This is a genomic window from Azospirillum aestuarii (assembly GCF_016632405.1).
GTDB classification, from domain to species: domain Bacteria; phylum Pseudomonadota; class Alphaproteobacteria; order Azospirillales; family Azospirillaceae; genus Azospirillum; species Azospirillum aestuarii.
Map to the genome: position 1 here is coordinate 167,052 of NZ_JAEPIV010000002.1, position 57,671 is coordinate 224,722.

General features: G+C 69.3%; 48 protein-coding genes (2 of these 48 cut by a window edge). 26 read left to right on the top strand and 22 right to left on the bottom strand.

The window, feature by feature from the left end:
- The 17 genes from rsmH to lpxC form a co-directional block, all read left to right on the top strand.
- Positions 1–771: the 3' portion of a 16S rRNA (cytosine(1402)-N(4))-methyltransferase RsmH gene (gene rsmH / locus JJL56_RS05470; protein WP_200484469.1), read on the top strand. Its footprint begins 231 nt before the window's first position; 771 of the gene's 1,002 nt are visible here — the last part of the coding sequence; its start codon lies beyond the left edge, outside the window; it ends in the stop codon at positions 769–771.
- A complete protein-coding gene (ftsL, locus tag JJL56_RS05475; RefSeq protein ID WP_200484471.1) occupies positions 768–1,466 on the top strand; it encodes a cell division protein FtsL in 699 nt (232 codons plus the stop codon). Before rsmH ends, ftsL begins: the two co-directional genes overlap by 4 nt.
- Complete coding sequence (locus tag JJL56_RS05480; RefSeq protein WP_200484472.1) at positions 1,463–3,268, top strand: peptidoglycan D,D-transpeptidase FtsI family protein; 1,806 nt, start codon at positions 1,463–1,465, stop codon at positions 3,266–3,268. The genes ftsL and JJL56_RS05480 overlap by 4 nt, the downstream gene beginning before the upstream one ends.
- Positions 3,231–4,700, top strand: a complete 1,470-nt coding sequence (locus JJL56_RS05485; protein WP_425599118.1) for a UDP-N-acetylmuramoyl-L-alanyl-D-glutamate--2,6-diaminopimelate ligase — start codon at positions 3,231–3,233, stop codon at positions 4,698–4,700. Before JJL56_RS05480 ends, JJL56_RS05485 begins: the two co-directional genes overlap by 38 nt.
- A complete protein-coding gene (locus JJL56_RS05490; protein WP_200484474.1) occupies positions 4,697–6,193 on the top strand; it encodes a UDP-N-acetylmuramoylalanyl-D-glutamyl-2,6-diaminopimelate--D-alanyl-D-alanine ligase in 1,497 nt (498 codons plus the stop codon). Before JJL56_RS05485 ends, JJL56_RS05490 begins: the two co-directional genes overlap by 4 nt.
- Before the next feature lie 10 nt (positions 6,194–6,203).
- On the top strand, positions 6,204–7,289 hold the full coding sequence (gene mraY, locus JJL56_RS05495; RefSeq protein ID WP_145622576.1) for a phospho-N-acetylmuramoyl-pentapeptide-transferase: 1,086 nt from the start codon (positions 6,204–6,206) through the stop codon (positions 7,287–7,289).
- A gap of 13 nt (positions 7,290–7,302) precedes the next feature.
- Positions 7,303–8,706, top strand: a complete 1,404-nt coding sequence (gene murD / locus JJL56_RS05500; protein ID WP_145622578.1) for a UDP-N-acetylmuramoyl-L-alanine--D-glutamate ligase — start codon at positions 7,303–7,305, stop codon at positions 8,704–8,706.
- Positions 8,706–9,827: a putative lipid II flippase FtsW gene (gene ftsW, locus JJL56_RS05505; protein ID WP_173400344.1), complete on the top strand. Its 1,122-nt coding sequence runs from the start codon at positions 8,706–8,708 to the stop codon at positions 9,825–9,827. Before murD ends, ftsW begins: the two co-directional genes overlap by 1 nt.
- Positions 9,828–9,832: 5 nt before the next feature.
- A complete protein-coding gene (gene murG / locus JJL56_RS05510; RefSeq protein ID WP_200484476.1) occupies positions 9,833–10,969 on the top strand; it encodes an undecaprenyldiphospho-muramoylpentapeptide beta-N-acetylglucosaminyltransferase in 1,137 nt (378 codons plus the stop codon).
- The gene (locus JJL56_RS05515; RefSeq protein ID WP_200484478.1) at positions 10,966–11,217 is read left to right on the top strand and encodes a hypothetical protein; all 252 of its coding nucleotides are present in this window, start codon (positions 10,966–10,968) and stop codon (positions 11,215–11,217) included. The genes murG and JJL56_RS05515 overlap by 4 nt, the downstream gene beginning before the upstream one ends.
- Before the next feature lie 7 nt (positions 11,218–11,224).
- A complete protein-coding gene (murC, locus tag JJL56_RS05520) occupies positions 11,225–12,640 on the top strand; it encodes a UDP-N-acetylmuramate--L-alanine ligase (protein ID WP_183177948.1) in 1,416 nt (471 codons plus the stop codon).
- A gap of 11 nt (positions 12,641–12,651) precedes the next feature.
- Positions 12,652–13,578 carry a UDP-N-acetylmuramate dehydrogenase gene (gene murB / locus JJL56_RS05525; RefSeq protein ID WP_200484480.1) on the top strand — a complete coding sequence of 309 codons (927 nt, stop codon included), beginning with the start codon at positions 12,652–12,654 and terminating at the stop codon, positions 13,576–13,578.
- Positions 13,575–14,525, top strand: coding sequence for a D-alanine--D-alanine ligase (locus tag JJL56_RS05530; RefSeq protein WP_145622586.1), 951 nt, complete (start codon positions 13,575–13,577; stop codon positions 14,523–14,525). The genes murB and JJL56_RS05530 overlap by 4 nt, the downstream gene beginning before the upstream one ends.
- Entirely contained in the window at positions 14,510–15,472 is a 963-nt protein-coding gene (locus tag JJL56_RS05535; protein WP_200484482.1) for a cell division protein FtsQ/DivIB, read from the top strand. The genes JJL56_RS05530 and JJL56_RS05535 overlap by 16 nt, the downstream gene beginning before the upstream one ends.
- Positions 15,473–15,554: 82 nt before the next feature.
- On the top strand, positions 15,555–16,817 hold the full coding sequence (ftsA, locus tag JJL56_RS05540; protein ID WP_170295699.1) for a cell division protein FtsA: 1,263 nt from the start codon (positions 15,555–15,557) through the stop codon (positions 16,815–16,817).
- Positions 16,818–16,958: 141 nt separating this feature from the next.
- Complete coding sequence (gene ftsZ, locus JJL56_RS05545) at positions 16,959–18,743, top strand: cell division protein FtsZ (RefSeq protein ID WP_145622593.1); 1,785 nt, start codon at positions 16,959–16,961, stop codon at positions 18,741–18,743.
- Between the two features lie 359 nt (positions 18,744–19,102).
- The gene (gene lpxC, locus JJL56_RS05550; protein ID WP_200484483.1) at positions 19,103–20,047 is read left to right on the top strand and encodes a UDP-3-O-acyl-N-acetylglucosamine deacetylase; all 945 of its coding nucleotides are present in this window, start codon (positions 19,103–19,105) and stop codon (positions 20,045–20,047) included.
- A 337-nt stretch (positions 20,048–20,384) separates the two neighbouring features.
- Here lpxC and JJL56_RS05555 read toward each other — a convergent pair whose 3' ends face one another.
- Both JJL56_RS05555 and ligA read right to left on the bottom strand, forming a co-directional pair.
- Positions 20,385–20,783: a bacteriohemerythrin gene (locus tag JJL56_RS05555; protein WP_145622596.1), complete on the bottom strand. Its 399-nt coding sequence runs from the start codon at positions 20,781–20,783 to the stop codon at positions 20,385–20,387.
- A gap of 121 nt (positions 20,784–20,904) precedes the next feature.
- Entirely contained in the window at positions 20,905–23,292 is a 2,388-nt protein-coding gene (ligA, locus tag JJL56_RS05560; protein ID WP_200484485.1) for an NAD-dependent DNA ligase LigA, read from the bottom strand.
- Positions 23,293–23,510: 218 nt separating this feature from the next.
- Here ligA and JJL56_RS05565 point away from each other — a divergent pair, with 218 nt between their 5' ends.
- Complete coding sequence (locus JJL56_RS05565; RefSeq protein ID WP_145622600.1) at positions 23,511–24,053, top strand: hypothetical protein; 543 nt, start codon at positions 23,511–23,513, stop codon at positions 24,051–24,053.
- Positions 24,054–24,348: 295 nt separating this feature from the next.
- On the opposite strand, the gene JJL56_RS05570 is transcribed toward JJL56_RS05565, so the two are convergent.
- The 12 genes from JJL56_RS05570 to JJL56_RS05625 all read right to left on the bottom strand — a co-directional run bounded on the left by JJL56_RS05570 (position 24,349) and on the right by JJL56_RS05625 (position 39,610).
- Positions 24,349–26,163, bottom strand: coding sequence for a carbohydrate-binding domain-containing protein (locus tag JJL56_RS05570; RefSeq protein WP_247890433.1), 1,815 nt, complete (start codon positions 26,161–26,163; stop codon positions 24,349–24,351).
- A gap of 170 nt (positions 26,164–26,333) precedes the next feature.
- Complete coding sequence (recN, locus tag JJL56_RS05575; protein WP_200484487.1) at positions 26,334–28,004, bottom strand: DNA repair protein RecN; 1,671 nt, start codon at positions 28,002–28,004, stop codon at positions 26,334–26,336.
- 8 nt (positions 28,005–28,012) lie between these two features.
- Complete coding sequence (locus tag JJL56_RS05580) at positions 28,013–28,831, bottom strand: outer membrane protein assembly factor BamD (protein ID WP_145622605.1); 819 nt, start codon at positions 28,829–28,831, stop codon at positions 28,013–28,015.
- A gap of 154 nt (positions 28,832–28,985) precedes the next feature.
- Entirely contained in the window at positions 28,986–29,723 is a 738-nt protein-coding gene (locus tag JJL56_RS05585; RefSeq protein WP_145622607.1) for a protein phosphatase CheZ, read from the bottom strand.
- A gap of 200 nt (positions 29,724–29,923) precedes the next feature.
- Entirely contained in the window at positions 29,924–31,060 is a 1,137-nt protein-coding gene (locus JJL56_RS05590) for a protein phosphatase CheZ (RefSeq protein WP_200484489.1), read from the bottom strand.
- A 3-nt stretch (positions 31,061–31,063) separates the two neighbouring features.
- Positions 31,064–31,429 carry a chemotaxis response regulator CheY gene (locus JJL56_RS05595; protein WP_014241240.1) on the bottom strand — a complete coding sequence of 122 codons (366 nt, stop codon included), beginning with the start codon at positions 31,427–31,429 and terminating at the stop codon, positions 31,064–31,066.
- Between the two features lie 368 nt (positions 31,430–31,797).
- The gene (locus JJL56_RS05600) at positions 31,798–33,828 is read right to left on the bottom strand and encodes a M24 family metallopeptidase (protein ID WP_200484491.1); all 2,031 of its coding nucleotides are present in this window, start codon (positions 33,826–33,828) and stop codon (positions 31,798–31,800) included.
- 104 nt (positions 33,829–33,932) lie between these two features.
- Positions 33,933–34,394: a tellurite resistance TerB family protein gene (locus JJL56_RS05605; RefSeq protein WP_145622614.1), complete on the bottom strand. Its 462-nt coding sequence runs from the start codon at positions 34,392–34,394 to the stop codon at positions 33,933–33,935.
- Positions 34,395–34,461: 67 nt separating this feature from the next.
- The gene (locus JJL56_RS05610) at positions 34,462–35,376 is read right to left on the bottom strand and encodes a 50S ribosomal protein L11 methyltransferase (RefSeq protein WP_145622616.1); all 915 of its coding nucleotides are present in this window, start codon (positions 35,374–35,376) and stop codon (positions 34,462–34,464) included.
- 97 nt (positions 35,377–35,473) lie between these two features.
- The gene (locus JJL56_RS05615; protein ID WP_145622618.1) at positions 35,474–35,863 is read right to left on the bottom strand and encodes a GxxExxY protein; all 390 of its coding nucleotides are present in this window, start codon (positions 35,861–35,863) and stop codon (positions 35,474–35,476) included.
- A gap of 74 nt (positions 35,864–35,937) precedes the next feature.
- Positions 35,938–37,176 carry a hypothetical protein gene (locus JJL56_RS05620; protein ID WP_247890434.1) on the bottom strand — a complete coding sequence of 413 codons (1,239 nt, stop codon included), beginning with the start codon at positions 37,174–37,176 and terminating at the stop codon, positions 35,938–35,940.
- A 94-nt stretch (positions 37,177–37,270) separates the two neighbouring features.
- On the bottom strand, positions 37,271–39,610 hold the full coding sequence (locus JJL56_RS05625; protein WP_200484493.1) for an ATP-dependent helicase: 2,340 nt from the start codon (positions 39,608–39,610) through the stop codon (positions 37,271–37,273).
- Between the two features lie 562 nt (positions 39,611–40,172).
- Between JJL56_RS05625 and JJL56_RS05630 the strand changes: the two genes are divergently transcribed.
- Positions 40,173–40,862 (top strand): LuxR C-terminal-related transcriptional regulator, encoded by a 690-nt coding sequence (locus JJL56_RS05630; RefSeq protein WP_145622623.1) that lies wholly within the window; start codon positions 40,173–40,175, stop codon positions 40,860–40,862.
- 245 nt (positions 40,863–41,107) lie between these two features.
- Complete coding sequence (locus JJL56_RS05635) at positions 41,108–41,770, top strand: LuxR C-terminal-related transcriptional regulator (RefSeq protein ID WP_145623322.1); 663 nt, start codon at positions 41,108–41,110, stop codon at positions 41,768–41,770.
- Between the two features lie 27 nt (positions 41,771–41,797).
- Here the strand turns inward: JJL56_RS05635 and JJL56_RS05640 are convergent, their stop codons facing one another.
- Positions 41,798–42,568 (bottom strand): alpha/beta fold hydrolase, encoded by a 771-nt coding sequence (locus JJL56_RS05640; RefSeq protein WP_200484495.1) that lies wholly within the window; start codon positions 42,566–42,568, stop codon positions 41,798–41,800.
- A 212-nt stretch (positions 42,569–42,780) separates the two neighbouring features.
- Positions 42,781–43,341 (bottom strand): hypothetical protein, encoded by a 561-nt coding sequence (locus tag JJL56_RS05645; protein ID WP_145622627.1) that lies wholly within the window; start codon positions 43,339–43,341, stop codon positions 42,781–42,783.
- A 232-nt stretch (positions 43,342–43,573) separates the two neighbouring features.
- Here JJL56_RS05645 and JJL56_RS05650 point away from each other — a divergent pair, with 232 nt between their 5' ends.
- A complete protein-coding gene (locus JJL56_RS05650; RefSeq protein ID WP_109068111.1) occupies positions 43,574–44,023 on the top strand; it encodes a YccF domain-containing protein in 450 nt (149 codons plus the stop codon).
- On the opposite strand, the gene JJL56_RS05655 is transcribed toward JJL56_RS05650, so the two are convergent.
- Positions 44,017–45,174 (bottom strand): DUF3095 family protein, encoded by a 1,158-nt coding sequence (locus JJL56_RS05655; RefSeq protein ID WP_145622631.1) that lies wholly within the window; start codon positions 45,172–45,174, stop codon positions 44,017–44,019. The genes JJL56_RS05650 and JJL56_RS05655 overlap by 7 nt on opposite strands.
- Before the next feature lie 177 nt (positions 45,175–45,351).
- Between JJL56_RS05655 and JJL56_RS05660 the strand changes: the two genes are divergently transcribed.
- Positions 45,352–46,626, top strand: coding sequence for a hypothetical protein (locus JJL56_RS05660; RefSeq protein ID WP_200484497.1), 1,275 nt, complete (start codon positions 45,352–45,354; stop codon positions 46,624–46,626).
- Positions 46,627–46,683: 57 nt separating this feature from the next.
- Here the strand turns inward: JJL56_RS05660 and JJL56_RS05665 are convergent, their stop codons facing one another.
- The gene (locus JJL56_RS05665) at positions 46,684–47,124 is read right to left on the bottom strand and encodes a CBS domain-containing protein (RefSeq protein WP_247889211.1); all 441 of its coding nucleotides are present in this window, start codon (positions 47,122–47,124) and stop codon (positions 46,684–46,686) included.
- Between the two features lie 315 nt (positions 47,125–47,439).
- Here JJL56_RS05665 and JJL56_RS05670 point away from each other — a divergent pair, with 315 nt between their 5' ends.
- Positions 47,440–47,916, top strand: a complete 477-nt coding sequence (locus JJL56_RS05670; protein ID WP_247889212.1) for a hypothetical protein — start codon at positions 47,440–47,442, stop codon at positions 47,914–47,916.
- An 89-nt stretch (positions 47,917–48,005) separates the two neighbouring features.
- On the opposite strand, the gene JJL56_RS05675 is transcribed toward JJL56_RS05670, so the two are convergent.
- The 4 genes from JJL56_RS05675 to JJL56_RS05690 all read right to left on the bottom strand — a co-directional run bounded on the left by JJL56_RS05675 (position 48,006) and on the right by JJL56_RS05690 (position 55,224).
- Positions 48,006–49,214, bottom strand: a complete 1,209-nt coding sequence (locus tag JJL56_RS05675; protein ID WP_200484499.1) for an acetate/propionate family kinase — start codon at positions 49,212–49,214, stop codon at positions 48,006–48,008.
- A gap of 14 nt (positions 49,215–49,228) precedes the next feature.
- On the bottom strand, positions 49,229–50,683 hold the full coding sequence (locus JJL56_RS05680; protein ID WP_425599120.1) for a bifunctional enoyl-CoA hydratase/phosphate acetyltransferase: 1,455 nt from the start codon (positions 50,681–50,683) through the stop codon (positions 49,229–49,231).
- 605 nt (positions 50,684–51,288) lie between these two features.
- Positions 51,289–53,529, bottom strand: a complete 2,241-nt coding sequence (locus tag JJL56_RS05685; protein WP_145622637.1) for a CHASE domain-containing sensor histidine kinase — start codon at positions 53,527–53,529, stop codon at positions 51,289–51,291.
- A gap of 243 nt (positions 53,530–53,772) precedes the next feature.
- The gene (locus JJL56_RS05690) at positions 53,773–55,224 is read right to left on the bottom strand and encodes a response regulator (RefSeq protein WP_200484501.1); all 1,452 of its coding nucleotides are present in this window, start codon (positions 55,222–55,224) and stop codon (positions 53,773–53,775) included.
- Positions 55,225–55,661: 437 nt separating this feature from the next.
- Here JJL56_RS05690 and JJL56_RS05695 point away from each other — a divergent pair, with 437 nt between their 5' ends.
- From JJL56_RS05695 to JJL56_RS05705, 3 genes are all read left to right on the top strand, one after another.
- Complete coding sequence (locus tag JJL56_RS05695) at positions 55,662–56,819, top strand: sensor histidine kinase (RefSeq protein ID WP_345772548.1); 1,158 nt, start codon at positions 55,662–55,664, stop codon at positions 56,817–56,819.
- 112 nt (positions 56,820–56,931) lie between these two features.
- On the top strand, positions 56,932–57,414 hold the full coding sequence (locus JJL56_RS05700; protein ID WP_145622641.1) for an MmcB family DNA repair protein: 483 nt from the start codon (positions 56,932–56,934) through the stop codon (positions 57,412–57,414).
- A 98-nt stretch (positions 57,415–57,512) separates the two neighbouring features.
- Positions 57,513–57,671 carry the 5' portion of a response regulator gene (locus JJL56_RS05705; RefSeq protein ID WP_200484502.1) on the top strand. It continues 1,734 nt past the right edge of the window, so 159 of the gene's 1,893 nt are visible here — the first part of the coding sequence; its start codon is at positions 57,513–57,515; its stop codon lies beyond the right edge, outside the window.

Consider the following 57,671-nt stretch of genomic DNA (forward strand, 5'->3'; position numbering starts at 1 on the left):
TATCCGGGCCGGCTGGACATCGTCGAGGGCCGATTCGGCGACATGGACCGCCTGCTCGCCGAGCATGGCGTCGAATCGGTGGACGGCGTGGCGCTGGACATCGGCGTCTCCTCCCCGCAGATCGACGAGCCGGAGCGCGGCTTCTCCTTCCGATTCGACGGCCCGCTCGACATGCGGATGGGACGCGACGGGCCGACCGCCGCCGACGTGGTGAACACCGCCGCCCAGGACGAGCTGGCCGACATCATCTTCCATTACGGCGAGGAGCGCATGGCCCGCCGCGTGGCCCGCGCCATCGTCGCCGCGCGGCTGGAAACCCCCTTCGCGCGCACCAAGCAGCTGGCCGACGTGGTGCGGTCGGTGGTGCCGAAGGGGAAGGGCGACGCCATCGACCCGGCGACCCGCACCTTCCAGGCGCTGCGCATCCATGTGAACGACGAGCTGGGCGAACTGCGCCGCGGCCTCGCCGCCGCCGAATCGCTGCTGAAGCCCGGCGGCCGTCTCGCCGTCGTCTCCTTCCATTCGCTGGAGGACCGGGAAGTGAAGACGTTCCTGAAGGAACGCTCCTCGCCCCCGCCCTCCCCGTCCCGACACGCGCCGAGCCTTGCGGCGGACGCGCGTTCCCCATCCTTCCGGCTCCTGTCGCGCAAGCCCATCGTGCCGACGGACCAGGAAGCCCACAGCAACCCACGCGCGCGCTCTGCCCGGCTGCGCGCGGCTGAACGCACGGCGGCGCCGGCCTATCCGGCGCCCGGCAAGGAGGCGGCATGAAATACAAATCCGCGCTTTTCTGGGGTGGCCTGATCGCCGCCGCCGGCTTCGTCCTGTTCGAGACCAGCTACGAGGTTCAGGAGCTGGAGGAAAAGCTGGGCTCGCTCAACCGCAAGATCATGGTGGAGCAGGAGGCCATTCAGGTCCTGAAGGCCGAATGGAGTTTCCTCAACGACCCGACCCGCCTTGAGACTCTGTCGCGCGAGCATCTGGCGCTGCAGCCGACCGAGGCGCGCCAGTTCGTGGCGATGAACATCGTCCCGATGCGCCCCTCCCCCACCGTCGCGCCGGAGGAGGCCCCGCTGCCGCCGATGGTCCGCAACCAGACGCCGGGCAAGACGCCGAACGTGGCGACGGCCTCCACCGGGGACAGCGTCGTGGGCGGCGGCGCCATTGTTCAAGGTGGCGTTCAAGGTGGCGTTCAGGGCGGCGTGATCATTCCGGCCTCGGCCTCGCCGATCAAGCCGGCCCCGATCAAGCCCTCGGCCATCGTGCCCGCCTCGGCCAAGGCTCCGCCGCTGCCGGCGCCCCTGCCCTCCGCCGCCAAGGCGGCCCCGGCGCCGGTGGTGACGACCAAGCCGACGGAGGTCGCCGCCAAGCCGCCGGTCACCGCGCGGACGCTGGCGCCCCCGCACCCCCCGGCCCAGCATGACAGCATCGGTCTTCTCGTCGCCCGTCTCGGAGCCAACCGATGAGCGTTCCGCCGCCCGGCGTCGATCCCGCGCACGGCGCCTACAGTGTCCCGCCCCCGGCTTCCAAGCCGCGGACGTCGCTGTCGGTCGCGCTGGAGCAGAGCCGGAACCGGTTGATGGTGACCGCGGCCATGGTCGCCGTGGTCTTTACCGCCATCGGCGTGAAGCTGGTGGACGCGACCCTGTTCAACCACGCGGCGGAACCGCGCCCGCGCATGGCCGCGGAGGTCGACGCCCCGCCGGTCAACCGCGCCGACATCGTGGACCGCAACGGCAACCTGCTGGCGACCTCGCTCGCCACGCAGTCGCTCTACGCCGACCCGAAGCTGATCAGCCGCCCGGACGAGGTGGCGCGCAAGCTGACCACGGCCCTGCCGGAGCTGGATTACAAGGATCTGCTGACCAAGCTCAGCGGCGACAAGCGGTTCGTCTGGATCAAGCGCAACCTGACGCCCAAGCAGCAGGCGGCGGTGTTCCGGCTGGGCCTGCCCGGCGTCTATTTCGAGCGGGAGGAGCGCCGCTTCTACCCGGCCTCCAACCTGACCTCGCATCTGGTCGGCTTCACAGGTGTGGACAACAACGGCCTCGCCGGGCTGGAGCAGCAATTCAACAAGCGGCTGACCACCGACCCCAAGCCGTTGCAACTTTCGATCGACCTGCGCCTTCAGCACATCCTGAAGAAGGAATTGCAGACGACGATCGACGAGTTCAGCGCCATCGGCGCCACCGGCATCATTTACGATGTCCGCAACGGCGAAGTCATGTCGATGGTTTCGCTGCCTGATTTCGATCCGCACAACCCCACGGGACTTGACCCTGACACGCTGTTCAACCGCGCGACGCTCGGCGTGTACGAGATGGGTTCCACCTTCAAGATCTTCAACACGGCGATGTCGCTGGATTCGGGGAAGATCCGCGTCTCCGACACCTTCGACACCATCAACAACATCCAAGTCGGCCGTTTCACGATCCGCGAATACCACCCGTTCCGCCACAATCTGACCGTGGCGGAGGTGTTCCAGGAATCGTCGAACCTGGGCTCGGTGCGCATGGCCATGTCGCTGGGCGTGCAGCACCAGAAATCCTTCATGACCAAGCTGGGCATGACCCGCCCGACCTCGCTGGAGTTGCCGGAGAACGGCTGGCCGCTGGTGCCGAATCCGTGGCGGGAGGTCAACGCCATGACCATCTCCTTCGGCCACGGCATCTCGGTCAGCCCGATGCACACGGTCAACGCCGCCGCCTCGATCATCAACGGCGGCGTGCTGCACCCGCCGACCCTGCTGAAGCGCGACCCCGCGGTGGAAATTCCGGGCGAACAGGTCATCAGCCCGAAGACCTCGGCGATGATGCGCCGGCTGTTCCGCTTCGTGGTCACCGACGGCACGGCGAAGTCTGCCAACGCCAAGGGCTACGTTGTCGGCGGCAAGACCGGCACGGCGGAAAAGCAGAAGGGCCGGAGCTACGCCCGGAACTCCCGCATGTCGTCGTTCCTCGGCGCCTTCCCGATGCATGACCCGCGCTACATCGTCTATGTCCTGGTGGACGAGCCGAAGGGCACCAAGAAGACCTACGGCTTCGCCACCGGCGGCTGGGTCGCCGCTCCCGCGGTTGGCCGGATCGTGAAGCAGATCGGCCCGCTGCTCGGCGTCCAGCCGGTGGACGAAGCCTCCCCCGACGTCATCAACGCCACCTACATCAACACCGCCGGTCAGACCGCACCGCCCGCACCGCCGCCTCCGCCCGCGCAACCGAAAGGCAGCACCGTTGCTTCTGTCCCACCTGCTGGCAACAAGCCGCGCTGACGCGGCGTCCTCCGTCGAGGTGCCGGCCGTCAATGTGACCGGGTTGACCGCGGACAGCCGCGCGGTCAGGCCCGGTTTCGTCTTTGCCGCCCTGCCGGGCGCGAAGGCGGACGGGCGCGCCTTCATCGCCGACGCGCTTGCCAAGGGCGCCGTCGCGGTGGTGGCGCCCATCGGGACCGCCCTGCCCGCCGGCAGCGCCGCGCTTCTCATCGAGGACGAACAGCCGCGCCGCCTCTTCGCGCGCCTCGCCGCCGCCTTCCACGGGCGGCAGCCGGACACCGTGGTCGCCGTGACGGGCACCAACGGCAAGACCTCCACCGTTCAGTTCGCCCGCCAGATGTGGGACCTGATGGGCCTGAAGGCGGCCAGCCTGGGCACGCTTGGGCTGATCGGGCCGGGGCTGGACGATTATGGCGGGATGACCACCCCGGACCCGGTGTCGCTCCACCGCGACCTCGCCGCCGTCAAGGACAAGGGGATCGAGCATCTGGCGATGGAGGCGTCCAGCCACGGGCTGGAGCAGTTCCGTCTCGACGGCGTGGTCCTCAAGGCCGCGGGCTTCACCAACCTGACCCGCGACCATCTGGACTACCACGGCACGATGGAGGCCTACCTCCAGGCCAAGGCGATGCTGTTCGGACGGGTGTTGCCCGATGGGGGAACCGCCGTCCTGAACGCCGACAGCGGCACCTTCGCCGAGCTTGCCGGGATTTGTTCACAGCGCGGTCACCGCGTCTTCGGATACGGTCTGGCCGGTCGCGAGATCCGGGTGAACGGGGTCGAGCCGCTGGCCCACGGCCAGCGCCTGGACCTGACGGTCCTGGGCCGCGGCATCACCGTGGACCTGCCGCTGGCGGGCCGCTTCCAGGCGTGGAACGTGCTGTGCGCGCTCGGCCTGGTGATCGGCGCCGGCGCGGACCGCGACGAGGCTCTTGCCACCCTGACCCGCCTTGAAGGCGTGCCGGGGCGCCTGCAGCACGTCGCCACCCACCCCTGCGGGGCGGCGGTCTATGTCGATTTCGCCCACACGCCCGACGCGCTGGAAACGGTGCTGCTGGCGCTGAAGCAGCACGCCCGGAACCGCCTGATCGCGGTGTTCGGGTGCGGCGGCGACCGCGACCGCGGGAAGCGGCCGGTGATGGGGGAACTGGCCGGCCGTCTGGCCGACCGCGCCATCGTCACCGACGACAACCCGCGCACCGAGGTGCCGGCGGCCATCCGCAAGGAGGTCCTGGCGGGCCACCCGGCCCTGGAGGAGATCGGCGACCGGCGCGAGGCCATCCGCGCCGCCGTCCGCAGCCTTCGGCCCGGTGACGTCCTGGTCATCGCCGGCAAGGGACATGAGCATGGTCAGATCGTCGGGACGGAGGTCCTTCCATTCGACGACGCGACCGAGGCACGAGCCGCCGTGGCGGAGGTTGGAGCAGCATGAGCGAGGCCAAGACCATCCTGTGGACCGCCGAGGACGCCGCCGCCGCCACCAGCGGTCAGGCGACGCGCTCCTGGGCGGCGACCGGGGTCAGCATCGACAGCCGCAAGGTGGCGCCGGGCGACCTGTTCGTCGCCATCAAGGGGCCGAACTTCGACGGGCACGACTTCGTGGCGAAGGCGCTGGAGGCCGGCGCCGCCGCGGCGCTGGTCAGCACCGTGCCGCCCGGCGTGCCGGGCGACGCCTCCCTTCTGGCGGTGGAGCAGGACACGCTGGCGGCGCTGGGCGACCTCGGCCACGTCGCACGGCTGCGCACCCAGGCCAAGGTGGTGGGCGTCACCGGCTCGGTCGGCAAGACCAGCACCAAGGAGGCGCTGCGCCACGTCCTGTCGGCGCAAGGGCGCACCTTCGCCACCGAAGGCAGCCTGAACAACCATTGGGGCGTGCCCCTGTCGCTGGCCCGCATGCCGGAGGACAGCGAATTCGGCGTGTTCGAGCTGGGCATGAACCACGCCGGCGAGCTCGGCCCGCTGTCGCGGCAGGTCATGCCCGACGTCGCGGTCATCACCACGGTGGACGCGGCGCATCTGGAGTTCTTCGACTCCGTCGAGGCGATCGCCGACGCCAAGGCCGAGATCTTCGAGGGCATGAACCCCAACGGGGTCGCCGTCCTCAACCGCGACAACCCGCATTTCGGGCGTCTGCTCGCCGCCGCGCGCACCCAGGGGCTGAGCCGCATCTGGAGCTTCGGCTCCCACGTCGACGCCGACGCGCGTCTGGTGGACTGCTCCCTGCACGCCACCTGCAGCGCCGTGACCGCGATCATCCGGGGCGAGCGCATCCAGTACAGCCTGGCGCTGCCCGGCCGGCATTGGGTGATGAACAGCCTCGCCGTGCTGCTGGCGGTGAAGGCGCTGGGCGCCGACGTCGCCGCCGCGGGGCGCGCTCTGTCCACCATCGCGCCGGTGAAGGGCCGCGGCACGCGCAAGCGCGTCCAGGCCGCCCAGGGCGCCTTCACCCTGATCGACGAGAGCTACAACGCCAGCCCCGCCGCCATGGCCGCGACCTTCGCGGTGCTCGGCAAGACCGACCCCGGCGCCGGCGGCCGGCGCCTCGCCGTGCTGGGCGACATGCGGGAGCTGGGCGACCGCGCCGACGCCCTGCACGCCGGGCTGGCCGAACCGCTGCGCGCCGCGCATGTGGACGCGGTCTACGCCTGTGGCCCGCACATGCGCACCCTGTTCGACCGCCTGCCCGCCGCCATGCGCGGCGCCTGGACGGAGACCAGCGCCGAGTTGGCCCCCCTCCTGGCCGGCGCGGTGCGCGGCGGCGACGTGGTGCTGATCAAGGGCTCCCTTGGCAGCCGCATGGCGACGGTGGTGGACGCCCTGTCCGCCCTGGACACCAAAGACAACAAACGAACCGAAAAGAACAACAACGGCTCCTCGCCCGCGACTGACACGGATCAGGCCGCGGCGCACGGGCACAAAGGCTGACCGCTCCACGATGCTCTACAACCTGCTCTTCCCCCTGGCGGACGTCTTCACGCCGTTCAACCTGTTCCGGTATCTGACCTTCCGGACGGGGGGCGCGGTGCTGACGGCGCTCGTCATCAGCTTCGTGTTCTTTCCGCGCCTGATCGCGTGGCTGAAACGCAAGCAGGGCGAGGGCCAGCCGATCCGCTCCGACGGGCCGGAAAGCCATATGAAGAAGAAGGGCACGCCCACCATGGGCGGCCTGATGATCCTGATCGCCGTGTCGATCAGCACGCTGCTGTGGGTGGACTTGACGAACGCCTACACCTGGATCGTGCTGCTGGTGACGATCGGCTACGGGCTGATCGGCTTCGGCGATGACTATCTGAAGCTGACCAAGCGCAACACCAAGGGCCTGTCGGGCCGCTTCCGCCTGACCTGGGAGATCATCATCGGCGTCTCCGCCGCCGCCGCCATCATGTATGTGTCGGCGCCGCCGCTGTCCGGCGGGCTGGCCGTGCCCTTCGTGAAGGATTTCCTGATCCAGCTCTCCTGGTTCTTCATCCCCGTGGGCGCCTTCGTCATGGTCGGGGCGTCGAACGCGGTGAACCTGACGGACGGGCTGGACGGGCTGGCCATCGTGCCGACGATGATCGCGGCGGGCTGCTTCGGCCTGATCGCCTACCTCACCGGCAACGCGATCTTCGCCAACTATCTCCAGATCCACCATGTGCCCGGTGCTGGTGAGCTTGCCGTTTTCTGCGGGGCTCTGGTCGGTGCGGGGATCGGTTTCCTCTGGTACAACGCGCCCCCCGCCATGGTCTTCATGGGCGACACCGGCTCGCTGGCCCTCGGCGGCGCGCTGGGAGCCGTCAGCGTGGTCACCAAGCACGAGTTCGTGCTGGCGATCATCGGCGGCCTGTTCGTGCTGGAGACCGTGTCGGTGATCGTCCAGGTCGCCTCGTTCAAGCTGACCGGCAAGCGGGTGTTCCGCATGGCGCCTCTGCACCATCACTTCGAGAAGAAGGGATGGGCGGAGTCCACCGTGGTCATCCGCTTCTGGATCATCGCCTCCATCCTGGCCCTGGTCGGCCTGTCCACGCTGAAGCTCCGGTAAGGGTCGCCCCCCGATGATCAACCTGTTCTACATGGAAGGACTGCCGGTGGCGGTCATGGGGCTGGGCAAGTCGGGCCTCGCCACGGCGGAGGCGCTGACCCGGAGCGGCGCCGACGTGTGGGTGTGGGACGACAACGAGTCCAGCCGCGCCGCGGCGCTCGACAAGGGTTACAAGGTCGTCGACCTGACCACCGCGGACCTGACCGAGCTGACCACCATCGTCTGGTCGCCGGGCATCCCGCACACCCACCCGAAGCCCCATCCGGTGGCCCTGCGCGCCCGCGCCGCGAACATCGAGCTGGTCTGCGACATCGAGCTGCTCGCCCGGTCGGAGCGCGATTCGGCCTACATCGGCATCACCGGCACCAACGGGAAGTCCACCACCACGACCCTGATCGGCCATGTGATGGAGGCCGCCGGGCGGCGCATCGCGGTCGGCGGCAACCTGGGCACCCCGGCGCTGACCTTCCCCTCCGTGGGGGCCGGCGGCAGCTACGTTCTGGAGATGTCGAGCTACCAGCTCGAGCTGACCTACTCGATCACCTTCGACGTGGCGGTTCTGCTGAACATCACGCCGGACCATCTGGCCCGGCACGGCGGCATGGACGGCTACGTCGCGGCCAAGAAACTCATTTTCCACCGCCAGACCAAGCCGCGCACCGCGGTGATCGGCGTGGACGACCCGACCTGCCGGGCGATCTGGGAAGACCTCACCGCCAAGGGCGATCAGGTGATCTGGCCGGTCTCCGCCCTGGGTCCGGTGCCCGGCGGCGTCTATGCCGAGAACGGCTGGCTGATCGACGACACGCTGGGTGCGGCGGAGCGCGTGGCCGAGCTGGCCGCCTTCCCGGCGCTGCTCGGCACGCACAACTGGCAGAACACCGCCGCGGCCTATGCCGCGTGCAAGGCGGCGGGCGTGCCGATCCCGGCCATCGTCGCCGCCATGACCACCTTCCCCGGTCTGGCCCACCGCCAACAGCTGGTGCGCACCATCGACGGCGTGCGCTTCGTCAACGACAGCAAGGCGACCAACGCCGACGCCACGGAAAAGGCGCTGGCGACCTTCGACCCGATCTACTGGATCTTGGGCGGTCAGGCGAAGGAGACCGGGCTCGACGGGCTGGAGGCCTACGCGCCCCGCGTCCGCCACGCCTTCCTGATCGGCGAGGCGTCGGACCGTTTCGCCGCGTGGCTGGAGGCCAACAAGGTCCCCCACACCCGCTGCGGCACTCTGGACGTGGCGGTCAACGCCTCGGCGGAGCTGGCGCTGGCCGAGGCGCTGCCCGGCGCCTGCGTGCTGCTGTCGCCGGCCTGCGCCTCCTGGGACCAGTTCGCGAATTTCGAGAAGCGCGGCGAGGCCTTCGCCGACGCCGTGAACCGCCTCGAAGGCAACGCCGTTCCGGGGGACCGCGCCTGATGATGACCTTCGACCGCACCGACCAATCCATCTTCGGCCGCTGGTGGTGGACGGTGGACCGCTGGCAGCTCGCCGCGCTGGCGGTGCTGATGGCGCTCGGCACGGTCCTGATCACCGCGGCAAGCCCGCCGGTGGCGGAGCGCATCGGCATCCAGGACACCTTCTACTTCGTCGAACGCCACCTGATGATGCTGATCCCCAGCGTCGCCATCATGTGCGGCGTCTCGCTGCTCAGCCCGCGCGGCGTGCGGCGGGCGGCGCTGGCGGTCTTCCTGATTTCGGTGGCGCTGGTCTACGCGACGCTCGTCGTCGGCGTTGAGATCAAAGGCGCGCGGCGCTGGATTCACATTCCGGGCCTGTCGATCCAGCCGTCGGAGTTCGTGAAGCCGGCCTTCGCGGTGGTCGGGGCGTGGCTGTTCTCGCTGTCGCGCACCAACCCCGGCTTTCCCGGCACGATCCTGTCGATCCTGCTCTATGGCCTCACCGTTGGCGGCCTGCTGCTCCAGCCCGACCTGGGCATGACGGTGGTGGTGTCGGCGGTGTGGTTCTCGCAGTTCTTCCTGGCCGGGCTGAACATCATGCTGGTTGGCGGCCTCGGCGTGCTGGGCGTCGCCGGCCTCGTCGGCGCCTATTTCACGCTGCCGCACGTCCACAGCCGCATCAACCGCTTCCTCGACCCGTCGAGCGGCGACACCTATCAGGTCAGCCGCTCGCTGGAGGCCTTCGCCAACGGCGGGCTGATGGGCACCGGCCCCGGCCAGGGAACGGTGAAATATTCGCTGCCGGACAGCCACGCCGACTTCATCTTCGCCGTCGCCGGCGAGGAGATGGGGCTGATCTTCTGCCTGATCATCATCATCCTGTTCGCCTTCATCGTGCTGCGCGGCTTCGCGCGGGTGTTCAACGACACCAACTATTTCGTGCTGCTGGCGGCGAGCGGCCTGCTGATCCAGTTCGGGCTCCAGGCGGCGATCAACATGGGCTCCGCCCTCCATCTGATGCCGACCAAGGGCATGACGCTGCCCTTCATCTCCTACGGCGGCTCCTCGCTGCTGGCGCTGGGCTTCGGCATGGGGATGGTGCTGGCGCTGACCCGCAAACGCTTCGGCCCGGCGGAGTGACGAGCATGGCCGATACCCAACGTCCTATTGTCCTCGCCGCCGGCGGCACCGGCGGCCACTTCTTCCCGGCGGAAGCGCTGGCGCGCGAGCTGCTGGCCCGCGGCGAGGCGGTGGCGCTGGTCACCGACAAGCGCGGCCAGGCCTTCGGCGACAGCCTGCCGGAGGTGACGGTCCACCGCATCCGCTCCGCCGCCCCCGGCGGCAACCTGCTGGCCAAGATGAACGCGGCGTGGCAGATGGGCCTCGGCCTGCTCGGCGCCAACGCGCTGATGCGCCACCTGAAGCCGGCGGCCGTCGTCGGCTTCGGCGGCTACCCCTCCGTCCCCACGGTCTACGCCGCCGCGCAGGGCCGCGTGCCGGTGATGCTGCACGAGCAGAACGCCGTGCTCGGCCGCGCCAACCGGATGCTCGCCGCCGCATCGCGCCGCATCGCCGTCGCCTTCCCCGAGGTCGCCTCGGTGAAGGCGGAGCACCGTCCGCGCCTCGTCCGCACCGGCAACCCGGTCCGCCCGGCGATCGCCGCCCAGCGCGACGCCGCCTACGCCGTTCCCACGCCCGGCGGCCCCGTCCGCATCCTGGTGATGGGCGGCAGCCAGGGCGCGCGCGTCTTCTCCGAAGTCATCCCCGAAGCGCTGGGCCGGCTGCCCGCCGACCTGCGCGCCCGCATCCATCTGGCGCAGCAGTGCCGGCCCGAGGACCTGGAGGCCGCCCGCGCCGCCTACGCCGGCATGGGGCTCGGCGGGCTGGAGCTGGAGAGCTTCTTCCGCGACGTGCCGGAGCGGCTGGCCGCCTGCCACCTCGCCGTGACGCGGGCCGGCGCCTCGACCATCGCGGAGCTGACCTGCATCGGGCGCCCGGCCATTCTTGTGCCATATCCCCATGCCATGGACGACCACCAGACGGCCAACGCGCGGCAGCTCGCCGCCGCCGGGGCCGCCTGGCTGATGCCGCAGTCGGACTTCACCGCCGACGCTCTCGCCGCCCGCCTGACGGCGCTGCTGGAGTCGCCGGACGCGCTGATCGCCGCGGCGCAGGCCGCCCACGGCTGGGGCATGGCCGACGCGGCGCGCCGGCTGGCCGACGCCGTGCTCGACATGATCGCCAACCCGAACCACGCCCGAACCAAGGAAGCCGCGGAATGAACAAGGCAACGCGCAGCACCATCGCACGCCCCCGCTCGTCCCGGCCCCTGGGCGACTGGCCAGCGGCCATGACGCGGACCGAAGGCGCCTGGGGCAACCGGCCCGACTGCCCGCTGCTGCCGCGCGCCGGCGCCGGCTTCCTGCGCGACCGGCTGCACGTCGCCACCGGCGCCCAGCCCCTTCCCTACGGCCTGTCCGACATGGCCGTGGACGCCACCCTCAGCCTGATGCTCCGCCGCGGAAAGTAATCCAGACATGCGCGCCCTCCCCCTCTCGATCGGCACCATCCATTTCGTCGGCATCGGCGGCATCGGCATGAGCGGCATCGCCGAAGTGCTGCGGAACCTCGGCTACACCGTCCAGGGTTCCGACCTGGCGGAGAGCGCCAACGTCAAGCGCCTGCGCGGGCTGGGCATCCAGATCAGCATCGGCCACCGCGCGGAGAACATCGCCGGGGCCGCGGTCGTCGTCGTCTCCTCCGCCGTCAAGCGCGACAACCCGGAGGTCGTCGCCGCCCGCGCCGCCCTGGTCCCGGTCGTCCGCCGCGCCGAGATGCTGGGCGAGCTGATGCGCCTGAAATGGGCCATCGCCATCGGCGGCACCCACGGCAAGACCACGACGACCTCGATGGTCGGCAACATGCTGGAGCACGCCAACCTCGACCCCACGGTCATCAACGGCGGCATCATCAACGCCTACGGCACCAACACGCGGCTGGGCTCCGGCGACTGGATGGTCGTCGAGGCGGACGAGAGCGACGGCACCTTCATCAAGCTGCCGGCCTGCATCGCCGTGGTCACCAACATGGACCCGGAGCATCTGGACTATTACGGCACCTTCGACAACATGCGGGCCGCCTTCGACAGCTTCGTCCAGAACATCCCCTTCTACGGCTTCGCGGCGCTCTGCATCGACCATCCGGAGGTGCAGGCGATGATCCCGCGCGTGTCGGACCGCCGCATCATCACCTACGGCTTCAGCCCGCAGGCCGACGTGCGCGCCGTGAACATGCGGCTGGGCACCGAGGGCGCCGAGTATGACGTGGTGATCGACGACCGCCACACCGGGGAGAGCCGGACGATCATCGGCGTCCGCCTGCCGATGTACGGGCCGCACAACGTCCAGAACTCGCTGGCCTGCTTCGCCGTGGGCAACGAGATGGGCCTGCCCGACGTGGTGATGCGCGACAGCATGGCGAAGTTCCAGGGCGTCAAGCGCCGCTTCACCAAGACGGGCGAGTCGAACGGCATCACCGTCATCGACGATTACGGCCACCACCCGGTGGAGATCGCCGCCGTCCTGAAGGCCGCGCGCACCGCCGGCACCGGCCGCACCATCGCCGTCGTGCAGCCGCACCGCTACTCGCGCCTCGCCAACCTGTTCGAGGAGTTCTGCACCTGCTTCAACGACGCCGACGCGGTGATCGTGGCCGACGTCTACGCCGCCGGGGAGCAGCCGATCGAGAACGTCAACCGCGACAGCCTCGTCGAGGGCCTGCGCATGCACGGCCACCGTCAGGTGCTCGCCCTGCACGGCCCGGACGAGCTGCCGCAGCTGATCCGCGAGATCGCGCGGTCCGGCGACCTCGTGGTCTGCCTGGGCGCCGGCAACATCACCCAGTGGGCCAACGCCCTGCCGGGCGAGCTGGACAAGCTGTCGGGCAAGGCGTGACGGGTCTTCCGATGACAGCCACCACCGCCGCCCTGATCGACCGGATGCCCGCCTGCCGCGGACGGCTGACCGCCGCGGCACCGCTGGCCAACGTGACGTGGTTCCGCGTCGGCGGTCCGGCGGAGGTCATGTTCCGGCCGGAGGACGCCGAGGATCTGGCGGGCTTCCTGGCCGGACTGCCGAACGACGTGCCGGTGACGGTGCTCGGCGTCGCCTCCAACCTGCTGATCCGCGACGGCGGCATTCCCGGCGTGGTGATCCGGCTGGGCCGCGGCTTCGCCGGCATCGCGGCGGACGGGCTGACGCTGGAGGCCGGGGCGGCGGCGCTCGACCTGAACGTCGCCGCCGTGGCGCGCGACGCCGGCGTCGCCGGGCTGGAGTTCCTGTCCGGCATTCCCGGCACCATCGGCGGCGCGCTGCGCATGAACGGCGGCGCCTACGGCCACGAGATCAAGGACGTGCTGGTCGCCGCCCGGGGCGTGACCCGCCGGGGCGAGCGCGTGTCCTACGACAACGCCGGGATGGGCTTCACCTACCGCCACGCCGGGGTGCCGGAGGACGTCATCTTCACCGGCGCCACCCTGCGCGGCGCGGCCGGCGACCCGGCGGAGATCGCCCAGCGCATGGCGGAGATTTCCGGCAAGCGCGCCGACACCCAGCCGGTCCGCTCCCGCACCGGCGGCTCGACCTTCAAGAATCCGCCCGGCCACAAGGCGTGGGAGCTGATCGACCAGGCCGGCTGCCGCGGCCTGACCATCGGCGGCGCGCAGGTGTCGGAGAAGCACTGCAACTTCCTCATCAACCAGGGCGCCGCCACCGCGGCGGAGCTGGAGGCGCTGGGCGAAGAGGTCCGGCGCCGGGTGTTCGAGACCTCCGGCGTCACGCTGGAGTGGGAAATCAAGCGGGTCGGCGTGGCCCGCGAAGGAGCGTCCGCATGACCACCCCCCACAAGAAGCATGTCGCCGTCCTGATGGGCGGCTGGTCGGCGGAGCGCGAGGTGTCGCTGGTCAGCGGCGCCGGCGTCGCCAAGGCGCTGGAGGAGGAAGGCTACCGCGTCACCGCGGTGGACGTGCAGCGCGACCTGGAGGGGTTGCTGCGCGCGCTGACCGACCCGCGCCCCGACGCGGTGTTCAACGCCCTGCACGGGCGCGGCGGCGAGGACGGGACGATCCAGGGCGTGCTGGAATTCCTCGGCATCCCCTACACCCATTCCGGCGTGCGCGCCGCCGCGGTCGCCATGGACAAGGCGATGACCAAGGCGCTGCTCGCCCCGGTCGGCGTGCGCTCGCCCAAGGGCCTCGTCCTTACCAAGGGCGAGCTGACCGGCGGCGCCCACCCGATGCCCGCCCCATACATCGTCAAGCCGGTGGACGAGGGATCGACCGTCGGGGTCACGCTGGTGCGCGAGGGGCAGAACAGCCCGGTTGGCGACGCCTGGACCTTCGGCGAGCGCGCCCTGGTCGAGGAGTTCATTCCGGGCCGCGAACTGACCGTGGGCGTCATGGGCGGGCTGGACGGCGAATGCCGCGCCCTGACCGTGACGGAGATCCGCTTCGAAGCACAGGTGTATGACTACACGGCTAAATACAGCGCCGGTCATGCCGTTCATACTGTGCCCGCGCAGATTCCCGAGCATGTCGCGGAAGAAGCCAAGAGGTTGGCGGTCCTGGCCCACCGGACCCTGGGTTGCCGCGGCGTTTCGCGCAGCGACTTCCGCTGGGATGATCGTAAAAGTGGGACCGACGGACTCTTTTTCCTGGAAATCAACAACCAGCCGGGCATGACGCCGCTGTCGCTGGTTCCCGAACAAGCCGCCGCCGTGGGGCTCACCTACGGGGCTCTCGTCGCTTGGATGGTGGAGAACGCCGCATGTCAACTCGACTGAGCATCGATCCGCAGTTCCGCGCCGGCTTCGCGGGTTCTGCGAACCGGGCCCGCGACGACAGGCCCGTGCCGCCGCGCGCCATGGCGAAGTCGGCGCAGAAAGGCAACCGCCGCCGCGCCTGGCCGCGCTGGACCCGTCCCGCGGTCAAGGCGGCCATCCTGCTGACGCCGGTCCTGGTCGTCGCCGGCATGGCCGCGTCGGCGTGGCAGCGCGGCACCTTCGCCGAGACCACCGCGGCGTTGCAGGAAAGCCTGATCCAGACCAGCGCGTCCGCCGGCTTCGCCATCGCCGACGTGCTGGTCGAGGGCCGGACCGAGACCGACCCGGCGTCCATCCTGCGCGTGCTCGGCGTGCAGCGCGGCGACCCGATCCTCGCCGTCACGCTGTCCGACGCCAAGGAGAAGCTGGAAAGCCTGCCCTGGGTCGCCTCGGCCTCCATCGAGCGGCACCTGCCCGGCATCCTGTTCGTCCGCCTGACGGAACGGGAGCCGATGGCGATCTGGCAGCACGACCGCAAGTTCACCGTCATCGACCGCGAAGGCCGCCCGCTGGCCGACGCGACCGAGTTGGCGCGGCGCGGCAACCGCCGGATCGAGACGCTGCCGCAGGTCGTCGGCGCCAACGCGCCGATGCAGGTGCCGAAGCTGCTCGCGGCCCTCGACAACGTGCCGGCGCTGCGCGACAAGGTGAGCGCCGCCTCCTGGGTCGGCGACCGCCGCTGGGATCTCAAGCTGAAGAACGGTGTCGTGGTGAAACTGCCGGAAGCCCGCATGCCGTCCGCGCTGCGCCAGTTGGCGGAGATGGACGCGACGGGTCAGGTCCTCGACCGCGACATCGTGGCCATCGACCTGCGCCAGAACGACCGCGCCGTGCTGCAGACCTCCGCCACCGCCGTCCTGCCCTGGACGGAGGAGGAGAACAAGAAGAAGCCGGGCAAGAAGACGTGATCCTCCGCCACTCCTCTTTTTGAACCCCTCTTTCTGAAACGCGAACGACCGGACGCATCGAGGCCATAGGGTTGTGCTGAACATGGGCTTCAACGGGGCGAAAAAGCCAAAACGAGCCACCCGCGGCGGGATCATCGCCGCGCTGGACGTCGGCTCGACCAAGGTGTGCTGCCTCATCGCCCGCGTCGAGGATGCGGGGGCCGTGCGCATCCTGGGGATCGGCCACCAGATCGCCACGGGCGTGCGCGCCGGCGCCATCATCGACATGGAAGCGGCGGAGACGTCCATCGGCGCCGCCGTGCACGCGGCCGAGCAGATGGCCAACGAGACGATCCGCGACGTGATCGTCAACGTGTCCTCGCCGATCTCCCACGGCTTCAACGCCGAGGTCGCCGTCTCCGGCCAGGAGGTGACGGACGGCGACGTCCGCCGCGCGCTGGCCCACGCCCGCAGCCTGCAGGTCGGCCCCGACCAGGCGCTGGTCCACGCGATCCCCGTCGGCTTCGCGCTGGACGGCAGCCGCGGCATCCGCGACCCCAAGGGCATGTACGGCGAGCGGCTGGGCGTCCAGGCCCACGTCATCACCTCGCCCGCGGGGGCGGTGCGCAACCTGCAGACCTGCGTGGCCCGCTGCCATCTCGACATCGAGGGTCTGGTCGCCAGCCCCTACGCGTCCGGCCTCGCCTGTCTGGTCGACGACGAGATGGAGATGGGCTCCGCCTGCATCGACATGGGCGGCGGCACCACGACGATCTCCGTCTTCTCCGAAGGCACGCTGGTCTGGTCGGACTGCATCCGGCTGGGCGGCAACCACGTCACCAACGACATCGCGCGCGGGCTGACCACGCCGGTCGTCCATGCGGAGCGCATGAAGACGCTGCACGGCAGCGCCATCACCAGCCCCGCCGACGAGCGCGAGATGATCGACGTCCCCCAAGTCGGCGAGGAGGAGCGCCTCGGCGCCAACAACCTGCCGAAATCCTATCTGGTGCGCATCATCCAGCCCCGGCTGGAGGAGATCTTCGAGCATGTCCGCTCGCGGCTGGAACATTCCGGCTACGCGAAGCTGGTCGGCCGGCGCGTCGTCCTGACGGGTGGCGCCAGCCAGTTGCCGGGCATGCGCGAGCTGGCGCAGCTGATCCTGGACAAACAGGTCCGCATCGGGCGACCGACGCGGATCACCGGTCTGAACGAGGCGCAAGGCGGTCCATCCTATTCGACCGCCGCGGGCCTTCTTCTCCACGCCGTGCGCAATCCGGCGGAACTTCCCGTGGCGGGCCATGAGGCTGGCGCCGGCACGGGGTTCTTCGGGCGCGTCGGCCTGTGGCTGCGGGAGAACCTATGACCCACCGAAAATGGTTCCCGGCCCGAAAAAGGCTCCCGCCGCACCACGGCATTCCTGCCTAAAAACACCACCCGGACCCAACCGGGCAAAGACCCGCGACGCAAAGCATCGAACCAATCAAAAGGTTGTGGAGGCCATAACATGATCAACGTGACCATCCCCAGCATCGAACCCGAGCTGAAGCCCCGAATCACCGTCTTCGGTGTCGGCGGCGCCGGCGGCAACGCCGTGAACAACATGATCAAGTCCAACCTGGAAGGTGTGGACTTCGTGGTCGGCAACACCGACGCGCAGGCCCTGAAGGGCTCGCTCTGCGAAAAGCGCGTCCAGCTCGGCACCACCATGACCCGCGGCCTGGGCGCCGGCTCCAAGCCGGACGTCGGCCGCGCCTCCGCCGAGGAGCAGCTCGAGGAGATCATCGGTCACCTCGAAGGCGCCAACATGGTGTTCATCACCGCCGGCATGGGCGGCGGCACCGGCACGGGCGCTGCCCCGGTCATCGCCCGCGCGGCCCGCGAGCGCGGCCTGCTGACCGTCGGCGTGGTGACCAAGCCCTTCCATTTCGAGGGCGCGCACCGCATGCGGCTGGCCGAATCGGGCATCGCCGAGCTGCAGCAGTATGTCGACACGCTGATCATCATCCCGAACCAGAACCTGTTCCGCATCGCCAACGAGAAGACGACCTTCGCGGACGCCTTCAAGATGGCCGACGACGTTCTGCATTCCGGCGTGCGCGGCGTGACCGACCTGATGGTGATGCCCGGCCTCATCAACCTCGACTTCGCCGACATCCGCTCGGTGATGACCGAGATGGGCAAGGCGATGATGGGCACCGGCGAGGCCGGCGGCGAGCGCCGCGCCATCGAGGCCGCCGAGGCCGCCATCTCCAACCCGCTGCTCGACGACGTGTCGATGAAGGGTGCCCGCGGCGTCCTCATCAACATCACCGGCGGCTATGACATGACCCTGTTCGAGGTCGACGAGGCGGCGAACCGCGTCCGCGACGAGGTCGATCCGGACGCCAACATCATCTTCGGCTCGACCTTCGACAGCTCGCTGGACGGCGTGATGCGCGTGTCGGTGGTCGCCACCGGCATCGACGCCGCGGCCATGTCCAACCCGCGCACCCTGCACCCGGTCAACCTGTCGCTGGTCTCCGACCGCAACGGCGGCAATGCCGGCGCCAAGAAGCCCGCCGGCGCGGCCGGCCTGACCCAGGCCGCCCCGGCGCCGCTCGCCTCCTCCGGTCAGGTCGCCCCGGCGATCCCCGGCGCCGGTCTGGCCCCGCGCCCGATGGGCGGCATCCCGCAGCCCCAGATGCAGCCCCAGCTCCATCCGTCCGAGGTGCAGCAGCATGTTCCGGTCCAGCAGCCGGTCCAGCATTCCGCCCAACATCCCATCGACCCGATGGCCCAGCACGCCCCGCAGCATGCGCCTCACCCGCACATGCCGATGAGCCACGACGCCATGCAGCCGGTCGAGTCCGCTCCGGCCCGCAACGTCGCCACCGGCCCGCTGCACAGCGAGCGCCGCGACGGCCACTTCATCGCCCCGAAGGCCGCCGACCCCGGCCCGCGCCAGCCGATGAACGCCCCGCCGATGTCGAGCCAGCTCGCCGCGGCCGCCCAGGCGGAACCGCCGGCCCGCAAGCCGAACTTCCTGTTCGGCCTGGTCACCGGTCTGGCCGGCCGCAAGGCCGAACCCGCGCCGCAGCCGGCCCCGCAGCCGCAGCACCAGCCGCAGCATCACCATCAGCCCCAGCATCAGCAGCCCCAGCATCAGCAGATGCCGCAGCCGCCGATGACCGCTCCGCAACAACCGATGGCCCAGGCCCCGCGCCCGCAGGCGATGGGCGACGGCACCACGCAGAAGATCGACGAGGAAGCGCTGGACATCCCCGCCTTCCTGCGCCGTCAGGCCAACTGACGCGTCAACGAGGCTGGCCCAATTGATCTGAGGGCAACAGCAACCCGCCGGTCGCCGCCGCCTCTTTCGAAGCGGCATCGGCGGGCATCCACAACCTGTTAGACTTCAGCCGCCTCCAGAGCTTCGCAAGAACGCTCCGGGGGCGGTCTTTTCGTGTCCGGAGGGTGCCCGTTTCGCGTCCGGCGACGGTGCTCTACCGCCCTGCAACAAACGGTAACAAAGAGTGATTTGTCCTCCACAGGGGCCAATGATACCTAGCATATGCGGTCATAAGCGATGACCCGCCCCCTCCCGAGGGAGAACGGCGGCAAATCGCGGATCGGCCGCACAAAGACCAAGATTGAAACGGGACAGACACCGTGGCTCAGAATCGCATCAAGACCGAAGGCATGCTGCAGCGTACCCTGGCGAAGCCGGTGCGTTGCTCGGGCGTCGGGCTGCATACGGGCGCGACGGTTACCCTGACGATTTCCCCGGCCGAGCCGAACACCGGCATCGTCTTCCGGCGCAGCGACCTCAGCGGCCCCGCCGCCGTGATCCCGGCGCGCTGGGACCATGTGGTCGACACCAAGCTGTGCACGGTCATCGGCAACGCCCACGGCACGACCATCGGCACCGTCGAGCATCTGATGTCGGCCCTGGCCGGCTGCGGCGTGGACAACGCCCTGGTCACGCTCGACAACATCGAGGTTCCGATCATGGACGGCAGCGCCGCCCCCTTTGTGGAGGCGATCGAGCGCACCGGCACCGTGTCGCAGAACGCGCCGCGCCGGGCCATCCGCATCCTGAAGCCGGTCACCGTGACCGAAGGCAACAAGAGCGCCACCTTCACGCCGGACCACACCACGGGCTTCAGCTTCGAGATCGACTTCGCCAGCAAGGCCATCGCCCAGCAGAGCCACGAGGTGGAACTGGACGCCGAAACCTTCCGCGACGAGATCAGCGCCGCCCGCACCTTCGGCTTCCTGCACGAGGTCGAGGGCCTGCGCAAGATGGGCCTTGCCCGAGGCGGCTCGCTGGACAACGCGGTGGTCATCTCCGGCGACGAGGTGATGAACGAAGGCGGTCTGCGCTTCGACGACGAATTCGTGCGCCACAAGATCCTGGACGCGGTCGGCGACCTCTATCTGGCCGGCGCGATGTTCGTCGGTCACTTCCACGGCGTCCGCTCCGGCCACGCCCTAAACAACCTTCTGCTGCGCGCGCTGTTCGCCGACGCCAGCGCCTGGTGCTACGAAACCCCGCCGAGCACGGCGCTGCCGGGCGCCGTATGGCACGCGACCGAACGGCTCGCCGTCGCCTGATACGCGCCTCGTCGCGTCGCGTTGCCCCTGCCCTCCCCTTCCGGGGAGGGCATTTTCGTTTCGCGCGCCCCCTCCCCTCTCGGATTCGCGCAAGGCGCGTCTCGTGCACACTCCCCTCCCCTTCCGGAAAGACAAAGCGGAGACTTTTGCGCAAGGGGATTAGAATTTTCAGAATATTGAATTATATCAATATTTTATTTGGTGTTTTTGAGATTTTGACTGAGATGGCGCGATCGAACTCCCTCTCCCCGCTTTCGGCGGACCAAAGGTCCGCCTGCCGCGTCAGCGCAAACTTCGTTTGCGCGTGAGCGGAGGGGCGAGGGCCAATTCAGCAGACTCACCGCTCCGCGGCATAGGCGCCGAAGCGGGTGTCTTCCTTCAGGATGTGCTTGCCCAACCAGTCGGCGCAGAATTCGAACACCTCGTTGCCGGAGATGGTGTCGCGCTGGGCGTGGAAACGTTCGCGATAGGATTCGACGTTGCGCGTCAGTGTGTCGTGCAGGGCCTTGTGCGCGGCGAAGGTCGGATAGTTGGCCTGGGCCATGTGCGCTTCTTCGCGTGCGAAATGATCCTTGGTGTAGTGAATCAGCTCGTCCAGGATCGCTTCGACGACGTCAGGAGAGGCGCGGTTTTCGTCCGCGCCCAGCTTGTTGACGATGTCCACGAGAACGCGATGATCCTCATCGAGTTCTTCGATGCCGACGCTCATCCAGCGCGACCATTGAATGGAGTCCATGGCGATCCCCCGTCTCGTTCTTCTTATGGCGCTTTGTCCCTTTATGGAACCGGCGGCGAGGGGCGTCAACGCGGCACTCGGCCGCGCCGCCCCTCCCCTGCCACCTCTCCCCTTTGCCCGGTCAGCCGGCGATCAGCTCGGCCCACTCCTGCTCGCTGAGGATGGTCACGCCCAGGTCGCGCGCCTTGGCGGCCTTGCTGCCCGCGTCCGCCCCGCAGATGACGTAGTCGGTCTTGGCGGAGACCGAACCGGCGACCTTGGCCCCCAGCGACTCCGCGCGGGTCTTCGCCTCGGTGCGGGTCATGGTCTCCAGCGTGCCGGTGAAGACCACCGTCTTGCCGGCGACGGGGGAGCCGCTGGCCGCCTTCGGGCGCTCGGCGTCGGCCACCCGCACGCCCGCAGCGCGCAGATCGTGGATGATGGCGCGGTTGCGCTCCTCCTGGAAGAAGCCGGCCAGCTCCTCCGCGGCGACCTCGCCGACGTCGGGGATGGCGACCAGCTCACCCCAGCCGGGGCCGGGTTGCGCGCCGACCGCGGCGAGCATCGCCGCCTTCCAGTCCGCCAGGGCGCCGTAGCGTTCGGCCAGCGCCTGAGCGGCGCGGCTGTCCACCTTCTTGATGCCTAGCAGCTTGATGACGCTGTCCAGCCGCAGCGCCTCCTGGCCGGCGTAGAAGTCCAGCTTCGGCAGGTTCTCCGGATCGGCGAACCAAGCGAGCAGAGCGTCGGCCTTCACCGGACCGAGCCCGCTCAGCGCGTGCAGGTCGCGCCACGCCTCGCCCGGCATGTTGGCGACGGCGCGCTCCATCCCCTCCAGCCAGCCGTCGATCGAGCCGTACTGGCGGGCCAGCGACTTGGCCGTCACCTCGCCGATGTGGCGGATGCCCAGCGCGAAGATGAAGCGGTGCAGGTCGATGCGCTCGCGCCGCTGGTTGATGGCGGCGAACAGGTTCTCGACCGACTTCTCCTTCCAGCCCGGACGGCCGAGGATGGCGATCTCCCCCGCCGCCACCCGGCGCTCCAGCGTGAAGATGTCCACGGGGGAGCGGATCAGCCCGTCCTCCCAGAACTCCTCGATGGTCTTCTCGCCCAGCCCTTCGATGTCGAAGGCGTTGCGCGACACGAAATGGCGCAGCCGCTCCTTGGCCTGGGCGGCGCAGATCAGCCCGCCGGTGCAGCGGCGCACCGCCTCGTCCGGCTCGCGCACGGCGAGGCTGCCGCAGACCGGGCAATGGTCGGGGAAGACGTAGGGCACGGCGTCGTCGGGGCGCTGCCCCTCCACCACCCCGACGATCTGCGGGATCACGTCGCCGGCCCGCTGAACGGTCACCAGATCGCCGATGCGGACGTCCTTGCGGGCGATCTCATCCTCGTTGTGCAGGGTGGCGCGGCTGACCACCACGCCGCCGACGGTGATGTCCTCCAGCTCGGCCACCGGGGTCAGGGCGCCGGTGCGGCCGACCTGGATGGTGATGCCCTTCAGCCGGGTCTGCGCCTGCTCCGCCGGGAATTTGTGGGCGATGGCCCAGCGCGGCGCCCGGCTGACGAAGCCCAGCCGCTGCTGAAGCTCCAGGCTGTTGACCTTGTAGACCACCCCGTCAATGTCGAAGGGCAGCGCCGAGCGCTCCTCACCGATCTTGCGGTAATGGGTCAGCAGCGCCTCGGCACCGTCGCACAGGTTGGCCGGGCGGTTCAGCGAGAAGCCCCAGCCACGCAGCCGCTCGCGGATGCCCCATTGGCTGTCGGCGATCGGCTCCGACAGCTCGCCCAGCGCGTAGCCGAAGAAGCAGAGCGGGCGCGACGCGGTGACCTTGGAATCCTTCTGGCGCAGCGACCCGGCGGCGGCGTTGCGCGGGTTGGCGAACAGATCCTCCCCCCGCTCCGCGTAGGCGCGGTTCATCGCCAGGAAGTCGTCGCGGTTCATGTAGACCTCGCCGCGCACCTCCAGAACGGCGGGATAAGGCGCCTCCAAGGTCTGCGGCACGTCACGGATGGTGCGCACGTTGGCGGTCACGTCCTCGCCCTCCGTCCCGTCGCCGCGGGTGGCGGCCAGGACCAGCCGGCCGTTCTCGTAACGCAGCGAGCAGGACAGCCCGTCGATCTTCGGCTCGGCCACGAACTCCAGCGGAGCGTCGTCGGACAGGCCGAGGAAGCGGCGGACGCGTGCGACGAACTCGTGCGCCTCCTCCGGCTCGAAGGCGTTGCCGAGCGACAGCATGGGCAGGGCGTGCCGCACCTTGCGGAAGGCCGCCGCCGGGGCGGCGCCGACGCGCAGCGAGGGCGAATCGGCCCTGCGCAGCTCCGGATAGCGCGCCTCGATCCCGTTGTTGCGGCGGACCAGCGCGTCGTAGGCGGCGTCGGAAATCTCCGGCTTGTCCTGCTGGTGGTAGAGCCGGTCGTGGTGGGCGATCTCCTGGGCCAGCGCGGCCAGTTCCGCCTGCGCCTGCTCCACCGTCAGCTCCTCCACGGGGATGCTGCGGAGCGCGGCGGGGGTGTCGAACAGGTCGTTCATGGCGGGTCTCTTCGGTGCCTTCTGATGGGGACGGCGCTGGATCGCCGCCGCCGCCGGGGGCGCAGCATAGCGCCGTGGGGACGCGCCGTGGAGTCCGGCCTGAGCCGGTCTGGCATTTGGTCCCAACCGCACCAACCTTGAAACCGAAAACCTTGTTAGGTGCGGGGGCGCGAGGGTTGCGTGTATGATGACCCGGCGCCCGTGAACGGATGTGCTGTATGAACGAGCCGACCAGCCGTGCGACCGCCGGCAACCTGACCGCCGGCAGCCTGACCATCGACGATCGATTCGTCATCGCCGCGGCGCTTGACCGTATCCTGTACGACGATCCCGACCATTTCGCGACGGAGGACGCGCGCCTGCTGCGCCGCATGATCCCGCGCACCCGCTCCCCCTGGCTACGGCTGGGCTTCCGCGCGGAAAGCCAAGGGCCATCCATGTCGGGCCGTGCCGCCGGCGTCGGCGACGTCAAGATGGACGGCGACAAGAAGGTGGTCGAGGGCGGCGTGGGCGAGGCCCCGGTCTGGCGGTGCGGCCAGTACAAGATCTCCAACCACGGCGACGACCTGGAGATCTGGCAGGTGATGAGCGATGAGTTCGCGGAGGAACCGAAGGGCGCCCGCCTGGAATACGGCTCCACCGGCGCCCCGGAACGCCTGACCTTCTTCCAGCCCCGCGACCTGGAGCTGAGGATTCCCTTCACCGGCATCGCGGTCGGACTTCGCCTGGGTGGCTGGCAGCCCTGGAAGCGCGCCGCCTGACACCGGCATGGGCCTGCGCCCGCTTGCCGCACACAACGGTATCAGAGCGTTCCGGCAGTGAATCCCCAGACGGCCGACAAGCGCTGCCCAGCGACCTCTTTGCAAATAACTCCAACACGAGGCCAGCCAGTCCGCCGACTGGCCGACGGCGCGCGGTCGGTCATTGCGTCGGTCGAGGACGCCTTCCACATCACCGCTCAGTTGACCGGGACGACGGAGGAATTGCGCGCCGCGCCGGACAGGTCACTGCCACACATGATGCCCCTGCGCCAGGCGGCGTGACGGGCGTCCCGCCTCAGGCGGCGTCGAACGGGTGCAGCGGGTCGGGATGATGGTCCATCAGCGCGGCGTGGGCATAGGCATCCGCCGTCAGGCCGACGTCCGCCATGGCGAAGGCGGCATCCGCATGGACCGGCGCCGCAGCCTCCAGCCCCTGGGCGACAAGGTGCTGCCACACGGTGTCCTGCCCGTCCGTGGACAGGGCCGAGGCCACAGCGGCCGTCCCGGCGGAGGGGAACCATGACTTGCCGGCGTCGACCACCAGCGTGCCGTTCCACCACAGGCCGGCCTGCCCCTTCACCACGTCCTTCCCGTCGAGCGCGCCCTTGTCGTAGGTGACGTTCGACGCCGTGGGAGCGACGGCGTGGCCGTTGATGGTGACCGTGTTGACGAACAGCGAACGGTCCTGGCCGTTCACCACGGCGTCGTTGTCGTACTGGACCTGCACCTTGTGCGCCTGATCGGCGGTCAGGTTGGTGGCGAAGGTGAAATCCTTGGCCGCGGTGCCGACGGTGGCGCCGCCGATGGCCTTGCCGTCCACCAGCAGGTTGAAATGGGCGTTGACCCCGCCCGCCGCGGCACCGGAGGCGTTGACCGTGATCGTCGTGTTGGCAGGCGCATCCTGAGCCGGGAAATCCTTCGCCGGAGCATCGACCACCAGCGTGCCGCCCCACCACATCGACGACTGGCCCTTCACCACGTCCTTGCCGTCGAGAGCGCCCTTGTCGTAGGTGACGTTGGTGGCGGTCGGGCTGTGGGCGGTGCCGTTGATGGTGACCGTGTTGACGAACAGGTTGCGGTCCTGCCCGTTCACGAAGCCGTCGTTGTCGTACTGGACCTGGACCTTATGGGCCTGGTCGGCGGTCAGGTTGGTGGTGAAGCTGTAATCCTTGGCCGCCGAATCCACCGTGGCCTGCCCCACCGTCTTGCCGTCCACCAGCAGCTTGAAATGCGCGTTCACCCCACCCGCCGGGGCGCCGGAGGCGTTGACGGTGATCGTCGTGGCGCTCTGCGCCGTGGGGACCGGAGCCGACTGGGCGATCTTGGCCAGCAGGGCGTCGGTGTCCAGCTCGAAATAGCCGGCGGTGCCCATGGCCTTGCCGGTGCTGCGGGCGAGATCGAGGAACTCCGCCTGGGTCAGCCGGCTGCCGGTCTGCTCCACCCACGCCTGTTGCGCCTGCGCCACCGCCGCGGTAACCGCCGGGGCGGCGAAGGAGGAGCCGTTTGCGGTGTAGGTGACGCCCGAGAGATTGGTGATCCGCACGTCGGTGCCGTCGGCGCAGACATCGGTCAGGGACGGGCTGCGCTGCGCCCAGGACGGGAACGCTCCGTCGCCGGTGGAGGCCGAGACGCAGATCTGGTTCACGTCGGCCGAGTAGCTGGACACGCTCTGCGTCGCCCCGCCGTCGCCGCTGTTGCCGGCGGCGGCCACGGTCAGCACGCGCTTGGCGGCGAGAGCGGCCAGCTCGTCGGAGATCGAGGTGGTGGCCGCGGTCGTCTGCGCCCCGCCGCCCAGCGACAGGTTCACCGCCGTGATGTTGTAGGCGTCGGCGTTGGCGACGACCCACTGCAGGGCCTTCTCGATGTTGGCCTCGCTGGCGCCGCTGCCGTCGTCGGGCATGACCTTCAGCGCGATGATGCCGACGTCGGGCGCGTTCTCCAGGATCTCCGCGGTGACGAGGGCGCCGTGCGTGTTCGCGTTGGCGACCATGACGTCGTTGTCGTTGCCGTAGAAGTCATGCTGGTAGACCAGCCGGCCCGTGCTCCAGGCGGAGGACAGGCCACTGTCGATCACGACGACGTTGCCGGCGGAAGCGGAGCTGTTCGACATCTTGCCAACCTTGTTCGTTCTTGGGCGAACGGCGCCCGTTTCCGGACGCGTTAGGCTGGACTATGCGTGTTTTTCTGTGGCCGCCGTATGACCGCTGCGGGCGATTGCTGTGACCTGGACGGGGGTTGTAGCCCACTCCCCTCCGGGGGAGAGGGGACAGAGGCGTTCCTCTACCCCCGCCCGGCGATCAGGCTGTCGGCGGCGGCGCGGGCCTCGGCGGTGACGGTGGCGCCGGACAGCATGCGGGCGATCTCCTCGCGGCGGTCGTCGCCGTCCAGTTCGACCACGCCGGTCGTCACCTGCTCGCCCTTCACCGACTTCTGCACCTTGAGGTGGATGGAGCCGCGGGCGGCGACCTGCGGGCTGTGGGTGACGACAAGCACCTGAAGCCCGTTGCCGAGCGTCGCCAGACGCTGGCCCACCGCGGCGGCGACGGCGCCGCCGATGCCGGTGTCCACCTCGTCGAACACCAGCGTGCCGACGGTCGAGGTCTGGGCCAGCACCACCTTCAGCGCCAGCATGAAGCGCGCCAGCTCACCGCCGGACGCGATCTTGTTCAGCGCGCCGGGGGGCGAGCCGGGGTTGGTGGCGACCTGGAAGGCCACGCGATCCATGCCGGCGGCGGTCCAGTCCGATTCGTCGGCCAGAGGCTCGACCAGCGTGCGGAACTTCGCCTTTTCCAGCTTCAGCGGGGCGAGTTCCGTGGCGACGGCGGCGTCCAGCCGCCCGGCGGCCTGCTGGCGCTCCCGGCTCAGCGACTCGGCGGCCTTGCGGTAGGCGTCGCGGGCAACCTCCGCCTCGCGGGCGAGACGGGCCAGCAGATCGCCCTGGTCCTCGATCAGCAGCAGCCGGTCGGCCATGTCCTTGCGCAGCGGAGCCAGCGCATCGACGTCCACCCCGTGCTTGCGGGCCGCGGCACGCAGAGCGAACAGCCGTTCCTCCAGCTTTTCCAGGGCCTGCGGGTCCATGTCCACGTCGGAGGAGACGGCCTGGAGGCCGGCGATGGCCTCCCCCGCCTCGGTCGCGGCGCGGTCGAGCGCGGCGATGACCGGGTCAAGCTTGCCGGCGGCCTTGTCGGCGATGCGGCTCAGTGTGCGGATGGCCGAGGACAGGGCGCGCTCCACCCCGCGGTCGCCCGACAGCTCCCCATAGGCAGTGTTCAGGGCGTCGACCAGCTTCTCCCGGTGCATCAGCACGGCGCGGGTCTCGGCCAGCTCCTCCTCCTCGCCGGCCTTGGGGGCGAGTGCGTCCAGCTCGGCGACGGCGTGGCGGAGATACTCCTCCTCCGAGCGGGCGCGGGCGATCTCGGCGGCGGCGTTGGCGCGCGCGTCCTCGACCTGCCTCCAGGCGCGGTGGGCGGCGGCGACCTGGGTGGCGTGGGCCGACAGGCCGGCGTAGGCGTCCAGCACGGTGCGGTGGGTCTGCGGATTCAGGAGGCCGTGGGTGTCGAACTGGCCATGGACCTCGACCAGCTCCTCCCCCAGCCGCTTCAGCAGGCCGACGCCGACCGCCTGGTCGTTGACCCAGGCGCGGCTGCGCCCGTCGGCGCTGACGGTGCGGCGGACGACCAGCCGTTCCTCGGGGTCGAGCCCCTGCTCCCTGAGGATGGCGAGCGCCGGATGATCGCCGGACAGATCGAACTCCGCCGTCACCGACGCCTGATCGGCGCCGTGGCGGACAAGGCCCGAATCGGCCCGCGCCCCCAGCGCCAGACCCAGCGCGTCGAGCAGGATCGACTTGCCGGCACCGGTCTCGCCGGTGAGGACGCACAGGCCCTTGCGGAAGCCCAGCCCCAGCCGTTCGATCAGGACGACGTCCCGGATCGTCAGCGACGCCAGCATGGATCGTCCTAGAACAGGGAGCTCCAGGCTCTGCTGATCCAGGACTTCTCGTTTCGCTCCGGACGCACGTTGGCGTCCACCAGCAGTGCGTAGCTGTCCGTGTACCATTCGCTGCCGGGGAAGTTGTGGCCGAGCACGGCGGCGGCGGTCTTCGCCTCGTCCGTGATTCCCAGCGCCAGATAGCACTCCACCAGCCGGTGCAGCGCCTCAGGGACGTGGGAGGTGGTCTGGTAGTTTTCAATCACCATGCGGAACCGGCCGATGGCGGCGGTGTACTGACCCTGCTTCAGATAGAAGCGCCCGACCTCCATCTCCTTGCCGGCGAGATGGTCGTTGGTCAGGTCGATCTTGATCTTGGCGTCGCGGGCGTACTGGCTGTCCGGGAAGCGGCGCACGACCTCCGACAGCGCGTCCAGCGCCAGACGGGTCATGCGCTGGTCGCGGCGGACGTCGGTGATCTGCTCGTAATAGGACAGCGCCCGCATGTAGTAGGCGTAGGAGACGTCGGGGCTGCCCGGATGAAGCTGGATGTAGCGGTCGAGCGCCAGGATCGCGTCGTCGTACTTCAGATCCTGGTAATGGGCGTAGGCCGCCATGATCTGTGCCTTGCCCGCCCATTCGGAATAGGGGTGCTGGCGCTCCACCTCGTCGTAGAGCTTGGCGGCGACCTTGAACCGCTCCTCCCGCATGGCGGCGTCGGCCTCTTGGTAGATCTGCTCGGCCGGGCGCTCGACATACTGGTCCTCGGGTTTGGTCGAGGAGCAGGCGGTCAGGGCGGAAGCCAGGAGGAGGGCCGCAAGCGGCAGACGGGAAAAACGGCAGGGCATGGTCGTCGCGATGCTTTCGAAGTTGGCCCTATATAGCACGCCGGGGCGCGGGGGCGGCAAGCCGCTTCGGCGAACAAATTTCGAACCTCGCCGCCATCATGCAGCCGGACGCTCCGGAACGGGGGCCGGGACGGGGGCGAAACAGGGGGGCCGATCAGCCGAACAGCGCGTCGATGTCGGCCTGGCTGATGTTGCCCATCTCCTGATGGTCGGCGGGGCCGTGCAGCTCCAGCGTCTCGTCCATCTTGGTGACGGTCGGCGGCAGGGGCATCGCCTCGAACTCGCGCTTGTTCCAGTGGCTCATCATCGCGTCGACGCGCTCTTCGATGAAGGACAGGGCGCGGACGACCTTGGTGATGCGCTGGCCGGTCAGGTCCTGGAAGTTGCAGGCCTCGTAGATGCGGACGATCACGTCGTTCATGTCGTTGACGCGGTCGGCGTGGTAGCCCTCCGGCAGCGACGACTTCAGCTCGTGAACGACCTCCTCCAGCTCCTCGGCGCAGGCCATGATGGTGTTGGTCGCCGCCTCCGTCGCCGAGACGACGGCGTTCAGTTCCTGCGACGCCTGCACGAACTTGTCGTCGCCGGCCAGCGGGTGGCGGATCGCCGCCATCTCCACCTTGGTGGCCTTGATCCGGCCCGAGATGTCGGCGATCTCGACCTGGATCTGGTCGATCTGCTGGGCGTCCATGGTCAGGAAGCGGTCGAGCTTCGCGCCGAGGTCGCCGATGGCGCGGATGACGTCGCTGTTGTCCACGGCGACCGGGCCGGACGGCAGCGACGCCAGCGCCGGCGCCAGGGCGGTGGCGTCATCCACCACCGCCTGATAGGGATTGCCGGTCCGGCGGGCCTTCTGAAGCTCCGCCATGAAGGGTTTCGAAAGATTCCTCATGCGGGCTGCGCCTCTTTCCGAGTGGACGTCCGGGGCATCCGCGCACGCCGGCCCGTCTGGTCAGGACTGCCCGCCAAGGCCGGCATCGGCCCGGCGGGCGACGATCGTCATAACAAACTTCACGTCCCAATTCGCCAGCCGATTGGCGCGGCGGCAACTCTTCACAAATCCGACGCCGGACCGTCTTGTTGACCGTGAGGTCAGCCGAACAGGGCGTCGATGGCCGCCTGATCGAGCGGCGCCGGAGGCTCGTCCGCCGCGGGCGGTGGGGCCGCGGCCGGCTTGTCCATCGGCTTGGGGGCCGCCGGCTTCGGGACGGGCTTGGCCGCCGAGGCGGGCTTCGGCACCGGCTTCTTGGCGGCGGGGGCCGCAGCCGGGGCGGAAGCCGGTGGCGCCGCGGCCGGGGCCGGGGCGGGAGCCGGACTGTCGAACAGGCTGTCGATGTCGGCCTGGCTGGCCTTCGCCGGAGCAGCTGGGGCCGGGGCCGGGCTGTCGAACAGGCTGTCGATGTCGGCCTGACTCGCCTTGGCTCCGGTCTGGGCCGCCGGGGTGGGAGCCGGAGCGGGCGCGGGTGGCGGTTCGGGAGCCGGCGGCGGAGGCGATGCCGCCATCGCCGGACTGTCGAACATGCTGTCCACGTCGGCCTGGCTGACGCCGAGACCGTCGAGCTGGGGACCGTTCAGCAGGTGTGCGTCCGGCCGGGTGTCCGTGTTTTCTTGCGCGATCTGGAGGCCGGCGAGCTTCTCGACACCCCAGATGTTGATCATCGCGTTGACGCGCTGCTCGATGTAGCGGAGCGCGTTGACCACCTTGCTGGTGCGCTGGCCGGTCAGGTCCTGGAACGAGCAGGCGGTGAAGATGTTCGTCACCTCCCCCTCGATCTCGGAGCACAGGCCGGGGTCGGCGCCATCCGCCTTCAGCTTGCCCGACAGGTCCATCAGCCGCTCGGCGGCGTTCAGGATCTCGAAGGACGCGCGTTCGGTCGAGATGACGATGGCATCCAGCTCGTTGGTGGCCGAGGTGATCTTGTCGCCGCCGCCGTCGGGCGGACGCAGGGCTGCAACCTCGCGCCGCGCCTGCTCGATGGAGGCCGCCATCTCCATCAGCTCCAGCCGCAGCACCTCGACGTGCTTGGCCGCCTCCACCACCTCGCTCTGCTGATGCCAGGAGTTGCGGAACTCCAACAGCATCTTGCGCACCTCCTCCGCCGCGGCCCCATGGGCCCGGCGGTGGAAGCGGCGCAGGAAGGCTCGCCCCTTTGTGGTGCGGGCGATCGCTTCCTCGATCTGGTCGAACTCTTCCTCGGAAAGCTGCGGAAGCTGATCCAACCCAACCACTCCTTACCCGCCGATGACGGCCTGGATCTTCTGCTTCAGGGTATCGGCGTTGAAAGGCTTGACGATGTAGTTGTTCACACCGGCCTGCTTGGCGGCGATCACGTTCTCGGTCTTGCTTTCTGCGGTGACCATGATGAACGGGGTCGAGGCGAGCTTGGCGTCGGCGCGGATCTCCTTGAGGAGCTGCAGGCCGGTCATCGGCTCCATGTTCCAGTCGGAAATGATGAGGCCGAACTTGCTCTCGCGCAGCTTCTGCAGGGCCGAGACGCCGTCGCCGGCCTCGTCGATGTCCGTGTAGCCGATCTGGGTCAGGAGGTTCCGCACGATGCGCCGCATGGTGGCGTAGTCATCGACGACAAGGATCTTCATCTACGCGTCTCCGCATTCTTCCGTTGCTAGGCCCCGGCCCGGCGTTCAGCCCGCCCGGCGCGGCATGGCGTGCGCCGAGGTCGGTCTGGTCCGACTGTGATGCCTTAAGTCTGCCGAAAAGTCATCCCTCACGGCCACAGTGACGTACGCCCGTAAATATCGGGTTACCAAGACCGCCGAATTTCCGCCGCGCCACGACGCGATGAGGCATCGCTTGAAGGCACGGACGCGCGTCCGGCGGCGGTCCGATCAGACATGTCCCTGCGCCGGGTGGGGACCTTGCCAGATTTCACAGTCGAACGCACGGGCTGATTCTCGCCCCGTGCGCCGTCCACCCGCCGGCAAAGGTACATCCCCGGCCACTTCCCTCAGACGATGATTGGGGATGTCGCCTGTCTCAACCAATGCGACACTTCGACATCCCCATCACCCGCAAGCCGTGGCTCCAGCGCCTCGCGCACCTGCGTTTGATAGGCGTTCAGCCAGGCGATCTCCGCCTGGGTCAGCAGCGCCGGCTCGACCAGATTGCGGTCGATGGGGGCCAGGGTCAGCACCTCGAACCCCAGCATGGGCCGTTCCGCCATCGGCAGTTCGAGCGGCTGGACGACGATCAGGTTCTCGATGCGGATGCCGTAGGCGCCGGTCTTGTAGTAGCCGGGCTCGTTGGACAGGATCATGCCGGGCTGCAGCGCCACGCTGTTCGGCACCTTGGAGATCCGCTGCGGCCCCTCATGCACCGACAGGTAGCTGCCCACCCCGTGGCCGGTGCCGTGGTCGTAGTCGAGACCCAGCGACCACAGCGGCAGGCGGGCCAGTGTGTCGAGCTGCGACCCGGTGGTGCCGCGCGGGAAGCGCGCCGTGCTGACGGCGATGTGGCCCTTGAGCACCAGCGTGAAGCGCTCGCGCATTTCCGGGGTCGGCGCGCCGATGGCGATGGTGCGCGTCACGTCGGTGGTGCCGTCCTGATACTGGGCGCCGCTGTCCAGCAGGAACAGGCTGCCCGGCTCCAGCCGGCGGTCGGTCGCCTCCGAGACGCGGTAATGGACGATGGCGCCGTTCGGCCCCGCCCCGGAGATCGTGTCGAAGCTGAGGCCGCGGAAGCGGTCGTTGGCGCGGCGGAAAGCCAGCAGCCGCTCCGCCGCCGCGATCTCCGTCACGGTGCCCGACGGCGCCTCCTGCGACAGCCAGTGCAGGAAGCGGACGAGCGCCGCGCCGTCGCGGGCGTGGGCGGCACGGGTGCCGGCCAGCTCCGCCTCGTTCTTGCAGGCCTTGGGCAGGGCGCAGGGGTCGGGGTCACGCTCCAGCTTGGCGCCGGCCATGTGCAGCCGGTCGAAGATCCAGGCCGACGTGCCGGCCGGGTCGGCCAACACCTTGCGCCCCTCGCGCCCCAGCCCGTCGAGCGCGGCGCCCAGCTCGTCCGGGGCACGCACGGCGACTTGGTTGCCGAGGTGGGCCTCGACGCCCGGCGCCAGCTTGCGACGGTCGATGAACAGGTCCACCTGCCCGTCGTCCTTCAGGATCGCGAAGGACAGGGGCAGCGGCGTGCAGGGCACATCGGCGCCGCGCAGGTTGAGCAGCCACGCGATGGAGTCGGGCTGGGTCAGCACCACGGCGCCGATGCCGCTGCGCGTCAGGTCGCCGGCGATGCGGGCGCGCTTGTCGGCGGCGCTGTCCCCGGCGAAGGCGATGTCCTGGGCGACCACCGGGGCGAGCGGGGGCGGGGGCTGGTCTGTCCACACGCGGTCCACCGGGTTGTCCGGGCAGGGCACCAGCGACAGGCCGATGCGCTCCAGCTGCTGGCGGGTGCGCTCCACCCAGCCGGCGGTGTGCAGCCACGGATCGTAGCCGAGCCGTCCGCCGCGCGGCAGCGCGTCCCCCGCCCATTCGGTCAGCGGATCGTCGACCAGATGCCGGTATTCGTAGAGATCGCCCGACACCTCCGCCTGGACCTGGAGTGTGTAGCGCCCATCCACGAAGATGGCGGCGCGCTGCCGCCCCACGATGGCGTGGCCGGCCGACCCGGTGAATCCGGTCAGCCAGGCCAGCCGCTGGGCCCGCGGCGGCACATACTCGCCCTGATGCTCGTCGCCGCGCGGAACGATGAAGCCGTCGAGGTCGGCGCGCGCCAGGACGCCGCGCAGGGCGGCGATGCGGGAGGCGTAATCCGGCGCCTCGGCGACACGGCCGTCGGCAAGGTCGGCCTTCAGGGCGCGGAGCTGACCGGCGAGATCCTCCGGAAGCCGCGTCCCGACCAGAATCATCCAGCCGTCGGGGTCTTCCCCCTCCGGCGCGGCGAGCACCCCGGCGACGAGGCTGCGGATGTCCGCGGGGGTTTGGGACAGGCCCGCTTGGGCCAGAAGCTGCGCCAGGGTTTCGTCGCCGCGGTAAGCGCTGGACACGGGGGCTGATCCTCATCCGGTGAAGCCGACCGCGACAGGCTAGGCAGGGATGCCGCACCGCGCAAGCGCGGGAATGGGCATAGCCGCGTGAAAGACCGAAGCCTCTACAGCCCGGAATCGTCGGGCAGGCCCAGCCGCTCCAGGACGCGCTTGCGGGCGAGGCCGCGATCGACGTCGGGCACATGCAGCAGGCCGCCGATGCGGCGCAGCAGGTTGGCCTCCAGGTCGTTCAGCTCGCCGTCGGCGTAGGCGACCTCCCACAGCATCTCGATGATCCACAGCCGCTTGTCCGGCGGGCAATGGTCGTTGATCACCGTGACGTAGCGGTAGTAGGGCGAGGCGCCTTCCGTGTCGAACACGGCGGCGGACAGCAGGTCCTGCGCCTCTTCCTCGCTCAGATGGAAGTGGCGGCGGGTGACGTCGAGGATGCGCTCGCGCTCCGCCGGGGAAATGGTGTTGTCGGTGCGTGCGGCCTCGACCAGAAGGGCGGCGGCGGCGGCCTCCAGCCTGTGGCGGTCGTCGCCGGGGTCGTTATCCTGGAACAGCGCCCTGATCCGGTTCAGCATCGGTCCTCCGCGAGTCGTCCATCTGTCCGAAAGGAGATGGCGACGGGAGGACCGAAATCCAGGGGCCTCAGCCCTTTACGGCCTTCCGCTTCGGCCTCTTCACCACAAGGGTGGTCCATTCGCCGACCGGGATGCGCGCGACCAGATGCAGGCCCTGCGTGCGGTGCGCCTGGATGACGTGGCGCTCCTGCCGGTTCAGCAGGCCGGCCAGAACGGCCACGCCGCCGCGCTGCAGATGGCGCTTCAGCTGCGGCGCCATGCGGGCCAGCGGACGGGCCAGGATGTTGGCGGTGATCAGGCGGTAGGGCTTGTGCTTGCCCACCACGGCGGTGTGGTAGCCGTCGCCGCCCTGCGAGCGGATGCGGGCCTTCACCCCGTTGAGCGCGGCGTTGACGCGGGTGACGCGCACCGCCTCCGGGTCAATGTCCACGGCGGTGACGGGCACCCGCCAGCGCTTGGTCACCGCCAGCGCCAGGATGCCCGAGCCGCAGCCCATGTCGAGCGCCCCGCCCCGCCCGCGGTGCGGCAGCGTCATCCGGCGGGCCAACCGGTCCAGCGCCATCAGGCAGCCCTTGGTCGACCCGTGCTCGCCCGTGCCGAAGGCGGTGGCGGCGTCGACCAGCAGCGGGATGCTGCCCGCCGGGACAAGCCCCTCATGGTGGGAGCCGTGGACGAAGAAGCGCCCGGCCTGGATCGGCGGAAAGCCCTGATAGCTGTGCGACACCCAATCGATGAGGGGCAGTTCCTCGACGATCAGCTTCGGCTCGGGGATGCCCATGGCCTCGGCCAGAACGGCGACGCGGGCGTTCAGCCGCGGCTCGTCGGGCTGCCCGTAGACCGTCGCCTCGACCAGCCAGTCGCCGTGCTCCTCCAACTCGAAGGTCGACACCGCGTCGGCATGATCGCCAATCGCCTCGGCGAACGCGGGGGCGTGGGCTTCGGGAATGACGAGCGCGATGCGCCAGAGCTTGGAAGATGACATGGAGGACATCCGCTATCGGGGAAAATCGTCGCGACGGCGGCGGTTTTACCACCAAGACACAAAGACACAAAGATTTTCACAAAGCGGACCCGGCGGATCAGCACACCCTGCGTCGAACACCGTCCTTGAAGCGCGGGACGTTGAAATTCATCAGGAAGCCAAGACGATGCCCGGTCATCCGCAGATAGGTCAGAAGCTGTGCTTCATGGACCGGCAGGGTGTGCTCGACCGCCTTGATCTCAATGATGATTGCATCATCGACCAGCATGTCGATGCGAAACCCCTCGTCGATGCGTACATCGTCATAGAAGACGGGAACGATCATCTGACGCTTGACCGGAACGCCACGCTTGGACAGTTCGTGGGCAAGGCATGCCTCATACACGGATTCGAGCAACCCCGGCCCGAGACGGCTGTGAACCGTGTAGCCCGCATCCACCACCTCGCGCGATAAGGCGTTCAGCGCGGGAGATACGGCCTCATCCATGCGGAAACATCCTTCGTGAAATTCTTAGTGCCTTCGTGTCTTCGTGGTATCCCCTCGCCCGTTCCAACACTCCCTCACCGTCCTGACAGCCGGTCCGCGATGTCGTGCATCCCCTGTTCGCGTAGGATCGCCTGACGGTGGCGGATCAGGCGGCGGGCCAGCGCTTTCTCCGCCTCGGCACCACCGAGCAGGCGCCCCTGCGGATCGCGCAGATGGGTGGCGAGGTGGTCGGCCAGCAGCGCCTCCTTCTTCGGGTCGCGGCGGTCGAGCGGCTGGGTGCCGTTCAGTGATTGCTGGATGCGCTCCAGCAGAACGGCGCGGCAGCACGGTGCGCGCCCCTGGACGATCAACGCGCCGATGTGGGCCAGCAGGGGGCTCACCGGCTCGCTCTTCGGCTGCGGGTCGCGGCCCAGGATCAGGTCGGCCAGAGCGCACAACCCCAAGGCGAGGTTCGGCTGCGCGCCGAGAAGCTCCTTCACCAGCTCGGCGGAACCCAGCGCGTCGGCCATCACCCCGTCGAGCACAGCGAGGTGCCGCGGCTCCACGTCCGGCCCGATCAGGTCGAGCAGCATTTCCAGCTTGCCGGCCAGCGAATTGCGGTCGGCCAGATGGAGGGTGAGCTGGCTGAGGAAGGCGAAGTCGTGCCCCTCCTCCCCCACCGCCGCCGCCAAGGCGCGGCTGGACCGGGACAGGTCGGCGGGGTCGAAGGCCGGCAGCGCCTTGCGCTCGGCCTGGAAGTCGCGGGCGCGGGCCATCACCGCCTCGGCGAAACCCCGCAACTCGCGCGCCCGCGCCGGAACCGCGACGCCATGCCGGTCCGCGTGGTGGCGGGCCGCCGCCTGGAGCGCCGCGCCCAGCAGCAGTCCCTGCTCGTCCAGCTTGCGCAGGTAGGTCCAGGAATGGAGAAGCTCGGTCGGGGTGATGCGGAACTTGTCGAGGAAGGGGCGCAGCAGCCGGCCGGTGACCACCCGCGACTCGAACCCGTAAAGATCGCCGGGGGCCGTGCAATAAGGCGCCCCCTCCGCCGTGCCGCCCAGCGTCATCGGCTTGTCCTTAACCACCGGAACGGCCTTCTGGAAGATCACCGTCTCCAGCGACAGCCCAGCCAACGAGCGGAACTTGATGGCCTTGACCTCCTCCACCCCGCTGACCGCCAGCCAACTGCGGGCGGAGGCCAGGGCCCGGCGCTCGTCGTCGTAGGTCCCCTCGATCGTCCAGCGGCCCTCACGGCGGATCTGGACCTCGAAGGCGGTGCTGCTCTTGCCGAACACGAGGCGGGTTCCGTGGCTGTTGGTGCGATGTCTGGAACCCACCAGTAGCCGAACGCCGCCGCCGAACCTGTGACGACCGTCACCGCGGCGGGACGCTGCGGCAATCGGTCACCCTGCCCCGACCATCCCGCCTGCGTCAGCCCGCCTTCTCCGCCGGCACCACGAAGCTGTCCATCACCTTCTTGCTGCCGGCCTGGTCGAAGTCGATCTCCAGCTTGTCCTGGTCGACCGCCGTGACGGTGCCGTAGCCGAACTTCTGGTGGAACACCCGCGCTCCCTTCGGGAAGGGCGCGTTCGGACGCGCGCGCGGGGCGACCTGATAGGAACCGCTGTCCAGCGTGATGGTGCGCGGCGACGGGGGCTGCTGCCGGCCCGCCGCCTGCTGGCCGGCGCGGAAGGCGGCGTAGCTCGACGAGTCGCGGAAGCTCCCTCCCCCGCCAAATCCCCCGCCAGCGTTGCCGCCGGGGTAGAGGCCGCTCGCCGCCTCCGCCTCGACGTCGTCGCCGGGGATCTCCTCGACGAAGCGGGAGGGAATGGCGCTGACCCAGTTGCCGTAGAGCCGCCGGTTGGCGGCGTGGCTGATGTAGGCCCGCTTGCGCGCCCGGGTCAGCCCGACATAGGCGAGGCGGCGCTCCTCCTCCAGTCCGGCGATGCCGGTCTCGTCCAGAGCGCGCTGGTTGGGGAATACGCCCTCCTCCCAGCCGGGCAGGAAGACCATGTCGAACTCCAGCCCCTTGGCGCCGTGCAGGGTCATAACCGTGACCTGATCGACGCCGGCAGCCTCGGCGTTCTCCATGACCAGCGCGACATGCTCCAGGAAGCCCGACAGGTTCTCGAAATCCGCCATGGCGGTGACGAGTTCCTTCAGGTTCTCCAGCCGCCCCGGCGCCTCGGGCGTCTTGTCCTCCTGCCACATGCGGGTGTAGCCGGACTCGTCCAGCACCATGCGGGCCAGTTCGGTGTGCGGCATGGTCGCCGACAGGGCGCGCCAGCGGAAGAAGTCCTGAAGCAGGCCGCGCATCACGCCGCGGACCTTGGGCTTCAGCTCGTCCGTCTCGGTCAGCGCCCAGCCAGCCTCGGTCAGCGGCATCCCGCGCGACCGCGCCGCCTGATAGAGGCATTGCAGGGCCGCCGGGCCGACGCCGCGCTTGGGCACGTTGACGATCCGCTCGAAGGCCAGATCGTCGTCGGGCGAGTTGACGACGCGCAGATAGGCCAGCGCGTCGCGGATCTCCTGCCGCTCGTAGAAGCGCGGGCCACCGATCACCCGGTAGGGCAGGCCCAGCGTGATGAAGCGCTCCTCGAACTCGCGGGTCTGGAAGCCGGCGCGGACCAGGACGGCGATCTGGGCCAGCGAGACGCCCTGGCGCTGCAGCGCCTCGATCTCGTCGCCGACCCAGCGGGCCTCCTCCTCGCCGTCCCAGACGCCGCGCACGCGCACCGGCTCGCCGCCGTCCGCCTGGGTCCACAGCGTCTTGCCGAGCCGCCCCTTGTTGTTGGCGATCAGGCCGGAGGCCGCGGACAGGATGTGCCCGGTGGAGCGGTAGTTCTGCTCCAGCTTGACCACCTTGGCGCCGGGAAAGTCGGCGTCGAAGCGCAGGATGTTGCCGATCTCCGCGCCGCGCCAGGCGTAGATCGACTGGTCCTCGTCGCCGACGCAGCAGATGTTCTTCTGGGCCTGCGAGAGGATGCGCAGCCACAGATACTGGGCGACGTTGGTGTCCTGATACTCGTCCACCAGGATGTATTTGAACTTGCGGTGGTATTCCGCCAGCACGTCGGGGTGCTTCTGGAACAGCGTGATGTTGTGCAGCAGGAGATCGCCGAAGTCGCAGGCGTTCAGCGTGCGCAGCCGCTCCTGGTAGGCGCGGTAGAGCGCCACCACCCGCCCGCCGGCCACGTCGCCGCCGTCGCCCTCGTTCAGCCGGTCCGGGGTCAGGCCGCGGTCCTTCCAGCGCTCGATCACGCCCAGCACCTGCCGCGCCGGCCACTTCTTGGAATCGACGTTCGCCGCCTCCAGAAGCTGCTTGATCAGGCGGATCTGGTCGTCGGTGTCGAGGATGGTGAAGTTGGACTTCAGCCCCACCAGCTCCGCATGGCGGCGCAGGATGCGCGCGGCCAGCGCGTGGAAGGTGCCGAGCCACCAGCCCTCCGGCTCGATCCCCATCAGATGGGCGACGCGCTCCCGCATCTCGCGGGCGGCCTTGTTGGTGAAGGTCACCGCCAGGATCTGGAAGGCGGCGGCGCGGCGCGTCATCAGCAGATGGGCCAGCCGGGTGGTCAGAACGCGCGTCTTGCCCGTGCCGGCGCCGGCCAGCACCAGCACCGGGCCGTCCAGAGCCTCGACCGCCTCGCGCTGCACGGGGTTCAGCCCGTCCAGATAGGCGAAACGCTGCGCCGGCGCGGTGGCCGGGGCGCCCGCCTGGCTGAGGGGATCATGGCCCAGCGGATCGTCGTAGGCGTAGGGGTCGGACATGCGGCACCGGAATTCCTGGGCGGGCTCCCCCGCGGTCGGGAGACGCCCTTCATCGAAAGAGGACACCGTATATAGCACGCCCCCCGGCGCATCGAACCCCTTCCCTTGACGGAACGACCGGGGCACCCCGCCAATGGGCATGGAACTAGGCCCATGGGCCGGGATACGCGCGGCCGGCACTATGACTCACACCATGACGCCGGTCTTATCACAATGGCCCGAAGTCACATCGGCCATAGAAGCCCAAGAATCACCCGCAGTCACAGACAAATCACAGGCTGAACCGAATTCAGGTCAGATTGATTATTCCCGGTGAGACATTCGTGAATGGTTCGTCGGACGGTTTGTCTTATTTCGGCTTAGGGCATATGCCCATTGCGAGACATAATTTTTCCTTTGGGGAAATTTTCTGTTCCGCAAATCCGGGGTAAGGTCCAATCAGATCGTGGCACCCCGGAACCAAACGGACAGCCGCGGAGAGCGGCCCTCCCCCCGGACCGGATGTCCACGGAGGCGCCAGACGAACGACCGAATTGAAACAAGCAGAGGGCGGGTAGGAACAATGGACCCCGTGAACGTTTTCCTGATCGACGCGAACAAGCTCTTCCGCGAAGGCATGAAGCGTCTGTTCGAGAACACGCCCTTCAAGGTGATGGGCGAGGCAAGCACCCTGCGTGAGGGCGTCCCCGCGGTCGAGGCGGCGGGCACCCAGCCCGACCTGATCCTCATCGACCTCATCAACGGCGGCGAGGACGAGGCCGACCAGCTCCGCGCCCTGCGCGACGGCCATCCCGGCATCCGCGTCGTCATCCTGACCACCGACCTGTGCACCCGCCGTCTGTCGGGCGCGCTCGGCGCCGGCGCCCACGGCTACCTGATGAAGGACATCGCCTGCGAAGCGCTGATGCAGTCGCTGAAGCTGGTGATGATGGGCGAGAAGGTGTTCCCCACCCATCTGGCCGAGCTGCTGATCAACGGCCGCAGCGAGGAGCTGGCGACTGAGGTTCCGGCCCGCCGCAAGGGCCTGTCGCAGCGCGAGATCCAGATCCTGCGCTGCCTGCTGAGCGGCAACTCCAACAAGATGATCGCCAACCACCTCCACATCACGGAAGCGACGGTGAAGGTCCATCTGAAGAGCCTGCTGCGCAAGATCAACGCCTCCAACCGCACCCAGGCTGCGATCTGGGCGCTGAACAACGGCATCGGCGATCAGCCGGCGGAAGCCGCCGGGGTCAGCGCCGGCGCGGTCTGACCCATCCTTGCGGTTCTGCTTTCCCGGCACCCACGACGCCGGCCGCGCCATCCCGCGGCCGGCGTCGTGGCGTTCGGAGCACCCGTTTTGAGTGCAACGGCATGCCAAAAGTGGTGCGCCATAGGACCAAAGGCCCTCTTCCGCCTCGAAATGATGATGGCTATTTCCGCATTACGTTCCGAATTTGGTTGGATCGCAGCCCCGACACGATGAGCATCATGGAATCCAGCGCGGAAAAGCCGACCCTGAACGTTCTGCTTGCCGACGATCACCTGCTGTTCCGGGACGGGCTGCGGCGTCTGCTCGCCCAATCGGACGACAGCATGGTGTTTCACGAAGCGGGGACGTTCGACGACGTCCGCCGCCTGTGTGACGGCGCCATCGCCTTTGACCTGATCCTGCTGGATCTCGGCATGCCGGGGTGGAACGGCTTCTCCCTGCTCGGCGACATCCACCAGCGGCTTCCCAAGGCGCTGCTGGTCGTGGTTTCCGGATCGGAAAAGCGGTCGGACCTGCTGGCCGCGCTGGAGAATGGAGCCGCCGGTTTCATCCCGAAGTCGAGCAGCGCGAAGGTGCTGATGGGTGCCCTCCAACTCGTGCTCGCCGGGGGCGTCTATCTGCCGGAACAGGCGATCCGGGGCGACCGGATGACCGACAGCGCGCCGCACGCCGGCAACGGCGCGGCGGACGCCGATCCGCTGGGCTCCCTGGCGGACGGGGCGGGCGACCAGCTGACCCCGCGCCAGCGCGACGTGCTGAACCGCCTGCGCGACGGCAAGTCCAACAAGCAGATCGCGCATGAGCTGGGCCTGACCGAGGGCACGGTGAAGGTGCATGTGACCGCCATCCTGCGCCAGCTCGGCGTGCGCAACCGGACCCAGGCGGCGATCACCGCGAACGGTTTCTGACCGCCCCCCTTAAGACCTGTTCCTCTCTCAGGCCCCTCCCCGCTCCACCGAAGCGACCAACGCGGCCAGAGCGCCGCGGATGGCCGATTCGTGCTTGGCGGGCAGAACCTGCTGGCCGGGGACGGTCACCACGGTCAGGTTGCGGCATCCGGTCAGACGCTGTTCCAGAAAGGACGCGCCCGGAACGCCGTCCGGCATGTCCTTCCCCTGCACCAGGGTGACCGGCACGCGGACCGCGTCGAGCGCGGGCGCCATGGCCTGAAGCTCCGCCGCGCTGTCGCGGACGACCGGCGGCAGGATGCGGGCGGCGATGCGGCGCAACACGCCCGGCCGGGCAGCTTCCTCGGCCATCGGGTCGATCAGCAGAAGGCCGCCCACCAACTCCGGAAAATCCAGCACGGCCCGCAACGCCACCGGCACGCCGCCGCCGCTGCCGATCAGCAGCGGCTTGCGCGAGCGGCGGAGCGTCAGAAGCGGACGCAGCGCCGCCGCCGGCACGCCGGGGTCGCCGCCACGCAGGCGGGAGGCACCGCTGATCGGCGCCGGATCGGGCCGCGGCACCGCCACCCATTCCTGCCCCGCCGGAACGGCGCGCAGCAGGCGGGTCCAGGCCCTGGATTCGCTGGACGTCGCGTGGATCAGGATGATGCGCCGTCCGGCGGGATCGCCGGCGACGATGCAGCCCGGCCCCACCTCCCGCGATGCGCCGCAGCGTGCGGTTGGCGCCTCGCCGGGCGACGACGGCACGATGCCGAACGCGGCTCCCGCGGGCCGCCCGGCGCTGCTGTGTATGGTCAAGGCTCCGCTCCCCGATTCCCGAACACGTCGCGGAGATCGTCTCCGCCGATTGACAGGGAGCCTAATGGAGGGTTCGCAGCCTTGTCCCGTACCATAAAAAGGCCCGAAATGGCGCGAACGGTGGCTGCAAGTCACGAAAATCGCAGGTTTTTACCCCAATTGTTGTGCAGTCCCGCCATTCCTGGCGGAACCCGCACAATGACCTTGGAACGTCAGTGAATGGTGTTGCCGTCGGGGAGCGCTTCGACCGGACGGTCGTCGCGCGGCTCGGACGGACGGTGCAACTCGCGCATCAGATCCCGCCAGTCCGGCGACCCGCCGAGCTGCTGGATCAACTGCGTGGAAAAGGCGAAGACGGCCATCTCCAGCGGCCCGTTGTCCTCGGCATGGGCGTTGACGGTCAGGCAGGATTCCGCGGCGCTGACGAAAATGGCCGACGCGACGGCCACCCCCGGCCCCGGTTCGGGCAGCGGCACCGGTGTCGGAGCGGACCCGGTGGTGCGCAGGGCCGACAGGTTCTCCACCAGCAGGCGCGTGCGGATGGCGGTATCGATGGCCGCCCCCATGGTGTAGCCGGCCTCCGACTCCGCGGCGGAGCGCAGCAGGCGCAACCCCGCGATCACCCCGTGGGCGACGTCCGCGGTGCCGGCACGCTTGAGAGCCGCGGCGATGGCGGTGCCGAGAATGGCGGTGACCACCGGCGCCATGCTTTCGGCGTCGTCGCCCATGACGGCGGCGTCGGTGGACTCTTCGTGGTTCTGGACCTCGTTCATGCGGCCTCCGATCCGGTGATACCCTGGATGGCGTGCGGCGCGGACCCCGGTTCCCTGCGGAACCGCTTTTTGCTCAAAGGTCCCTCGTTCGATCTGTGGCTTTTCCGGAGGGCATTCAAGCCGCCGGAAGCCGGGAGGGGCTGAATCTTTCGATACGCCACTTTCGCCGATCCCTCCTCTGGGCGAAGCCGCCCACCATCCCCACATGTGCGGGCAAAAGGAGAAACACCCGATGCCCTTCCTCAGCCTTCTTCTCAACATCCTGTGGGTGGTGACCGGCGGCATCTGGATGGCCGCGGGATGGCTTCTCGCGGCCATCCTGATGGTCATCACCATCGTCGGCATTCCGTGGGCGCGGTCGGCCGTCACGATCGCCTGGTACACCCTGCTGCCCTTTGGACAAACCGCCGTCCGCAGGGATGAGTTCCGTGGCCGCGAGGACATCGGCACCGGCCTGCTCGGCACGCTGGGCAACATCCTGTGGTTCGTGCTGGCCGGCTGGTGGCTGGCGCTCGGCCATCTGGTGGCCGCGGTCGGCCTCGCCATCACCATCATCGGCCTGCCCTTCGCCTGGGCGCATCTGAAGCTCGCCCTGCTGGCCCTGTGGCCGGTCGGCACCGAGATCGTGACGGTGGACGAGGCGGAATCCCGCCGCCGCCTGCTGAGCCGCGGGAGCTATTGAGCGGACGGCTCCCGTTCCGCCATCCGCTTCAGCATGACCGAGGCCCGCCAGAAGCCGAGGTCCGCCCCATCCACGAAATGCACATGCCGGTCGGCGGCGAGGTCGCCGACCAGGCAGGTCACCGTGGACGCCGACGCGCGCGCCGTGCCGTAGCGGATGCGCCCCGCCGCCGCGTGGCTGGCCAGCATGGCCTCGATGGCGCCGGCCTCCCCCTCCGTCACGTCCAGGACGAGGCGCGGCCCACCCGCCGACTTGCGGAAGTCCGACCGCTCCGCCATGCCGCGGCGGTAGCGCTCCGGATCGAAGCCGGCCAGCCGCCAGCCGCCCCCCAGCATCGCGGCGAGCAGGGCGGATTTCCCGAGAATCGACAGGGCGCAGGCCAGCCGCCGGCCGCGCGGGCGTGTCCGCGCCTCCAGCCACAGCGACCGCCAGGAGGGCGGCCAGCGCACCGCCAGCCGCTCCCCCATGCCGAGCGGCGCCGCCGAGGCGGTCGGTACGATCCGCTCGATGTCGGCCTGGACCCGGGCCAGCACCGACAGCCCCGGACCACCACCGGGCAGCGGGTCGACGATCACGCACAGGATCACGCCGCGCCCGCTGTCCACCGGGTTCCAACGGCAGGACACGCTGTCCAGCCCGGTCAGCGGACCGGGCCGCGGTTCCAGCCGCCAGCGCGGATCGGCCTTCACCCAGGCGTCCGCCGCGGCGACCCCCCGCCCGAGGAACAGGCCGAAGGCATCGCCGTTGCCGAAATCCTGCAGGGCGACCAGCACCTCCAGCCCCTCGTCGAGAAGCGCCCGCACGGGCACGAGGCCGACCCGCAGCGGCACGTCCATCTCCGTCGTCGCCCAATGAGCGAGCGCCGCCAGCGCCTGCTCCGCCGCCGCCCGGCGGCCCGGCGGAACCGCGGCGATGGCGCCGTCGCCGCCGAACTGGCAGGCGGGGAGCTGCTCCGGCTCCCGCACCGCCTCGGAAAGGACGGCGACCACCGCGGCGGCGACGAAATTCACGTCGCGATGCCGCCCCTCCGCGGCCAGACGGGTGCTCGCCACCACGTCGGCGACGGCCAGCGACCAGTCGCCGTCCAGCGCCGCGTAATGGGCGGGGTCGGCGGCTTCGGCGGTGAAGTCGTGGATGGACGGCAGAGGCATCGCCTTCCTCACGCCAGGAGGTTCCGGGACGGGTCGCCTCAGCTTACGCCCCGGCCCGCGTCCTGTGAATCACTCCCATGAAGCGCTTCCCGAACCCATCCGCAATGGACCCATCCCGGATTGTCGGGCCAACCCGTCCGTTCCATCGTGCCGCGGTCCAATCCGGGGAGGAACGCCATGGGATTCGCGAGCGACTGGAAATCCGCCAAGACGGCTTTTGAAACCGCCACCGGCAAGAAGAAGCCGAGCGCCAAGTTCATGGGCGTCTTCCACAAGTCCGGGTTGGAGGACGTGACCAAGGCGCTCGACACCGCGCTTGGCAAGAGCGACGCCAAGGCGCTGGAGAAGGCGCTGCTCGACTATGTGAAGAGCGCCACCGCCTATCAGACGACGCTGGAGAAGTCGGCCAAGACCGAAGGCGTCGCGACCATCGCGGCGGAGCTGAAGAAGCTCGGGCAGGCGCTGGACGAAATCGGGCGCCGCGCCGGCGTGGCCGTCAACGAGCGCATCGCCGAGATGCGCGAGGACGCCGAGACGGAGAAGGCCAAGGAGGCCGAGGAGCAGGGCAAGGCCGCCCGCGCCATCGCCGACAAGACCGCGGTGCAGATCGACGGGCTGCTGAAGACCACCAACGCCGACATCAAGCTGCTCGATCAGGCCGCCGCCAACGCCGACCTCGCGCTGCGCAACGTGCTGGAGGCGCAGGGGGCCGGCAACGCCAAGGAGGCGAAGGCCCAGGCCGCCGCGGTCCAGACCGCCGCCAAGACGGTGGACGCCCAGGCCAAGAAGGTCGCCGCGACCGCCGCCCAGGCCGCCAAGCTGTTCTCGCAGGGCAAGGCCGCCGTCGCCAAGATGAAGCTCGACCCCAAGCAGCATGGCGGGCGCGACCCGGCCCAGGGGGCTTTCGACCGGGCGGACGCCATCGTCATGAAGCTGGACCAGTTGAAGGACGATGCTGTCGAGGCCGCCACCGAGGCGGCCGGCATCGTCAAGGAGGCCGCCCAGGCGCTGAAGGGCGCCCTGGACCTGCGCGCCACCTATCTGGCGAGCTGCCGCAAGCTGGCCAAACGGGCGCAGGACGCCGACTCCTTCTATGACAACATCGCCCGCGACGTCGGCGGGCAGGCCGACCGCGCGCAGCAGGAGCAGATGGTCGCCGACGAGGCGGAGGATGACAAGCGGGCGGCGGCGATCAAGACGGCGACCTTCTACATCACCCAGGTGCGCCAGCAGGCCGCCCAGGCGAAGAAGGAGATCCTCGCCGCCGCCAACGAGATCACCGGCACCCGCAAGTCCTTCCCGTCCATGGTCTCCGACAAGGACCCCGACTTCGGCCCGCTGCTCGCCGCGGCGAAGGTGTCCCTGGACGGGCTGAAGGAATCGCACGCCGCCCTGACCAAGGCCGAGACCAAGATCGACAAGGTCGAGACCGCCCTGAAGAAGCTGGGGTAACAGGCCCGCGCGAATCCGCCCGTGCCCCCCGGAGGGCGTGGGCGGATTCGCGCGCCGTCACATCATGACTTCGGTCAGGCTGTCCATCACCTCCTGCTCGTGCTCGATCAGCATCAGTTCCTCGCCCATGAAGTCGCGCATGGACACGACGCCGACGACGCGGCCGTCGCGGACGACGGGCAGGTGGCGCAGGCCATGGTCGGCCATCCGGCGCAACGCCTCGCCCACCGTGACGTCGTGGCCCACGGTGACCGGGCACGGGGTCATCACCTCCGACAGCGGGGTATGATCCGGGTCCAACCCATCGGCCACCACGCGGTCGGTCAGGTCGCGCTCGGTGAAGATGCCTTCGATCTGTTCGTTGATGGAGGCGGTGACCACGACGGACGCCACATGGGCGGCCTTCATCTGCCGCGCGGCATCCCGCACCGACGCCCCCGCCGGAAGGCTGACCACGCGGCGACGGTTCAAAAGATCTCCAATGTTGCGATGCATCATGGCTTTCCTCCTCCAAGTGCGGATGTTTCGGAAGACCACGGCGGCTGTTTTCGTTGGTTGGACCGCCGCGCTGCGCTTCGCCGTCCGCTCGCGCCTCCTTTCGCTGTTCATTTGCAGGCGCGAAGAGAATGCCGCACCTGCGAAATGCCGGAATGGGCGAAACCCGTCCACAGGACGGTTCATCAAGTGTTGAAATAGGTAATCACTTTCTCGCCACTTGACGAGCGAAGCCACCGCAAAGCAACGTCATGGTTGCCATGAACGCGCAACATGCGACAAAACCACTCACCATTGGCTGAGGGCGGTGGTTCTGGCATGAAAAATCAGACCCTTTTGCCTGACGAACCGCCCTTAACCATTATTAAAGGAAATAGGTCCGAAACTCCGGACAATTGCAGTTCTGTCACGATGTCGTCTGAAAGGGCCTGGGCCGCCATGTCGTGGTTGTCGAAATTGAGCGGACGAGGCAAATCCACCGCGGCTTCCTCGGCTTCCGCCAAGGAACGCCCCGCCAATCCCCCGACCATCCGGATCGACAGCCACGAATATGTGCCTGAGGAGTTCGTCCTCGGGTCTTTCCGCATCCGCCCCTATGACGGGGACTTGATCGCCAAGCAGCAGTTCGACTTCCGCATCCTCTTCCGGATTGGCGAGGAGCATTCGGATTTCGCCTGCCGGGGCGTCGTCGTGAAGATGGACGAGCAGGCCGGTCTGGTCGCCCGCTTCCACCAGCCGCCGCCGGCTCACACGCGCAAGTTGATCGAGTATCTGAAGCTTTGGAAAGGTCTGTAAAAAAGCGGACCGCTCTCCCCAAAAGCCGAAGGCCCGCCGTCGCGACAGCGGGCCTTCTTCATTGAGAGCGTCAGCGGAAGGACCGCGGGTCAGGCGGTTTCCAGCGCCTTGCGGCTGTGCAGGGCGATCATCTGCTCCTCGTCGGTCGGGATGACGTAGACGGGGATGCGGCTGGTCGGGGCGGAGATCAGCGGGCCGTTGGCCTCGTTGGCCGCCGGGTCGAGGACCACGCCGAGCCAGGCCAGCTTGTCGCCCACCCGCGCCCGCACCGGGGCGGAGCGTTCCCCGATGCCGGCCGTGAAGACCAGCGCGTCGATGCCGCCCATGGACGCGGCGAGGGCGCCCGTCTCCTTGGCGATGCGGAAGCAGAACAGTTCCACCGCCTCCTCGGCTTGCGGGTCCTCGCTGTCCAGCAGGGCGCGCATGTCGTTGGACAGGCCCGAGACGCCGAGCAGTCCCGACTTGTTGTAGAGCAGCTTCTCGATGGCGTCGGCGCCCATGCCCTTCTGGCGCATCAGGTAGATCAGCACGCCGGGGTCGATGTTGCCGCAGCGCGTGCCCATCGGCAGCCCGTCCAGCGCCGTAAAGCCCATGGTGCTGTCCACGCTGCGCCCGGCGTGGATGGCGCACATGCTGGCGCCGCTGCCCAGATGGGCGACGACCACCCGGCCGTCCGCCAGCTCCGGAGCCAGCTCCGGCAGACGGCGGGCGATGTACTCGTAGGACAGGCCGTGGAAACCGTAGCGGCGCACGCCCTCGTCGGTCAGTTCCCGCGGGATGGCGAACATCTGCGACTGCCAGGGCTGGCCGCGGTGGAAGGCGGTGTCGAAGCAGGCGACCTGCGGCAGTTCCGGATGGGCCTCGGCCAGCGCGCGGATGGCGGCGAGGTTGTGCGGCTGGTGCAGCGGCGCCAGGGGGATGAAGCCCTCAAGCTCCTCCATCACCGCCGGGGTCAGCAGCACCGGGGCGGCGTGGCGGGTGCCGCCATGCACGACGCGGTGGCCGGCGGCCAACAGCTTCGCCCCGTCCAGCCGCCCTTCGATCCACTCCAGCAGGAAGGCCAGCAGGGCGGTGCGGTCGGACGGCTCGCCCGCCGCCCAGACCCGCTCGGCCAGCGGGCGCTTGGCGGCGTCCTTGGCCTCGAACTTCGGTTCGGTGCCGATGCCGGAGATCTGGCCGTTGATGGTCACCCGCAGCCCCCCCGCCCCGCTTTCCCGGAAGACCGAGAATTTCAGGCTGGAGGAGCCGGCGTTGATGACCAGGATGGCGTTGCCGCCACCCGCGTTCTGGCTGGTCATGACGGGCGCTCCTCTCACTCGGCCGCGGCGGCGGCGCCGCGGCGGCGGGCGGCGGCGGCCAGGACGGCCACGGCGCAGGACGCCAGACGGGTGCGCACGTTGTCGGCGCGGCTGGTCAGGATGATCGGCACGCGGGCGCCCAGAACGATGCCGGCGGCGTCGGAGTTCGCCAGGAAGGAGAGCTGCTTGGCCAGCATGTTGCCGGCCTCCAGATCGGGGACCAGCAGGATGTCGGCCTGACCGGCGACCTCGGAGACGATGCCCTTGGTGCGGGCGGCCTCCAGGCTGATGGCGTTGTCGAAGGCCAGCGGGCCGTCGAGGATGCCGCCCTTGATCTGGCCGCGGTCGGCCATCTTGCACAGCGCGGCGGCTTCCAGCGTCGAGGCGATCTTCGGGTTCACCGTCTCGACCGCCGAGAGGATGGCGACGCGCGGCGTCTCGACGCCCAGGACCTTGGCGAGGTCGATGGCGTTCTGGACGATGTCGACCTTGTCTTCCAGCGTCGGGTAGATGTTGATCGCCGCGTCGGTGATGAGAAGCGTGCGCGGGTAGGTCGGCACGTTCATCACGAAGACATGGCTGAGGCGCCGGCCGGTGCGCAGGCCGGTCTCCTTGCGGACGACCTCGGCCATCAGCTCGTCGGTGTGCAGGCTGCCCTTCATCACCGCCTCGCACTCGCCGGAGCGGGCCAGCCGGACGCCGGTCTCGGCGGAGGCGTGGGAATGCGCCACGTCCACGATGCGGTAGCGGCTGATGTCCAGACCGTGGGCCTCGGCGACCGACTTGATCTTGGAGGCCGGGCCGATCAGCACCGGGTCGATCAGGTTGGCCTCGGCGGCCTCGACCGCGCCCTTCAGCGAGCTTTCGTCGCAGGGATGGACGACGGCGGTCGGCACCGGGGGCAGCGATTCGGTCTTGCCCAGCAGCTCGTCATGGCCGTCGTGGCGGATGACCTGGACCTGCGGCAGTTCGTGCGCGGCGCGGCGGACCTTGCGGGTCGGCGCGATCACCTCGGCGAGGCCGGAGACGACCTCCTTTCCGTCCTGGTTGCGCGCGATGCAATCGAAGACGACGATGTTCTTCTCGCCGTGCTTCTCCTTGGCGGTGACCGTCACGGTGATGACGTCGCCCAGGCCCACCGGGCGCTTGAAGCGCAGATCCTGGCCCATGTAGATCGTGCCCGGACCCGGCAGCAGCGTGCCCAGAACGGCGGAGATCAGCGATCCCGACCACATGCCGTGGCCGATCACCTTGTGGAACTGGCTGTCCGCCGCATACTCCTCGTCGAGGTGCGCGGGGTTGATGTCGCCGGACACCGTGGCGAACAGCTCGATGTCGGACATGGTCAGACGCCGCGACAGGCTCGCCTGCTGGCCGATCTGGATTTCCTCGAAGGTGACGTTCTCGATCATGGCGGATGAGCCGTTCTTGCCGAAGTCGGGGGTAGCGGGCGCGGTAACACGGTCCATTGGAGAAGCTCCTCAATCGGATAGCGGCTCGGAATCGCGTGATCCCTGGGCCGAATCCTCCCGGCCTGCGGATCGCCCTGTTGTCCGCGGCCTTTTTGTTGGACCCTCGGATCGGCCGGCCCTGGAAGGGCCGCCCGCCAAGGGCCGGTTCGGGGTGCCCTGAATAGCGTGGCACCGTGAAAGAGATGTGACAGGGTGGAGCATTTCGCGGTTCCGTTGCGGTGCAACAATGTCGCACCCCCTGTCGCCACCGATCCTGCCGCCCCGCCGCACCTCGCGCCGCCTGTCTTTCCCGACCGGCGGAAGTGTCGTTCCGCCACGGTCTTACGACGGGCCAAGGTCTCGCCCCATGACCTATGTCAAGCGGTCGGAAGAGGGATTTCCATTTACTTTCCAGTAACACAATCCGCTCGCGCAGCATTGTAACACTGAGCAGGCGCAGCATGGCAAGACCTTGCGCGCCTCGGCTCCCGACCGGCGGATCATGACATTTTTCATGGAAGAGCGGTCGACCTATCGGGCCTTCCCTGCCAATTCCGCAGCGCACAGGTCCGCCCCATGCATGGCGGCGGTCGCAGAGGCCGGGGAGGATCGGAAAATGCGGGTCAGGCGCTCGCCACCGACGAGGTGGGTTCCTCGGGCAGCGGGTTGTGGCGGTCGCCGATCATCACCACGGAAATGGAGAAGACCGTGCCCTTGCCCACGCGCGACCGCACGTCGACCTGATGGCCCAGGATCTGCGCGGTGCGCCGGACGATCGACAGCCCCAGCCCCAGCCCGCGCCCGCTATCCCGCTGGTCGGTGCCGCAGCGGTAGAAATCGTCGAAGATCAGCTTGAGCTGGTCCGCGGGAATGCCCGGCCCGGTGTCCCACACCTCGACCAGCGTGTGCCCGTCGCGGCGCCGGCAGCCCAGCAGGATCGTCCCGGTCCCGGCGTAGCGCAGCGCGTTGACCAGCAGATTGCGCACCATGCGCTCCAGCAGCACCGGGTCGCTGAGCACATAGGCGGAGGTCGGCACCATCCGCAGGACCATGCCCTTGCTGGCCGCCTGCTCCGCGAACTCGCGGTTCAGCCGGTCGGCGATGTCCTGGAACGCGAAGACGGTGGGGCGCGGCTTGACGTTGCCGGCCTCCAGCGCCGAGGTGTCGAGCAGCGTGTTCAGCAGCGTGTTGCCGGCGGCGATCGCTTCCCCCAGCTTTTCCGCCACCTCCATCTGCTTGGCGTCGGACAGGCGGGCGGACAGGATGTGGTGGAACAGGCTCATCGCCTGGAAGGGCTGGCGCAGGTCGTGGCTGGCCGCGGCGAGGAAGCGCGACTTGGCCCGGTTGGCCCGCTCCGCCTCGGCATGGGCCTCGGCCAGCGCCTCGCGGATGCGCACCCCGTCGGAGATGTCGATGGCGGCGCAGATCACGCCCGACACCACCCCGGCCTCGTCCCTCAGCGGTTCGACGATCAGGTCGAACACCTGTTCGGCACCAGGCCCCGCCCCGACGCGGACCTCCTGCCGGGCGCCGGTGCCGGTGTCCAGCACGGCCCGCTTCACCGCGTCGAGCCGCGCCGCGTCGTCCGGCGCGTGGATGTCGGCGTTGGTCCTCCCGATGAAGGTTTCCGCCGCCCGTCCGGTCTGCGGATTGTACATCCACATGTAGCGCAGGTTGCGGTCCAGGCTGAACACGGCGACGCGCGAATGGCGAAGCGCCATGCGGAACCGTTCCTCGCTTTCGCGCAACGCGCGGGCCATGGCGGCGCGGGCGCGGGCCTCGGTCACCAGAAAGCGCTTGGCCTGCGCCTCGCGCCGGGTGTAGCCGGCCAGCGCGCCGGTCAGCAGAAGCCCCATCACCAGGACGATCCAGGCCGGATAATCCACCGGCGCCAAACCCGGTTCGGGCGGAACGGCCAGCGCCAGGGTCCAGCGCCGTCCGCCGATCACCAGATCGCGCTCAAGCACCGTCTCCCCGTCCTTGAGAAGCTCGCCGAAGGGAACACCCTCCCGGCTTGCGGACAGGGCCGTGATGTCGCGGGACGCCAGGACCCGCCCGCCGTCCGCCGCCGGCCCGTCGAGCAGATGCACGGCCCCGTGCAGACCGTTCACGCGGTTGCCCGCCTCTTCCAGAAGGCGGGCGATGCCGAAGACCGAGGAGACGTAGCCGGCGACCTCCGCGCAGCGGTCGGCCCCGTCCAACTCGTCCACGGGGTAGCGGTAAACGGGAAGATACAAACCGATGCTGCGCCCGGTCTCCCCGCGCGGACGCGGCGGCAGAGCCTCGGTCGCCGTCAGATCGCCCGACGCACAGGCCCGCGCCAGCACCTCCGCCCGGTTGGGCAGGGAGAGGATGTTGATCCCCTGCCCGAAGGCCCCGCCGCGCTCGGGCTCCACCAGCGTGTTGACGAAGAGATCCCCATGGGACGCCGCCGGCGCCAGGACGGGGATGCCGTCACCCGTCTCGTCCGCATCACGGACGGTGAAGTCCCGGCGGCCGGCGGCCCGCATCTCCGCCTCCAGCGCGGGAACCTCCGCCGAGGACACCCGGCTTACCCAGGCGACCGACCACAAGCCGGGATAGAGCGGCATGATCGGCCGGACCGCCGCCGCGAAGCCCTGGCGGGTGGCCGGGCGAGGGTCCGAAAAGGCCGAGCGCAGAGTCCGCAGCAGCAGCGTGTGGCTGCCGATCCGCTCCGTCAGGGCGTCATGGAACTGGGCGAACTGCCGCTCATGCCGCGTGCTCTCCGCCTCGCGGTTGGCGGCGCGCATCTGGAAAAAGGCGCCAAAGGTCAGCGTCAGGCCCGCGGCGACCAGCACCGGAACCGCAAACGAGCCCCGCCTCCTTCTGTCCAGCAGCGCCATCCCACCCGTTCCCAGCGGTGTTTTCACCAAAATCGTCGGATCATCCGACTATAGCAAGCGGTCCTGCGCCTCGATAATGGAAAAGCCCTTATCCTCCCAAATGGATAGTCGGTTCCGGCGAGAACACGGGATGCGCTGACTATTGATTGTCATTTGCATGGGGATTGGGACCGCATTTTGATGTCAATTCTGCAATACAAGGCGCGACGCCCGCCCAAGCATTGGCAGCGACCCGAAACGTTCTCAGGACTTCAGGCGCTCGCGGCCGAGAAGCCGCGCCACCGCGCCCCGCAGGGCCATCGGCGCCACCGGCTTGTGCAGCAGCGGATAGCCGGACAGCCGCGCCTCGCGCAGGCGCATCGGGTCGGTATCGCCGGTCAGGATCAGGCCGGGCAGCGTGGCGTCGAGCGCCTTGCCGATCTGGCGGATCGCGACGATCCCGTTCATCGCTCCCTTCAGCCGCAGGTCGGAGATGACGAGATCGGGCGCCTGCGGACCGGGGCCCAGCCGCTGCAGCGCGGCGTCCACCGAGTCCGCGGCGACCACCGCGCAGCCCCATTGCCCGAGCAGCGCGCCCAGCGCCTCCAGCACCATCGGGTCGTCCTCGATGACCAGCACACGGGCGCGGCTGACGTCCTCGCCGGGCGCCGTGGCGTTGAGTCCGGCGGGCTCCGCGAGCGCCGGCGGCTCGTCCGCGCCATCCGCGGCCCGCGGCACCAGAACCGCCAGCATCGTGCCGCGGCCGGGCGCCGAGTCCACCTCCAGCCGGTGCCCCAGCCGCCGCGCCAGTCCGTAAGCCAGCCGCAGCCCGAGGTCGATCACCGACGGATCGCCTGCCCCGTCCGGACGCTGGAACTCGTTCCGCAGGATGCGCAGCTGTTCGGGCAGAAGGCCGCGCCCGGTGGACCACAGCTCGATCCGCAGATCCGGCCCCTGGCGACGGCAGCCGAGCACGACCCGGCCCCGCTCGGTGTGGCGCAGGGTGTTGACGATGAATCCCTGGAGAATGCGCTCCAGAAGCGAGGCGTCGGTGGCGACCCGCACCGAGCAGGGCAGCACCGAGAAGCGCAGCCCCCGCCCGTCGAAGCGCGGGGCCGCGTCCAGCGCCACCCGCGTCAGGATGCCGTTGACCACGGGGGCTCCGATGTCCGGCTGCACCAGACCGGCCTCCAGCCGCACGAGGTCGAAATGCCCGTCCACCATGCCGCGCAGCGACTGCACCGCGTTGCCCATGGCGTTCAGCAGGTCGCGCGCCGCGGGGTCGTTCAGGGCGCCTCCCCGCCCCGCCGCGTTCTTCCCGCCGCCGCCCGCCGCCCCGTCGAGCCGCCCTTCCAGAGCCCCCAGCAGCAGCGACAGGGCGGCGAGCGGCTGGCGCAGGTCGTGGCTGGCCGCGGCGAACAGGCGGCCCGACAGGTCGGCGCCCGCCGCCGGCCCGTTTCCGGAAACGCCCTCTCCAGCGGTGCGGCGGACGAACCCGCCGCCGCTGAGCGGCCAGTCGGTGACGGTGTGGCCGGGCGGCAGGCCGCGGAAAAGAGGGGCCAGCGTTTCCGGCAGGGCACCCTGGACCAGAAGGCGCCCGGCGCTGGGCAGCGCCTCGGCTTCCTCGTTCCAGGCGGACAGGCGGTCGTTGGCGTCGAAGACCAGGACCGCGCCACGCCGTCCCCCGCCTTGCCGATAAGCTTCCTCGCTCGTCACGGGCGGCGCCCCCCACTGCGTGCACGCGGTTTTCCCGGCGACCGCAAGCGGCCCCGTGCGATCAGGCTACGGCAGCGGCGCCCAGGATCAAGCCCGCCGTTCGTCCGATCCCCTGCGGGATAATCGGGCTGCCGGGGAACCCGGCCGCAGGACGATCCGGACACAACGCCCGAAGACGCTGGCCACCCGAACATTTCGGTGCATTTTTATATAAAAGTCAAGAAAAGGCACTGAATTGACGCCATAACCCCGCAATAACACGATGGATTGTCGCAATTTGCCGGTTGCATGTTTCTCGAATCTTTTCGACTATGCGATCAATGGATGCCGTGACCGAAACCCCTTTCCGCGACCGACAACCGGAGGCGGCAACGCCGGCTGGCACGGCGCATCCTGCGTTTTCGGACGATGGAAGGCCGGGCGGCGGAAGGCCGGGCGTGGATGGGCCGGGCGTGGATGGATTGAGCGGCGACGGTTTGGTGGGTGCGGCGATGGCGGCCCTCGCCGACGGCATCGGCGTGCTGGCCGCGATCCACGACGCCACGGGCGCTGTCGGCGATTTCGAATGGCTGACGGCCAACCGCGCGGCGGAGCGGCTGTTCGGGCATCCCCTCGCCGGGCGGCGGCTGCGCGCGGACGATCTTCAGGATGGCGAGGAGGCCGGCCTGTTCGCCTGCCTGGCCGATTGCGTGGTGGAGAAGCAGGCGGTGCGCCGCCTGGTGATGGCGCCCGGCGGCGCGCGCTGGCGGATCGCCGCGACCCCGTTCGACGCCGGCATCGCGGCGCCATCCGTCTGCGTGACCCTCGTGGAGCTTGGCCCCGAGGTCTCCGCCGTTCCGGAATCGGACCGCGCCCACCGGGCGAAAGCCGAATTCCTGGCGCACATGAGCCACGAGCTGCGCACCCCGCTGAACGCGGTGCTTGGCTTTTCCGAAGTGCTTCTGGCCGAAACCTTCGGCCCGCTCGGTTCCCCCCGCTACCACAGCTACGCCGCGGACATCCACGCCAGCGGCACGCATCTTCTCTCGCTGATCGACGGCATTCTCGACCTGTCGCAGAGCGAGGCCACGCGAACGGAGATGCAGGAGGAGGCCATCAACGTGGCCGACGCCGCCCGCCAGGCGCTGGCCCAGGTGGGCGACAAGGCCGCGGCCCGCGGCGTCGACATCGGCGAGGATCTGTCCCGCGACCTGCCGCTGCTCTATGGCGACGCGCGGGCGCTTCAGCGGATGCTGACCAACCTGCTGTCGAACGCGGTGAAGTTCACCCCGTCGGGCGGGCAGGTGATGCTGTCGGCCAGCCCCATGCCGGACGGCGGAATCGGGCTGATGGTGGCCGACACCGGCGCCGGCATCGCCGAGGACGAGATGGCCCGCGTCCTGGAACCGTTCGGCAGCGCCGACATGACCGTTCCCCGCGGCGCCACCGGGACCGGCATCGGCCTGCCCGTGGTCAAGCGGCTGATGGAGATGCACGGCGGACGCCTGGACCTGTACAGCGAGCCCGGCGCCGGCACGACCGCCATCCTGATGTTCCCGCCGCGGCGCAGCCTGCCTCACGCCGCCTCTCATGGCGTTCCACTCGGCATGGCTTGAGCCGGCGCCCGCGCCTACCCCTTTCGCGCGGCCCGGATTTGACAGAAGTCCCTTGGCAAAGCCGCGAAGCCGGGTCATGGTGCCTCGTCGTTCCCGAACTGTTCCGTTTCAAATGGCTGATATCCTGTTGCAGGGCGACGAGCCGCCGCTCCCGGCGAGCGGCGCCGTCCCGATCTTCCGCGGGGTGCGCCGGGCCCTGGCCGCGCGCGGCTTCGTCAGCATGGCGGAGTTCCGGTTGGCCAGCGGGCGCCGGGCCGACGTCCTGGCGATGGATGGCGCCGGCACCGTCGTCATCGTCGAGGTGAAAAGCTGCGTCGCCGATTTCCGCTCCGACCAGAAATGGCCGGAATACCGGGACTGGTGCGACGCCTTCTATTTCGCCGTGGACGACGCCTTTCCACCGGAACTGATTCCCGACGACTGCGGCCTGATGGTGGCCGACGCCTATGGCGCGGAAATCCTGCGCGAGGCGCCGGAACATCGGCTGGCCCCGGCGCGGCGCAAGGCGCTGACCCTGCGCGCCGCGCTGACCGGGGCCGGGCGCCTGCACCGGATCGAGGACCCGTCCTGGACCCAGGACACCTCGCCGGTGTGATCGTGCAATGCGTGATTTCTCGACGTGACCGAAGTCCCATGGCAAACCCTTGCCAAGCCGGTGTAAGCTCCGCCGGGAACGGGAACCGTCGGACGGACATGCACGCACAGGATGCCGGCCCATCCGCTGCGGCGGAAACCCGCGGTGAGCGCCGCAGCCCGCGGCTGGACGCTCCGTTGATTCTCGCGCTGTGGCCGGGCGCCTCTTCGATCGGTGCGCTGGCCCTGGCCGCGCTGCTGGCCGGCGCCGGCGCCGGC

What these genes read in the sequence shown, in the direction of transcription:
- ftsL (WP_200484471.1), top strand. Translation starts at nt 768, where the DNA reads ATGAAATACAAATCCGCGCTTTTCTGGGGTGGCCTGATCGCCGCCGCC.
- JJL56_RS05480 (WP_200484472.1), top strand. Translation starts at nt 1,463, where the DNA reads ATGAGCGTTCCGCCGCCCGGCGTCGATCCCGCGCACGGCGCCTACAGT.
- JJL56_RS05490 (WP_200484474.1), top strand. Translation starts at nt 4,697, where the DNA reads ATGAGCGAGGCCAAGACCATCCTGTGGACCGCCGAGGACGCCGCCGCC.
- mraY (WP_145622576.1), top strand. Translation starts at nt 6,204, where the DNA reads ATGCTCTACAACCTGCTCTTCCCCCTGGCGGACGTCTTCACGCCGTTC.
- murD (WP_145622578.1), top strand. Translation starts at nt 7,303, where the DNA reads ATGATCAACCTGTTCTACATGGAAGGACTGCCGGTGGCGGTCATGGGG.
- ftsW (WP_173400344.1), top strand. Translation starts at nt 8,706, where the DNA reads ATGATGACCTTCGACCGCACCGACCAATCCATCTTCGGCCGCTGGTGG.
- murG (WP_200484476.1), top strand. Translation starts at nt 9,833, where the DNA reads ATGGCCGATACCCAACGTCCTATTGTCCTCGCCGCCGGCGGCACCGGC.
- JJL56_RS05515 (WP_200484478.1), top strand. Translation starts at nt 10,966, where the DNA reads ATGAACAAGGCAACGCGCAGCACCATCGCACGCCCCCGCTCGTCCCGG.
- murC (WP_183177948.1), top strand. Translation starts at nt 11,225, where the DNA reads ATGCGCGCCCTCCCCCTCTCGATCGGCACCATCCATTTCGTCGGCATC.
- murB (WP_200484480.1), top strand. Translation starts at nt 12,652, where the DNA reads ATGACAGCCACCACCGCCGCCCTGATCGACCGGATGCCCGCCTGCCGC.
- JJL56_RS05530 (WP_145622586.1), top strand. Translation starts at nt 13,575, where the DNA reads ATGACCACCCCCCACAAGAAGCATGTCGCCGTCCTGATGGGCGGCTGG.
- JJL56_RS05535 (WP_200484482.1), top strand. Translation starts at nt 14,510, where the DNA reads ATGTCAACTCGACTGAGCATCGATCCGCAGTTCCGCGCCGGCTTCGCG.
- ftsA (WP_170295699.1), top strand. Translation starts at nt 15,555, where the DNA reads ATGGGCTTCAACGGGGCGAAAAAGCCAAAACGAGCCACCCGCGGCGGG.
- ftsZ (WP_145622593.1), top strand. Translation starts at nt 16,959, where the DNA reads ATGATCAACGTGACCATCCCCAGCATCGAACCCGAGCTGAAGCCCCGA.
- JJL56_RS05555 (WP_145622596.1), bottom strand. Translation starts at nt 20,783, where the DNA reads ATGGACTCCATTCAATGGTCGCGCTGGATGAGCGTCGGCATCGAAGAA.
- ligA (WP_200484485.1), bottom strand. Translation starts at nt 23,292, where the DNA reads ATGAACGACCTGTTCGACACCCCCGCCGCGCTCCGCAGCATCCCCGTG.
- JJL56_RS05565 (WP_145622600.1), top strand. Translation starts at nt 23,511, where the DNA reads ATGAACGAGCCGACCAGCCGTGCGACCGCCGGCAACCTGACCGCCGGC.
- JJL56_RS05570 (WP_247890433.1), bottom strand. Translation starts at nt 26,163, where the DNA reads ATGTCGAACAGCTCCGCTTCCGCCGGCAACGTCGTCGTGATCGACAGT.
- recN (WP_200484487.1), bottom strand. Translation starts at nt 28,004, where the DNA reads ATGCTGGCGTCGCTGACGATCCGGGACGTCGTCCTGATCGAACGGCTG.
- JJL56_RS05580 (WP_145622605.1), bottom strand. Translation starts at nt 28,831, where the DNA reads ATGCCCTGCCGTTTTTCCCGTCTGCCGCTTGCGGCCCTCCTCCTGGCT.
- JJL56_RS05585 (WP_145622607.1), bottom strand. Translation starts at nt 29,723, where the DNA reads ATGAGGAATCTTTCGAAACCCTTCATGGCGGAGCTTCAGAAGGCCCGC.
- JJL56_RS05595 (WP_014241240.1), bottom strand. Translation starts at nt 31,429, where the DNA reads ATGAAGATCCTTGTCGTCGATGACTACGCCACCATGCGGCGCATCGTG.
- JJL56_RS05605 (WP_145622614.1), bottom strand. Translation starts at nt 34,394, where the DNA reads ATGCTGAACCGGATCAGGGCGCTGTTCCAGGATAACGACCCCGGCGAC.
- JJL56_RS05610 (WP_145622616.1), bottom strand. Translation starts at nt 35,376, where the DNA reads ATGTCATCTTCCAAGCTCTGGCGCATCGCGCTCGTCATTCCCGAAGCC.
- JJL56_RS05615 (WP_145622618.1), bottom strand. Translation starts at nt 35,863, where the DNA reads ATGGATGAGGCCGTATCTCCCGCGCTGAACGCCTTATCGCGCGAGGTG.
- JJL56_RS05625 (WP_200484493.1), bottom strand. Translation starts at nt 39,610, where the DNA reads ATGTCCGACCCCTACGCCTACGACGATCCGCTGGGCCATGATCCCCTC.
- JJL56_RS05630 (WP_145622623.1), top strand. Translation starts at nt 40,173, where the DNA reads ATGGACCCCGTGAACGTTTTCCTGATCGACGCGAACAAGCTCTTCCGC.
- JJL56_RS05645 (WP_145622627.1), bottom strand. Translation starts at nt 43,341, where the DNA reads ATGAACGAGGTCCAGAACCACGAAGAGTCCACCGACGCCGCCGTCATG.
- JJL56_RS05650 (WP_109068111.1), top strand. Translation starts at nt 43,574, where the DNA reads ATGCCCTTCCTCAGCCTTCTTCTCAACATCCTGTGGGTGGTGACCGGC.
- JJL56_RS05655 (WP_145622631.1), bottom strand. Translation starts at nt 45,174, where the DNA reads ATGCCTCTGCCGTCCATCCACGACTTCACCGCCGAAGCCGCCGACCCC.
- JJL56_RS05660 (WP_200484497.1), top strand. Translation starts at nt 45,352, where the DNA reads ATGGGATTCGCGAGCGACTGGAAATCCGCCAAGACGGCTTTTGAAACC.
- JJL56_RS05665 (WP_247889211.1), bottom strand. Translation starts at nt 47,124, where the DNA reads ATGATGCATCGCAACATTGGAGATCTTTTGAACCGTCGCCGCGTGGTC.
- JJL56_RS05670 (WP_247889212.1), top strand. Translation starts at nt 47,440, where the DNA reads ATGAAAAATCAGACCCTTTTGCCTGACGAACCGCCCTTAACCATTATT.
- JJL56_RS05675 (WP_200484499.1), bottom strand. Translation starts at nt 49,214, where the DNA reads ATGACCAGCCAGAACGCGGGTGGCGGCAACGCCATCCTGGTCATCAAC.
- JJL56_RS05680 (WP_425599120.1), bottom strand. Translation starts at nt 50,683, where the DNA reads ATGGACCGTGTTACCGCGCCCGCTACCCCCGACTTCGGCAAGAACGGC.
- JJL56_RS05685 (WP_145622637.1), bottom strand. Translation starts at nt 53,529, where the DNA reads ATGGCGCTGCTGGACAGAAGGAGGCGGGGCTCGTTTGCGGTTCCGGTG.
- JJL56_RS05700 (WP_145622641.1), top strand. Translation starts at nt 56,932, where the DNA reads ATGGCTGATATCCTGTTGCAGGGCGACGAGCCGCCGCTCCCGGCGAGC.